The sequence below is a fragment of the Polymorphospora sp. NPDC050346 genome (assembly GCF_040655695.1).
Taxonomy (GTDB): Bacteria; Actinomycetota; Actinomycetes; order Mycobacteriales; family Micromonosporaceae; genus Polymorphospora; species Polymorphospora lycopeni.
The window spans coordinates 235,811-289,538 of record NZ_JBFAKM010000004.1; the positions used below are offsets into that span (position 1 = coordinate 235,811).

The following is a 53,728-nucleotide window of genomic DNA, read 5'->3' on the forward strand; positions in this document are numbered from 1 at the left end:
TGCTGCCCGACGAGACCGACTGCGCCGACCTGCTGGCCGGCTGATCCGGCCGGCCCGGCCGACCTGACCGGCCCGGCCGACCGGCCGACCCGGCTGATCCGGCCGATCCGACCGCCGGGACCGTCACCCGTACGTGGTGGCGGTCCCGGCGTGTCCGGGCGCCCAATATGATCCTCACTCGGCGTCCCGACATCTCAGACCACCGCCTGCGAGGTTTTCCACGTGCAGCCCGACGACGTGCGGCGTACCGACGTATCCACCAGCCCGCCGGACGCGAAGCGGCCGGCCCGCCGCCGGGCGCTGGTCGCGGCGGTCGTCGCCGCGGCGGTGCTGCTGCTGGCCGGGGCCGCCGTCGGCTACGCCTACACCGGTGAGGTGCCGCGCGGGGTGACCGTCCTCGGCGTCGACCTGGGCGGGCTCGACCGGGCGGCGGCCGGCGAGGCGCTGCGCGCCGAACTCGCCCGGCGGTCCGCCGATCTGGCGGCGCCGGTCACCGTACGCGTCGAGGACCGGACGGCGCGGGTGGACCCGTCGGCCGTCGGGCTGGCCGTCGACGTGGACGCCACCGTCGCCGTTGCCGCCGACGCCCGGCCCGGGGTGTTCGCGCGCCTGTTCGGCTCGCCCACCGTCGACCCGGTCGTGACCGTCGACCAGGGCCGGCTCGACGCGGCGTTGCGGTCGGCGGTCGGCGAGGTCGGGCAGCCGGTGGTGGCGCCCGCCATCACCTACGACGGCACCACGCCCCGCCCGGTCTACCCGGAGTCCGGCCGGGTCCTCGACCCGGCGACGGCCGCCGGGGCGCTGCGCGCCGGCTGGCCGGACGCCCGCGAGGTGACCGTGCCGCTGCTCGACGTGCACCCGGTCACCACCACCGCCGACGTCGACCGGCTGCTCGCCGAACTGGCCAGGCCCGCGGTGAGCGGACCGGTCACGGTCACCACGGAACGCGGCGACCTGCCGGTGCCGCCGGCCGCGATCGCCAAGAGTCTCGTGTTCGCCGCCGACGACAGCGGCCGCATCGAGCCGCGTGTCGACGAGAAGGCGTTGCGGTCGGCGCTCGGCAACGGGCTGCGCGAGGTCGAGGTGGCGCCGAAGAACGCGACGGTCGTCCTCGACGGCGGGAAGCCGAAGGTGGTGCCCGGCACCGACGGGCAGCGCCTCGACACCGCCGCCCTGGGCCGTGACCTGCTCGCCGTGCTGCCCCGTACGGCCGACCGGCGGGTGGCCGGGACGCTGACGCCGGCGCGGCCGGCGATGACCGACGAGCAGGCGGCGGCGCTGGGGATCAGGGAGCGGGTCTCCACGTTCACCACCAACTTCACCGGCGGGCTGTCGGCACCGCGCAGCAACAACATCGTGACGATCGCCAGGGACGTCGACGGGACGATCGTGAAGCCGGGGGAGACCTTCTCGCTCAACGGGCACACCGGGGAGCGCAGCTACGCGCAGGGCTACAAGGACGCGCCGGTGATCATGGACGGCAAGCTGGTGCCGGGGGTCGGCGGCGGTACGTCGCAGTTCACGACCACCCTGTTCAACGCGACCTACTACGCCGGGCTGGAAGACGTCGAGCACAAGCCTCACTCGTACTGGTTCAGCCGGTACCCGCCGGTGATCGAGTCGACGATCTTCTACCCGAACCTGGACTTCAAGTTCCGCAACGACACCCCGTACGGGGTGTTGATCGACACGTCGTGGACGAGCGACTCGATCACGGTGTCGATCTGGAGCACGAAGATCTACGACAGCGTGAAGACCGAGTGGGGACCCCGGCGCAACATCACCAAGCCGCGGGTGGTCCACCTGGAACCCGGACCGTCGTGCATCGCCACCAACGGCATCGACGGCTTCACCCAGGACGCCTGGCGGATCTTCCGCAAGGACGGCAAGGAACTCAAACGGGAGAAGTTCAGTTGGCGTTACGACGCCGAGCCCCGCTTCGTCTGTGGCGGCTGAGCTGCGCTGTCCCATTCTCTGGGACCGGATTTTCCTTTGGGTATTCCTACCTGAATAGTGGGGCGTATGAAGGGTGCGGCTGACCTGACCAGGCGCCGGGTGGTCGACTACGGGTTGGTCTCCACGGCGCGCTGTTGCCAGTGACACCGCCGGCGTCGACCGCCGGCCGGACCGGCGTGCCCGCCGCCTGACCCGGTCCATGCACGGAGCCGCCTGACGGCCGGACCCCGTCCCGGGTCCGCCGCCCGCTGACAGCGGTCCGGTCGACACCACGATCCGCACAAACCCATCGCGCACCGCCGGCCGGCGGGCGTCCCGTCCGGGCGCCCGCTTCGTCTGCGGTGCCGAGCCATGCCCCGACAGGAAACCCCCTCCGTGATCCAGATAACCGGTCTGCGCAAGGTCTACCGGACCCGCCGCACCGAGGTAGCCGCGGTCGACGGCGTCGACCTGACCGTCGCCAAGGGCGAGGTGTACGGCGTCCTCGGCCGCAGCGGTGCCGGCAAGAGCACCCTGCTGCGCTGCGTCAACATGCTCGAGCGTCCCGACGCCGGGCGGGTCGTCGTGGACGGTGTCGACCTCGGCGGCCTGCGCGAGGACGGGCTGCGCCGGGCCCGGCAGCGGATCGGCATGATCCACCAGCACTTCGCGCTGCTCGGGTCGCGCACCGCCGCCGGCAACGTCGCGTTTCCGCTGGAGATCATGGGGGTGCCCCGGGCCGAACGGGCCGAACGCGTCCGTGAACTGCTCGACCTCGTCGGCCTCGCCAACCGGGCCGGCGCCTACCCGGCCCAGCTCTCCGGCGGCCAGAAGCAGCGGGTCGGCATCGCCCGGGCGCTCGCCGGCCGGCCCACCGTGCTGCTCTCCGACGAGGCCACCTCCGCGCTCGACCCGGAGACCACCGGCTCGATCCTCGACCTGCTGCGTGACCTCAGCCAGCGGCTCGGGCTGACGGTCCTGCTGATCACCCACGAGATGGAGGTGGTCAAGCGGATCTGCGACTCCGCCGCGGTCATGCACGACGGCCGGATCACCGAGAGCGGCCGGGTCGCCGACCTGCTGCTGCGCCCCGGCGCCGAACTCACCCGGGGGATCTTTCCACTCGGTCCGCCCCCACCGCTGAAGGGCGCGACGCTGCTCGACGTCACCGTGGTCGGCGCCGCCGCCGACGGCACCTTCGTCTCCGACCTCGCCCGCCGCTTCGACCTCGACGTACGCATCGTCGCCGGGGGAGTGGAGACCCTCGCCGGCACCCGCGCCGGCCGGCTGCGGCTGGCGCTGTCCGGAGCGGCGGCGGCCACCGACGGGCCCCGCGAATACCTGGGCAGCGCCGGCATTCTCGTGGAGGACCCCCGATGACCTGGGAAGACATGCTGCCCCTGCTGTGGGAGGGCAGCAAGGAGACCGCCTACATGGTCGGCGTGTCGACCGCCGTCACCGCGGTCGGCGGGCTGCTGCTCGGCGTGCTGCTGGTGCTGACCGACCGGGGCGGGCTGCTCGCCGCCCGGCCGGTCAACGCCCTGCTCGGCCTGGTCGTCAACATCGGCCGCTCGCTGCCGTTCATCATCCTGCTGGTCGCCGTGATCCCGTTCACCCGGGCGGTGGTCGGGACCACCATCGGCACCACCGCGGCGATCGTGCCGCTGACCATCGGCGCGATCCCGTTCTACGCCCGGATCGTCGAGACCGCGATCCGCGAGGTCGACCCCGGCGTGGTCGCCGCCGCCCGTGCCATGGGCGCGTCGCGGACCGCGATCGTGGTCAAGGTCCTGCTCCGGGAGGCCCGGCCGGGCCTGGTCGCCGGTCTCACCATCACCCTGGTCGCCCTCGTGGGCTATTCCGCCATGGCCGGCGCGGTCGGTGGCGGCGGCCTCGGCGACCTGGCCATCCGCTACGGCTACCAGCGTTTCGAGACGGAGGTCATGATCGCCACCGTCGTGCTGCTCGTCGTCTTCGTGCAGCTGACCCAGAGCTTCGGCGACTGGGTCGCCCGCCGCCTGTCCCACCGCTGACCGCATTCCCGCATTGCTCGCCAACCGGTGGAGAAGCCACCGGCGAACCGAAAGAAAGGCCTTTCCCGTGCGACGCACCGTCCTCACCCTGCTCACCGCGGCCACCCTCGTCCTGGGTGCGGCCGCCTGCGGCTCCGACTCCGGCGACGGCGCGGCCGGGACCGGCCCGCTGAAGGTCGGCGTCAGCCCCGTGCCGCACGGCGAGATCCTCAAGTACGTCCAGGACAACCTGGCCGCCGCCGAAGGGCTCGAGCTGGAGATCGTCGAGTTCAACGACTACATCCAGCCCAACGTGGCCCTGCGCGACGAGCAGCTCGACGCCAACTACTTCCAGCACATCCCGTACCTCGACGAGGAGAAGGCGGCCAAGGGGTACGACTTCACCGCCCTGGCCCCGGTGCACATCGAGCCGCTCGGCGTCTACTCCAAGAAGGTCAAGAGCCTGGCCGAGGTGCCCGACGGCGGCGTGGTCGCCATCCCGAACGACCCGGCGAACTCCGGCCGGGCGCTGAACCTGCTGGCCGTGAACGGCCTGCTCACCCTCAAGGACGGCGTCGGCGTCAAGGCCACCGAGGCCGACATCGTCACCAACCCGAAGAACCTCAAGTTCGAGGCGCTGGAGGCCGCGCAACTGCCGCGCAGCCTCGACGACACCGCGATCTCGGTCATCAACGGCAACTACGCGATCGCGACCGGGCTCAACCCGGCCACCGACGCGCTGGCGCTGGAGAGCGGCGAGAACAACCCGTTCGCGAACCTGGTCGTGGTGCGGGCCGGCGACGAGACCGACGAGCGGATCGTGAAGCTGGAGAAGCTGCTGCACTCCGCGCAGGTCAAGCAGTTCATCGCCGACAAGTACCAGGGCTCGGTGCTGGCCGCGTTCTGATCCCACCCGGCGGGTGCCGCGGGCGTGCGAACGTTCGCGGCACCCGCCGTTCGCGCAACCCCGCCGGTGGCGGTGGGTGGGGGCTTCGCGCCCGGCGGTCAGCCGACCGCGGCGGCCTCTTCCTCTTCCACCCGGCGGTTCCAGTCCGCCTTCGACGACTGCCAGCCGTCCTCGTCGGCCCCGAGCCGCCAGTAGCCCGAGATCGACAACTGCTCCCTGGTCACCCCGTGCTCGACCCGCAGGAACCGGCGCAGCTCCTTCACGAAGTGCGCCTCGCCGTGCACGAACGCCTGCACGGTCCCGGGCGGGAACTCCAGCGCCCGGACCGCCTCGACCAGCGCCGCGCCGACCGGCCGGTCACCCCGGTGCAGCCACACCACCTCGGCCCGCCCGTACGTGGAGAGCTTCTGCTCCTCGTCCGGCCCGGACACCTCGATGAAGACCTTCGCCGGGGCCCCCGCGGGCAGCCGCTCGACCGACGCGGCGATGGCCGGCAGGGCACTCTCGTCGCCGGCCAGCAGGTGCCAGTCGGCGTCCTCGGCCGGGGCGTACGCGCCACCGGGGCCGAGGAACATGATCTCGTCACCCGGCCGGGCGGCGGCCGCCCACGGGCCGGCCAGCCCCACGTCGCCGTGGTGGACGAAGTCGACCGTCAGCTCGCCGACCGTCGGGTCCCAGCGGCGCACGGTGTAGGTCCGGGTCCGCGGCCACTGCTCGCGCGGCATGTCGCGGCGGATCGCCGCGATGTCGAACGGGGCCGGGTAGTCGACCCCCGGGACCGGGAACAGCAGCTTCAGGTAGTGGTCGGAGTAGGTGCCGGCGCTGAACCCGGCGAGCCCCGGAGCGCCGAACACCACACGGATCATGTGCGGCGTGAGCCATTCGGTGTGTACCACCGTGGCCTGGTGGACCTGAGGCGTCCTGCGATCCGTCATAGGGTTAGGTTAACCTAAGTCGGCCGGTAGTCGAGAGGGCACCGAGCGTGGTTCTCGGCGATCCGATGTCGGAAACTCGCCATCACGCTCACCGCCCGGCCCGGTCCAGCCGGTGTGCCAGCAGCACCTTGCCCCGGTCGCCGGCCCGCGCGCTGTCGTCGCGGACCCCCCGCAGCCACCCCGCCAGCTCGGCGTCGCCGGCCCGGTCGGCGTCGCGCGCGTACGCGTCCATCCGCCAGCTGTTCTCCAGCACCAGCTGCAGCGCCGTGATCAGGTCGGTCTCGGTGTCCTCGACGGGCTCCACCAGGTCCATCACGCGCATCACGCACCTCCGTCCGGCGCCTTCCCGCCGGCGGCCGGTCTATGCCGGCGGGAAGGCGCGGGACACCCGGGACGGCACGACTACGCCGCCGTGGCGCGGGTAGCCGACCGGTATGGCAGCACAGATCCCGGACCGGCGCCGGTTCGTACGGCAACTCGTCCGCCACGGCGGGCGCGGCTTCGCCGAGGAGTACGGCCTTCCGGTGCTGAACAACCCGGCCAACCTCTATCAGTTGCTCAGCCTGGCCCAGATCCTGCGTGGATCGGCCGACCACCGGCGGGCGGCCGCCGCCGCCCGGGCACTGCGCGACCGGGGCTGGAACACCGCCGCCCGGATGGCGGCCAGCCCGGACGGGGAACGGGCCGCCGTGCTGCGCGCGTACGACCAGCGGGCCGCCGGCACGCTCGCGCGACGGCTCGGCGCGACCGCGGCCGCCCTGGCCGAGCGGTACGGCGGCGACCCGCGCCGGCTGCGGACCGCCGCCCGCCGCGACCCGGCCGCCGAACGGGCTCTGCTGCGCGAACTGCCGGGCGTCGACGACGGCGTGGTCGACCTGTTCTTCCGCGACGTCCAGGTGCTGTGGCCGGAGATCGGCCCGTTCGCCGACCGGAACGCCCTCACCGCCGCCCGCCGGCTCGGGCTCGGCGGCTCGGCACAGGACCTGGCCGACCTGACCGGGCGCCGGGAGTCGGAGAAGCTGGCCTGGCTGGTCGGGGCGCTGGCCCGGATCGAACTCGACGGCAGCTACGCGCAGGCCCGCCAGCTCGCGACCGCCTGACGCGCCGGCGTTATCCGCGTGCCGTCGGCAGCGCCGCCCAGACGATCTTGCCGCCCGGGGCGGGGATGACCCCCCAGGCACGCGACTGCGACGCCACCATCGGCAGCCCACGGCCCCGCAACGCGACCGGCCCGGCGACCGCCGGGCCGTCGCCGTCCCGGGTCGCGGGCACCGGCGCCACCGCGCTGCGGTCGGCCACCCCCAGCCGCAACAGTCCCCGGTGGCACCGTACGGTCACGTCGATTTCGGTCCCGGCGTGCTCGACGGCGTTGCTCACCAGTTCGGAGACGATCAGCTTGGCGTCGTCGACGACGTGTTCCAGGCCCCAGCTCCGGCAGGCGCCGTCGACCAGCTCACGGGCCCGGCCGGGGGCCTGCGGCGCCGCGGCGAGCCGGGTGTGCGTCCGCCGGACGCCGGGCACGTCGGGCAGCGCGCCGGCCGCCGCGACCGCCTGCGCCCGGGCCGGGAGCACCCGGGGCCCGTGCCGGCCGGCCGCCAGCCGACCGGCGAGCCTCGGCGTGGCACCGTGTGCCAGCACCGACACGCCGGGCAGCCGGGCGCCGCGACGCAGCACCACCGGCAGCAGCGTGGCCGGCACCGCACCCACCATCACCACGTCCGACAGGTCCACGACGACCGCCCGGGGGAAGTGCGCCAGGCACCGCTGCAGGGCGAACCACGACGCGGCCACCGCCGGCATCGTCAGTGGCCCGCGCAGGGTGAGCAGAAGCGCCCCCGACTCCACGTCCGCCGACATCACCGCGAAGGCCCTCATCGCCCGTCCACGCTCAAACCCCGTCCACGCATATCCAGCCGCCGGGGATCGAACAGAGCGAGAGCCGACCCGGCGCGCGGGTACAGGTACCCACCGGACGGGCCGGCCTACACCTGATGCCGGTCAGAGATTGCCGCGCCGCTCCTGCTCACGCTCGATCGCCTCGAACAACGCCTTGAAGTTGCCCTTGCCGAACCCGAGCGAGCCGTGCCGCTCGATCAGTTCGAAGAACACCGTCGGCCGGTCCCCGACCGGCTTGGTGAAGATCTGCAGCAGGTAGCCGTCCTCGTCCCGGTCGACCAGGATGCCGCGCTTCTTCAGCTCCTCGATCGGCACCCGGACCTGCCCGATCCGGGCCCGCAGCGCCGGGTCCTCGTAGTAGGAGTCCGGCGTCGACAGGAACTCCACGCCCTCGGCCCGCATCGCGTCGACGGTGCGGAGGATGTCGTTGGTCGCCAGCGCCAGGTGCTGCGCGCCCGGTCCGCCGTAGAAGTCCAGGAACTCGTCGATCTGCGACCGCTTGCGGGCCACGGCCGGCTCGTTGAGCGGGAACTTCACCCGGTGGTTGCCGTTGGCGACCACCTTGCTCATCAGCGCCGAGTAGTCGGTGGCGATGTCGTCGCCGATGAACTCGGCCATGTTGACGAAGCCCATCACCCGGTTGTAGAAGGCGACCCAGTTGTCCATCTCGCCGAGTTCGACGTTGCCGACCACGTGGTCCAGCGCCTGGAAGAGCCGCTTCGGCGCGCCGTCGCGCCGGACGTACTCGGACTGCCGGGCGACGTACCCGGGCAGGTAGACGCCGGTGTAGCGGGACCGGTCGACCAGCGTGTGCCGGGTGTCGCCGTACGCGCCGATCGCGGCGATCCGCACCGTGCCGTGCTCGTCGGAGACGTCGTGCGGTTCCTCCAGCACCTTCGCCCCCTGCGCGCGGGCGTGCGCCACGCACCGGTCGACGTCGGGCACCTCCAGCGCGATGTCGCTGACCCCGTCGCCGTGCCGGCGGTGGTGATCGTGCAGCGGGCTGGCCGGGTCGACCCCGCCGGAGACCACGAACCGGCACGAGCCGCTCTTGAGGACGTACGCCTTGTGGTCGCGGTTGCCGGTCTCCGGTCCGCTGTACGCGACCAGTTCCATCCCGAACGCCGACTGGTAGAAGTGCGCGGTCTGGGTCGCGTTGCCGACGACGAAGACGACCGCGTCCCAGCCGGTGACCGGGAACGGGTCGCCGCTCGCGTCGTACTCGACCAGGCCCACGAGCTGCTTGAGCTGCTGGAGGTCCAGGTCGGCCTGGCGTTCCTGCGGGGTGAGGGTCGGCTGGATCGTCATCGGTCCACCTCCGGGGTTGGTCGTCGTACGCCGATGTGGCGAGCGAACCGCACCCTCCGGCGTTGTGCAACAGTTCGGCCGTGTGCTGGTCAGGGTGTACAGAATGCGAAGCCACCTCGCCGGATCACTGTGCAGGATGACTATCGTGGTGCGGGTGAGTGCGGAACTCGACCATCTCGACGCCCGGCTGCTCGACCTGTTCAGCCGCGAGCCCCGGATCGGGGTCCTCGAAGCGTCCCGGCAACTGCGGGTGGCCCGGGGCACCGTCCAGGCCCGGCTCGACCGGCTGCTCGCCCGTGGGGTGATCCGCTCCTTCGCCCCGGAGGTCGACCCGGCGGCACTCGGCTATCCGGTGACCGCGTTCGTCAGCGTCGAGATCACCCAGTCGGTGGGGCACGAGGCCGTCGCCGGCCTGCTGGTGGACATCCCGGAGGTGCTGGAGGCGCACACCATCACCGGCACCGCCGACATGCTGCTGCGGGTCGTCGCCCGGTCGAACGCCGACCTCCAGCGGGTCATCGACCGGCTGCTCGCCACCGCCGCGATCGAGCGGGCCGCCAGCACCATCGCGCTGCAGACCCAGATCCCGTACCGGGTGCTGCCGCTGGTGCACGAGGCGGCGGCCACCGACCCGGCCGGCGCGCCGGCCGGGGCCAGGCGACGACCTCCCACACCGGGTGCTCCTGGATGACCGGGCGGTCCCGGTCCCGTTCGGTGGTCAGCACCGGCATCCACAGGGTCCGCACCCCGCGCCGGTTGACCAGCCGGAGCCGGGTACGGCAGCCGGGGCAGGTCAGCCCGCCCCGGCCCAGTTCGGCGGCCTCGGCCGGGAAGTAGCCGTACCCGTCGACGGCCGGCGTCGCCGGGGCCAGGGCCATGTGCGCGGACCAGTCCACGTCGGCCGGCGGCCGCTGCCGGGGCCGGCAGGTCGGGCACGGCACCCGGACGACGTCCCAGAAGGAGTCGGTGGTGAACTCCGGTACGTAGTAGCCGAGGTGGCGGGTGGCCCGGCGGACCAGTTTCGCCAGGCCGCGCGGCGGGACCCGGGTCTCCGGGGCGGTGGTGACCGGATCGCTGTTGTTGATCAGCTGGATGAACCGCTCCTGCTCGCCGTCGGTGAGCGCCCTCGTGCCGAGGTCGAACGTCGGGTCGTCGCGGTCGGCGACCCCGGCGTACTCCAGCCGTCGCCGACGGGCGCGGATCGGTGTTGTTGGCCAGCAGCCACCCCACGATCAGCGCCTCGGTCACCGTCCAGAACGAGTCGAAGTAGTCGGCGGGCCGGTCGAACATCCAGTACCGGCCGAGTTCACCGGCGAGGTCAACAACAAGCGGGGCGCGTCGGTACGGCGGTCCCCGCTGTCGACGTTCGTCGAGGGCGGGCCGCTCTACGTCCGGACGTACGACGAGCACCAGGTCGACGTCCTTCCGGCGGGGGAGACCTGCCGGATCGCGAACATGATCTGCGGCATGTCCCAGTCCGGCGACTACGGCCGGTACCACCTGCTCGACAACAACTGGGAACACCTGGCGACGCTGTGCAAGGTCGGCGTGCCACGCAGCGCCCAGGTCGACAACGCCCGGGCCGCGGTGACGCTGCCGCTGCTGACCCAGCTCAACCCGGGGGCCGCGGTCCTCGCCGCGATCGGGATGATCACCGGTGCCCGGCGCCGGGCCTGGTCCGACCACCGGATCATGGAGTACATCCCGGGCTGAGCGGAAACCCGGGGCGCCGGCCGGTGCCCCGGGTTCCGTCGTCAGCCGGCGAGCGAGCCCGCGGCGGCGACCAGGTAGAGGCAGCCGCCGATCGCGACCGCCACCCCGGCGGCCGCGGGCAGCCAGGCCACCAGCGTCGACGCCCAGGCCCACCGGGCCGTACGGCCGGACAGCAGCGCGAAGCCGCGGATGGTGATCACGCCGACCCCGGTGAGGGTGAGCGCCATGCCCACCCCGAAGGCGATGACGAGCAGGACGGCGTCCAGCGCCCGCCCGGTGAGCAGGCCGCTGACCAGCACCAGGAAGGCCGAGGGGGAGGGCAGCAGGCCGCCGGACAGGCCGAGGGCGACCAGGCCGCGGCGCGACCACGGGTCGGTCGGCGCGGGGGCGGGGGCCGCGGGCTCGGCGGGCTTGACGGGGGCTTCGGGCGCCCGCTCGGCGACGACGACCTGGCCGGCCTCCTGGCCACCGGCCGGGCCGGCTCCGGCGGGGGAGTGCGGGTGGTCGTGCCCGTGGTCGTGCCCGTGCCCGTGGTCATGCGGGTGCCCGTGGCCGTGATCGTGCGAATGGCCGTGCGAGTGCCCGTGCCCGTGCCCGTGGCCGTGCGAATGGCCGTGGCCGTGCGAGTGGGAGTGGCCGCCACCCCGGATGTGCCGGTAGGTGAGGTGCACCCCGACCCCGATCACCACCAGGCCGGCCAGCACCTGCATCCAGGCGGTGACCCGCTCGGTGCCGAACCCGGCCAGCCCGCTGACGCCGACCCAGGCCACCGCGAGTACCAGCACCGAGAAGGTGTGCATGATCGCGACGATCAGCCCGAGCCGCAGCGCGTCCCGGTACCGGCCGCGGGTGCCGACCAGGTACGCCGCGGTCACGCTCTTGCCGTGTCCGGGGGCGACCGCGTGGGCGGCCCCGACCCCGAGCGCCACCAGCAGTGCCAGCCAGAACACGGCACCGCTGTCGAAGAGGGCGACCAGCCGGCCCTCGATCCCGCCAAGCCCGTTCATCGCCGGGGGTCCTCTCGGTCGCTGGGGTCGTTCACGCCCGCCGCCCGCGACGGCGGCGTACGAGGAAGAAGGTGATGATGCCGATCGCGGCGACCCCGGTGCCGGCCGCGACCGTCGTGACGGCCGTGGTCATGCCGCCGCCGGACGGGTCGAACCGGATCTGGTGGGTGGTCGCCTCGGCGGTGAAGAGGGTCTGTGCCGGCGCCGCCTTGGCGGTGAGCATCGTGCGGTACGCCGGGTTCAGGTCGGTCAGCGTACGCAGCGTGACGTCGACCTCGGTGACCGGCGCGGGGCAGTCGAAGGTGAACCGGGCACCGTGCTCGAGCAGCCGGTCGAGGGTGTCCAGCGACCCCTCGCAGGCGTTGCCGGTCTGGCTGACGGTGAGGTTCGCCAGCAGGTAGCCGCGTACGGCCTCGGAACGCTCCAGCTTCTGCTCACCGGTCAGCGTGACGTCGACCGGGCCGGTGGTCGGGTCCTCGAACGCGCCGAGCGACTGGCCGAGCGCGACCCAGTCGTCCTCGGCCGCCTTCCACACCAGTTCGATCCGCGAGCCGTCGACGCGTACGTCGGCGGTCGACGGCGGCCCGAACGGGTGAGCCGAGGCGGGAGCGGCCGGGGCGAGCGACAGCGCGCCCACCAGCCCGGCCGCGGCGGCGAGCAGGGCGCCCGCCAGCGTACGCGTCGTCACGCGTATCTCCTGTTCCGTGCCGACCGGGGGCGGGCCGGTCGCCCGGCCCGCCCCCGGCACGGTGTCACTTGGTGATGGTGAGAACCGGGCTGGTGATCTGCTGGTTCTTGCTGACCAGGTACACCTGGTAGGTGTCGCCCGGCTTGGCGCCGGACGGCAGGGTGAAGGTGTAGTTGAACTTGCCCAGCTCGTCGGCCTTCTTGACCGCGATCCGGGTGCCGTTCTTGTCCTCCGGCTCGGTGGTGCGCCGGAAGTACACCGTCACGTCCTCGCCCGGGTCGTAGCCGTAGGCCTTGAAACCGAGCTTGCTGAGCTGCTGGATGTCGGTCTTGGCGACCTCGACCTGCTCACCCTTGGTGTTCTCCGGGGTGCGGAAGTCGTTGACGGTCCGCTCGCCGGCGTCGTTCTTGCGGATGGTGAAACCGTCGTGGTGCTCGCCGTTGGCGTAGCGGGCCTCGAACCGGATCTGGTCCTTGTCCACGTCGATCATCTGGTAGAGCTGGGTGTTCTGGCTGGTGCTGCGTACCTCGGCACCGTTGCCGGTCCAGTTCTGACCGTTGTTGAGGGCGTACATCTTGCCGCCGGACACCGAGACGACGTAGGCGACGCCGTTGTGGACGGTGGTCGACTTGCGCGCCGTCTGGAGGTTGCCCCGGCCGTACGAGTGGTCGTGGCCCTGCAGGACGAGGTCCACGCCGTACTTCTCGAACAGCGGGCCCCACTGGGCACGCACGTTGGGGTTGTTGCGCGAGCCGGTGGTGGAGTAGACCGGGTGGTGGAAGGTGACGACCGTCCACTTGTTCGGGTTGTCCGCCAGCACACCCTCGAGCCACGCGGTCTGCGCGGCCATCAGGGTGGCGTTGCTCTGGTAGTTCGTGTCCAGACCGACGAACCGCACGCCCTGGTAGTCGACGTAGTAGACGGTCTGCTTGAGCTCCGCGGCACCCGGGCCGTTGTCCGGGTACGGGAACTGCGGCCGCCAGAACTGCGACAGGCCACCGCTGTACTCGTGGTTACCCGGCACCGAGATGCTGTTGATCTGGCTGTTGATGAAGCCGTCGGCGTTGTGCCACTGGCCCCACTGCTCTTCGCTGTTGGCGTGGTCGATCAGGTCACCGGCGTTGACGATGACCTTGGCCTCCGGCCGGTCGGCGAACGCCTGCCGGAAGACCCGCGGCACGGCGGTGTCGATGTTGTTCTGCGCGTCACCGTAGTAGATGAACGAGAACGGCGAGGCGTCCGCGGAGGCCGTGGTGAAGTCGATCCACTCGCTCCAGTTGGTGCCGTCACCGACCCGGTAGGAGTAGCGGGTGTCCGCCTGCAGGCCGGTGAACTCGACGGTGTGGTGCGTCGAGGCGTAGCCCAGCGAGGTGTTGACCGAGTTGGTGGCCGAGGCCATCACCTTGGTCGCGGTGGTGCCGGACGGGACGTTGCCGTTCACGAAGGCCCGCGGGGCCTCGATGATCTCGGCCTGCGCCCAGTTCGCCGGCGCCTCGGCGCGCCAGGTCACCTTCTGCGAGGTCGACGGTGTGGTGGTCGGGATGAGGATGATCCGGTCCGGAACCGGGCTCGGCTTGTGGATCTCCGCGGCGGGGAACTTCGCCGGCGGCGAGTCACCGAACGCGGCCGGGCTCATCGCGAAGCCGCCGACGAGCAGCGCGGCGGCGCCGATCGCGGCGAGCTTGGCCTTGTTCGGCGCGCTCACCCACCGTGTCTTGATGTTGCTCAAGGGGTCGTCACCCTTCTCCGATTGCAACTGGCCCACCGGCAGGGGTGCCGGCGGACAACCGCATTCAGCCGGGAGCGACCGACGCAGGTGCGACGTCAGGTTGGCCAACAGATGAATTGATCATGGTCCTGACCAGCTTGAACGGTCCCGTAACCGGGCGGCCGTCCATGATCAACCTGAGGTCCGTGAACCGTTCACCCTCGGCCGCCTAGGATCCGGCGAGCGGTCCGAACGGAACGCTCTGAGCAGGGCGTACGCCCCGCCGGACGCCATCGACGCGCGTCGCCGCGGGCGGGTGCCCCGGATCCGTGGGAGGTCGGGCGTGGTTGGGGAGGAAGCCGGGCCGGCCGTCGCGGCACCGGGTACGGCGACGGCGACCGCATCGGCATCAGGCGCGACAGCGGCCACCGGGGCATCAGGCGTGACAGCGTCCACGGGGGGATCGGACGCGACAGCGTCCACCGGCGCAGCGGATGCGGCGGCCGCGCCCGGCTGGCGCCGGCTGCGCTGGCCGCTGCTCGGGCTGGCCGTGGTGCTGGCGCTGCTGCCGGCGACCGAGCCGCTGCGGGCCGCGCCCGTCAAGGGCGACAACTTCATCGACGCCCAGACCGCCGGCATCCTCGACATCGAGGGCGGCGAGTGCTTCTCCGACCCGGCGTACCTGGCCCGTGCCGGGGACGTCGTCGTGCTCTACCGGTCCTGCGACGACGGGGCCTACAACCAGTCGTACGGCTTCCTGCACGTCCCCGACGGTCCCTGGAACCGCCCGGCGCTGGCGGCGTTCGCCTGGGCCGGCTGTGAACGTGACTTCCAGGCCCGGTGGGGCAGTCGCGACGAGTCCGGCCTGGACTTCTACCCGATCCTGCCGACCGAGGAGACCTGGGCGAACGGCGACCGGGACGTGATGTGCGCGGTCCACAACCCGGAGGGGGCGCTCGGCGGCTCCAAGCTGCCGCTGGCCCGCTGACCCGACTCATCCGCACCGGGGGAGGGCCGGTCACCCGGTACGGCGCGACGATCGCGGCGGAAGCGATGATCCCGCGTCGAGAGGCCGGCCATGAAACGCATCATCGAGATCGTTCCCGCCCGACCCGGCTGGTACGCCCGCTGGCGGCAGTCGCCGGAGGCGACCCGCTCGTACCCGGTCACGGTGTGGGCGCTGGTCGAGGACACCGACGTGCCGACGCGTGAGGTGGTCGGGGTCGACTCGATCGGCCAGTGGCCGGGCGCCGACGACAACGAGAGCGGGTCGGACTTCGTCCGGTATGTCTATCAGGCGCCCGAGGCGGGCGAACCCGACGACGCGTCCAACCCCGTGGGTGCCGACGTCGAGGGGCCGAGTCCGGTGCGTGCCTGAATCTCGAACACCTCGTCGAGACCGGTACGCGCCAGCAGTTGCCGCAGGTGCGGGCCGGCCCCGGCGAGCCGCATCCGGCCGTCGGCGGTGCGGCACAGGTGGGACACCTCGATCAGGGCCCCGAGCCCCGACGAGTCGCAGATGCCCAGCGTGGACAGGTCGACGACCAAGTCTCGGCAGCCGTCGCGCACCACCTGCCCGGCCACGCGCAGCAGGTGGTCGGCACTGTCGAAGTCAAGGTCGCCGGAGAGGGTCAGCCGCGCCGACCGGGGAGGCCGGCGGACGACCTCGACGGTGAGCGTGTCCGGTGCCATCGGGGAGTGATACCCGTCCTCGGACGGGCCGGAAACCTGTCCCGGATTCCGGATGTCGCTCATCCGGTCGTCTCCCAGGCGCCGTCGGCGGCACCCCACGCCGCGCCGGGCCGGGCCGGCGGCCGGGCGAGGAGGTCGCCGACGCCGGTGACCTCCAGGATCGCGGCCAGGAACGGCGGCGTGCCACGCAGTTCGAGGGTGGTGCCCGCCTCGTGGCCGACCCGCCAGCCGTGCACGATCACGGCCAGGCCGGTGCTGTCGATGAACCGCAGGCCGGCCATGTCGACGGTGACCAGCGTCGGCTCGCTGGCGACCAGCCGGGCGAGTTCGTCCTGCAGCACACCGGAGGTCTGGAAGTCGAGGTCGCCGCCGACCGTCACGACGGGGCGGGTGGGGTCGGTCACATCGACGCGGACGGCGAGCGGCGTGGCTCCGGCGCGTTCGCCACGAAGCATGCCAATCACGCCCTTCCGGACCTTCGAGTGGCGGAATACAGCCGGATGATGGCTCAGCCTAACCCGAACCCACCCGTCCGTACGGGCCGGTCCCGGCCCGGAACCACCCCGGCGGTGCTCCGGTGGCGGCCCGGACGGATCGGCGTAGGGTGGTTGACGCGGGCCCCGGCGACCCGGCCGCCCCACACAGCAGACGTAGTTGTCCAGCGATGTCGTCCAGCGAAGGAGTGGGGCCGGAGCAGGTGGACACCGAGGCCAGGGACACTGACCCGGGCGGGACCCGGATCCGCACGTCGGATCCGGGCGACGCGCCGGGCCGGGCCCGCACGGCTCCGGCCACCCCGTCCGCGCCCGCCGCCGGAGCCGTCGGCGGCGACGCCCCCGACGCGGCCAGCTGGCCCCGGGTCGCCGACAACTTCCGCGAGGGCCTGGTCATCTGCGACGCCGCGCACGTGGTCCGCTACATCAGTCAGGTCGCCGCCCGGCTGCTGCCCGAGCTGACCGCCGGCGAACTCGTCACCGTGGGCCCGCTGCGCGACGCCGCCGGCGGCGACGACGTGCCGGCCGTAGAGTTCGGCCACGGCGGCCGCCGGCTGCGGGCCCGCCGGGTGCCGCTCACCTCCCACCGCTTCGCCTGGTACGTCGAGGACGTCACCGACTCCGTCGAGCGCGCCGACGCCCTGCTCGCCGAGCGGTCCCGGTCCCGGTTCCTGGCCAGCGCCAGCCAGAAGCTCGGCAACCCCCTGCACGAGGACCGTGCGGCCCGCGCCGCCGTCCGTCTCGCCGTACCCACCCTCGGTGACGTCGCCGTGCTGGTGCTGCCGCCCCGCAAGGGCCGGGTCCGGTGGTGGCGCGCGACCGAGGCGGACGACGACACCACCACCGTCGACGGCGGCACCCTGCCCGAGGACGCCCTGCCCGACGCCGTCGCGCAGGCGCTCACCGGGGTCGAGGCGCACGCCGCCGACTGGCTCGAAGACCAGCTCACCGAGGCCGGCTGGCTGCCCGGACTGGCCGTACCCGACGTCACCGCCCGAGCGGTCACGCTGCCCGGCAGCGGCGCGCCGACCGGCGCGCTGGTCGTCGCCCGGCCCGCCGACGAAGCGTTCGACGACCCCGACCTGCAGACCCTGCGCGGCTTCGCGGCCCGCGCCGGCGCCGCCCTCAACGCCGCCGTCCTCTACCGCGACCAGGCCGAGATCGCCGAGACGCTCCAGGCCAGCCTGCTGCCCGCGCAGCCCGAATCGGTGCCCGGCCTGCAGTGGGGCACCGCCTACCGGCCGGCGCAGGCCACCCTGCGCATCGGCGGCGACTTCTACGGCGCGCACCCGCTGCCCGACGGCGGCTCACTGTTCTTCCTCGGCGACGTCTCCGGCAAGGGCGTGGAGGCGGCCGTCTTCACCGGCCAGCTCCGGCAGGGCATCCAGGCCCTGCGCCGGGTCGAGAGCGACCCGAGACGGCTGCTGCAGCTGCTCAACGACTCCGTCCTCGAATCCACCCGGGCGCACGGGCAGGGCCGCTTCGCCACCATCGTGCTCGGCGTCGCCCATCCCGCCCGCGACGGCGGCCTGACCCTCACCCTGGCCGGCGGTGGCCACCTGCCACCGCTGCTGCTGCGCGCCGACGGCGAGATCGAGGCCGTCACCCTCAAGGGCATGCTGATCGGTGTCGTCCCCGACCCGCGGATCGGCCAGGCCACCGTGCACCTCGCGGCCGGCGAGACGTGCCTGCTCTACAGCGACGGCGTCACCGAGGCCCGGGGCGGCCACTACGGCGACGAGCAGTACGGCGCCACCCGCCTCGTCGAGGCCGTCACCGGCTGCCACACCATGCCCGCCCCCGCCCTCGCCGAGCGCGTCGAACAGGTGACCTGCGACTGGCTCGCCGGACGCGACCACGACGACATCGCGGTGCTGGCCGTCAAGGCCCACCCGGCCGGCGGCCGCCGCGCGTCGGCCGCCCGGCACCTGCACGCCGTACCCGATCAGCGGCCCGGGCCCGAGCCGGCCCCGGCCGCCCGGCCGGCCGCCGCCGAGGCCGGCCCGACCCGCGCCACCGCACCGGAGGACCAGCGCCAGTGACCGCCCCCGCACCGACCGTCGCCGGCCCCGTCGAGGCATACCCGGAATTCCTCGACTGCCTCGCCGCCGCCGACGAATACGGCGCCACCGACGTCGCCCTGCGGCTGCTCGAAGAGGGCGTACCCGCCGAACGGGTGCTGCTCGACCTGATCGCACCCGCCCAGGAACAGGTCGGCCGGTGGTGGCAGCGCAACGTGTGGTCGGTCGCCCAGGAACACGCCGCCACCCACGTCAGCGAGCGGGTGGTCGCCGCCGTCGCCGCCCACACCCGGGTACGCCCGCACCTCGGCCGGGTCGTCGTGTCCTGCATGGACGGCGAGTGGCACGCCCTGCCGGCCCGCCTGGTCGGCGAGGTGCTCCGGCTGCGCGGCTGGGACGTCGCGTTCCTCGGCGCCAGCGTGCCCGCCGCCCACCTGGTGTCCTACCTGCACCGCGACGACGCGCACGCGGTCGCGCTGGCCTGCGCGCTGCCGATGCGGCTGCCGCACGCCCACCGGATGATCGAGGCGTGCCGGCGCGCCGACGTACCGATCCTCGTCGGCGGCCGCGGCTTCGGCCCCGACGGCCGGTGGGCCCGCCGCCTCGGCGTCCACTGGGCCGGCGACGCGACCGCCGCCGCCGACCTGCTCGCCGACGAGCGGCGGCTGCACCGGCCGCCGTCGGAAGACCTCGACCACCTCGCCGACGACGAATACCCCGGCCTGGTCAAGAGCCGCGCCGACCTCATCGACACCGGCCTGCGCGACCTCACCGCCCGGGTGCCCGCGATGGCGAACTACACCACCGCCCAGTTCGACTCGACGGTCAGCGACCTCGGCCACATCGTCGACTTCCTCACCGCCGCCGTCTACGTCGACGACGACGCCCTGTTCACCTCGTTCATCGCCTGGATGGTCGAGGTGCTCGACAGCCGCAAGGTGCCGCCGCACACCCTCGACCGCGTCCTCGACGTCTACGCCGAGACGCTGCACGACTTCCCGCGCGCCCACCGGTTCCTGCACGCCGGCCGCGCCGCCGTACGCTCCTAGGATGCTCGCCCAGCAGCGCCAGGCGGTGATCCTGGACCGGGTACGGCTCACCGGCGGCGTACGCGTCACCGACCTCGCCGCCGAGTTCGGCGTCTCCGACATGACGATCCGCCGCGACCTCGAGGTGCTCGCCGACCGCGGCCTGCTCGCCAAGGTGCACGGCGGGGCGACGACCGTGCACCCCGGAGCCACCGACGAGCCCGGATTCACGGCCAAGTCGGACCGCCAGCGCGGCGAGAAGGCCGCGATCGCCGCCCGCGCCGCCCACCTCGTACGCCCCGGCATGGCCGTCGCCCTGTCCGCCGGCACCACCACCGCCGAACTCGCCCGGTGTCTGGTCGACGTGCCCGGGTTGACGGTGGTGACGAACTCGATCCCGGCGGCCGACATCCTGCACCGGGCCGCCCGGCCCGATCACACCGTGGTGCTGACCGGCGGCGTACGTACCCCGTCCGACGCCCTGGTCGGGCCGGTCGCGGTGGCCGCGATCCGGACCCTGCACCTGGACCTGCTGTTCCTCGGCGTGCACGGGATGAGCGTGCGGGCCGGCTACACCACGCCGAACCTGATGGAGGCCGACACCGACCGGGCCCTGGTCGCGGCGGCCGACCGGCTGGTGGTGCTCGCCGACCACACCAAGTGGGACACCGTCGGGATCTCGTCGATCGCGGCCCTGGACCGGGCCCACACGGTGGTCACCGACCCCGGCACCCCGGACGACGCGCTGGCGGCCCTGCGGGAACACGTGCCGGACGTGGTCGTCGCCGGCTGAGGCGCGGCGTCACAGGCCGCTGCACGGCCGCCCGTCGATGGTGCAGCCGGCGGGGCGCTTCGGGCCGAACACCGACTCGCCGGTGACGTCGAACCGGAACCGGGCCGACCCGCCGGGCGGCGCCGCCGCGCCGGTGAACGTCACCGTACGACCCTCCTGGGTGTACTCCGCCCCGGTGACCTCGCCCACCGTCCCCGAGTCGGTGAGGGTGATCGTGACCGTCCAGCGCGCGGCGGTGTCTCCCGGATTCTCGACGGTGACCTCGCCGCGATAGCCGAACGCCGCCGTCGACAGCCGGTTGAACTCGGCCTGGAGGGGTACCGCGGCCGGCGCGCCGGCGGTGGGCCGCGCCGGCGAGGACCCGCTCGGGCTCGCCGACGGCGACGCCGTGGGTGCGGCCGACGCCGCCAGCGGCGCCCGCGTCGGGGTCGCCGTCACCTCGCCGGGCCCCGACGTCAGCGGCGCCGGCAGGTAGGGTCCCGAGCCGGGCGCCGGCCTCGCCGACCGGTCCGCGTCGTCGCCACCGGACAGCGCGACCACCGCGACCAGCCCGGCGGCGAGCAGGGCGACCGCGACCGTGCCGCCGGCCAGCACCGCCCGCCTGTTGCCGGCCAGCACCGCACGGCCCTTGCCGGCCAGTGTCGCCAGCGGCCCCGACGGCAGCGCCCGCCGGGCACCGCCACGCCGCGTCACCGGGGCCACCCCGTCGACGTCACCCGCGCCGGCCGGCTCGGCCGGGCCGGCGAGATCGACCTCGGAGAACGCGAGCCAGTCGAGCACGGCCGGCAGGCGCCCGGTCAGGACGTGCTCGTACGTCTCCTCCAGCTGCTCGCGGTGCTCGTCGTACCACTGGTTGACGAAACACGACTGGTGCAGGGTGAGCCGGGAACCGGCGTCGGTCGGCTCCAGCTCGTAGACCACCAGGGTCTGCACGCGGTCCAGCCGCCACTCCATGGACAGCCGGCGCGGCTCGCCGTACTCGAGGAGCCGGGCCGTGACCGGGCCGTTGAAGCCGGGCATGTCGGTCGGGCGTAGCTGGAACTGCGAGCCGATCCGCGGGACCATGTCCGTCTCCCCGAACCACTGCCCGATCAGGCGAGGCTCGGTCAGCGCACGCCATACCCGGGTGGCGGGGTGGGATAGGTCCACATCTACCCGTATGTCAGCCACCGGGCGACTTTACGGCCTCGGCCCGGGCGGCCGAAACCGGCCTCCCCCGGCCGCCTCCACCAGCGCCGACGGCCACCGCCGCCGGGGCGGTCAGTCGGTCTGCGGCAGCCTGTCGAGATCGGGATCCCAGCCGTCGTCGTCGATGTCACCCTCGGTGGTCTCGCCCGGCGCCGACGCCGGTTCCGGCGCCGGATCGGCGCCCGGCACCGGGCCTCCGCCGCCGACGTTGGGTAACACCGCCGTCGGGAACTCCGCTGATCCGGGCTCGTGCACGTCGTACCGTCGCGCCGTCATGACTGTCACGCCCACGAGCGTATGCAGCCACCCCTCCCCACCGGGCCGTTTTCCCCCGCACCGCCCGCGGTGCCGGCGCGGGCCGGTGCGGGTTCGGTGCGGGGTCGGCGCGAGGTCGGGGCGTTGATCAAGGAGAAGTTGCGCGACAAATCAGGCGAACCGCCCACGTCTTCTCCTTGATCGGCCCGCCCTGGGGGCGGCGGCTGCCGGGCCCGGCCGGCGGGGCGGGGGGAAATCGGTTGGGGTGCGGCGTGGGGGTGGCCTAGCGTGGCCGGCATGGCAGCCACGCACGCTCTGATCAACAACGCCGCGCCGGTCCGGTACGGCTCGCTGCTCGTGTCGCGCCCCCGGATCCGGCCCGCCCTGGCCCGCCAGGACGCGTCGGCGACTGACTGACCTCACCCAGCTTCCCGCGCGTCACCGCGCACGCCAGGGCCATCCGAGTCCAGATCCGCTCGGACAGGCCCCGCTTCGTGCTGCCTGTCCACGCCCGCCGCCCGGCGTCCCCGCCGGCCGGCAGACAGGACACCGGCTGTGGCACCACGCGCTTCGCGCCGCAATCTCCCGAACCCCGGGCGGCGACCCGCCGCCTCCCACCCCTCGCGGCACTCGGATTCGTACCCGGACACTCCCGGCACCGGGCGATCCGACGACGTCGGCCGCCAGCCCTCGGCATCCGACTCCCGGCGGCGCTCCGCCGCACCGGGCTCCGATCGACATGCCGGCCGTGAGCCGGACCAGGGGCGACGGCCCGGCCGTGAGCCGGACCCGGGTCGACGGCCCGTCCCTGATCCGGCCGCCGGTCGGCGTGCCGTTCCCGCCCCGGACCGGCGGTCCGGCGGATCCGGTGGCTTCCCGCCGCGCCGGGCGCCGAACCGCACCGGTGTCGACCGGACGCGCCGGATCCTGTCGCAGAACTTCCTCACCGACCCGGGCGTCGTCGAGAGCTTCGTACGCGCCGCCCGGCCCGGCCCGGACGACCTCGTCGTCGAGGTCGGCGCCGGTCGGGGCCACCTGACCCGGGCGCTGGCCGGCGTCGCGGGGCGGGTCGTCGCGTACGAGGTCGATCCCGGTCTCGCCGCGGACCTGGCGGCGACGTGCCGGACCCTGCCCAACGTCACCTGCCGGATCGAGGACTTCCTGCTGGCCCGGCCGCCGCGCGGACCGTTCGCACTGGCGGGCAACATCCCGTGGGCGATGACCGCCGCGGTCGTCGACTGGTGCCTGGCCGCGCCGACGCTGACGGCGGCGACCCTGCTCACCCAGTGGGAGTACGCCCGCAAGCGCACCGGCGGCTACGGCCGGTGGAGCCGGCTGACCGTGCTCACCTGGCCGTCGTTCGAGTGGCGGCTGGCCGGCCGGGTGCCGCGTACGGCGTTCCGCCCGGTGCCCCGTGTCGACGCCGGGGTGCTGCGGTTGGAGCGCCGCCCGCGGCCGCTGCTCCCGTCCACGGCGCTGCCGGCGTACGAGCGGCTGGTCGGGATCGGGTTCGGCGGTGTCGGCGGCTCGCTGTACGCCTCACTGCGCCGGCACCATCCGGTCGGCCGGCTGGATGCCGCGTTCCGGGCGGTTCGGCTGGACCGGGCCACGGTCGTCGCCGACGTGTGGCCGGAGCAGTGGCTGACCCTGTTCCGCCTGCTGCACGCCCCCACCCGCCGCCACTGACCCCAAGATCCGCGTGATCAGGGAGTTCGCATCGAGGCGTGCCGACGACACGCCCGACCTACTCCCTGATCACGCGGATCATGTGGTGGGACGGCTTGGGGCTACGGGTCAGGGGATCCGGTCGGCGCCGGGTACGCCCGCGCCGGCCGCCGGGGGAGTGGCCGACGCGTTGCCGGCCGGGTAGCTGTACGGCGGCCGGGCGACGGTGTCGTCCTCGCGCAGCCAGTCGTCCTTCTCCTTGCCGCTGTCGTTGGCCCGGGTGATGGTGGCCGGGTCGTACCAGTTGTTGTCCGTCCAGGTCAGCCGGGTGTCGCCGAAGTCCTCGGTGATCGTCTTGGCGCTCACCACGTAGTTCGCGTCGGCGTACACCTGGCCGCCGACACCGAGCCCGATGAAGTAGTCGTCGACCTCGACGTAGTTGGCGAACAGGTGGGCGTAGCCGAACCTGACCCGCGGGTGCCGGGTGTTGGAGCCGTCCATCCAGTTGTGGTGGTACGTCACCCGCAGGTAGCCGCGGTCCTGGGCGCCGTTGTTGTCGCTGTGGCCGAGCAGCATCGACTTGTCCGTGCCGACGAACCGGTTGTACGAGGCGGTCACCAGGTCGGAGCCGCGCTTGATGTCCAGCGAGCCGTCGTTGGACGGGTGGAACGTGTTGTGGTCGATCCACACGTGGTGCGAGTAGCACTGCACGTTCACCGAGTCGTCCGGCGAGTTGCGGAAGGACAGGTTGCGGACGATCACGTTCTGGACGGGGGTGAACCGGTCGCGTTCGGCGGGGTCGCAGATGTCGCCGCCCCACGCGATCTCGTCCGGCCCCCAGCCGTTGATGTCGAGCCCGAATCCGCTGATCGTCGCGTTCGTGCCGACCCCGATGATCGTCTTGTTGGAGCCGATGTCGAGCATGTCGGCGCCGGAGCCGGTGATGGTGCCGGAGACCCGGACGATCCGTGGCACGTCGTCGGCGACGGCGGCCGCCAGTTGCGCGTGGTTGGTCACGGTCACGGTCGGCCCGCCGGCGCCGCCGGTGGTGCCGGTACGGCCGTACCCGCTGACGGTGGCGAAGCCGATCAGACCGTCCACGTTGCCCGGCTGGCCGGTCGGCGGTGGCGTGGTCGGCGGCGTCGTCGGGGGCGGGGTGGTGGGCGGGGGAGTCGTCGGCTGGCCGGTCGGTGGCGGCGTGGTCGGCGGTGGCGTGGTGGGCGGGGCCGTGCCGCCGCTGGTCACCACCACGTCGTCGAAGGAGGCCGAGGAGTACGACGTCTGCAGCCCGACGCGGCCCGCGGACGACACCGAGCTGGTGCCGGAGGCGAACTGGGCGCCGTTGACCGACCCGCTGACGGTGGTGCCGTTCGTGGTGATCGACAGGGTGTACCAGGTGCCGTTCGCGACGGTGCGCGAGGAGCTGCCGAGTACGGTCACCGAGCTGCCCCGGACCGCCTGTAGTTCGGCCCGGCCGGGCAGCAGCGCCAGCCGGTAGAACGTGGTCGACCCGGAGGCCCGCGACAGCAGGCCGACGAATCCGTTGGAGCCGAGACTGACCGGCTTGACCCGGGCCTGGACGGTGTAGTTGGTCAGGCTGGTCGAGGCGTTGAAGAGGCGGGCGTTCTCACTGTCGGTCTTGGACTGCCGGGCGACCTGCGATCCGTCGGCGACGACGGCCCAGGTGCCGCCGGACTTCGCCCAGCCGCTGATGTTGCGGTCCTCGAAGTTGGCGCTGAACTCGGTGGCCGCGCTGGCGGCGGGGGAGAAGGCGACGGCGGCGGCGGTCAGCGCGCCGATCGTGGCGGCGACGACGGGTATGTTCCGCCTGGATTTGGGGCGCGGGAGACCACGCTGATCCATGGTGGACCTTCCTTTGAGCGGGAATTCGGACCGTCCGTCCGGATAATGTGAACTGACTAGGAAAGCGCATTCCTGAAATCAGAACGTAACTTCCGATGTGATGGGTGTCAACGTTATGCAACAATCCTGCAAATCCGTTTCCGGGCGCGCTTTCCGCCCCGGCGGTCGGGGCCGGCCCCCGCGCCGGATACCCGCCGGCCTGATCTTGCCCGCCCAGCCGGGTGCCTTACGCTGCCCGCGTGACCGCGTATGACGTAGCCGTCGTCGGCGCCGGGCCCGCCGGCCTTTCCGCCGCCTACACGGCCGCCCGCGCCGGGGCGGGCGTGATCGTCCTGGAGCGGGCCGAACACCCGCGCTACAAGACCTGCGGTGGCGGCCTGATCGGACTGTCGCTCGACGCCCTCGGCGACCGGATCGAGATCCCGGCCCACGACCACGTCGACGCCGTCACGTTCACCCACGACGGCCGCCGCGAGTTCACCCGCCGCGAGCCCGGCAACACCCTGGTCCAGATGGTGCGCCGGGAGGAGTTCGACGACCGGCTGCGCGCCGCCGCGGAGGCCGCCGGCGCGCAGGTCCGCCAGCGGGTCACCGTCCGCGCCCTCGAACAGGAGACCGACCGGGTACGGGTACGCCTCGCCGACGGTTCCGAGGTGACCGCCGGCGTGGTCGTCGGCGCCGACGGCTCGTCGGGGATCACCGCCCGCCACGTCGGGGTCGAGTACGGCCAGGTCGACCTCGGCCTGGAGGTCGAACTGCCGGTGCCGCGCGACGTGCGGGGGCGGTGGTGCGGCCGGCTGCTCATCGACTGGGGCCCGATCCCCGGCTCGTACGCGTGGGTCTTCCCCAAGGGCGACCGACTCACCGTCGGCGTCATCGCCGCCCGTGGCCAGGGCGACGAGACCCGCGCCTACCTGCGCCGCTTCGTCGACCGGCTGGGCCTGTCCGGCATCGAACCGGCCCACGACTCCGGCCACCTGACCCGCTGCCGCACCGACACGTCACCGCTGCGCGCCGGGCGGGTCGTCGTCGCCGGTGACGCCGCCGGACTGCTCGAACCGTGGACCCGTGAGGGGATCAGCTTCGCGCTGCGCTCGGGTGCGCTGGCTGGCGCGGCCGCCGCCCGCGGCGACCTCGACGGCTACGTGACGGCCGTACACGATTCGCTGGTGCCGTCGATGCGGGCCGGCCGCGACCTGCTCGCCGCGTTCACCCGCCGGCCCGGGATGTTCCACCGGGTGCTCGCCACCCCGCCCGGCTGGCGGGTGTTCACCCGCTTCTGCCGCGGCGAGCCCGGCTTCGACCGCCTGGTGCGGCGGGCGCCGGTCCGGGCCGCCCTGTCGATGCTCCGCTGACCCCCGGCCGGCGCCCGGCCGGGCGGTCCACTCAGGGCACGATCACCGCCCGGCCGCGGATGTCGCCGGCCCGCAGCCGCTCGTACGCGCGCACGGTCTCCTCCAGCGGGAACGTCTCGACCTCGGTGTGCACCCGCCCCAGCCGGCCCAGCGCGATCACCTCCTGCAACTCGGCGCGGGTGCCCCAGAACGGGATCCGGGCGGTCACCTCCAGCGGCACCGGAGGCGGCTCCTCCGCGGTCGGCTTCAGGGTGAGCTGGCCGCCGCCGAGCCCGACCAGCAGCAGGTGCCCGCCGGTGGCGACCACGGTCCGACCGAGCCGGGTGGTGGCGTCGACGGAGACGAAGTCGAGCACCACGTCCGCGCCGTCCGGCGGGTCGCCGACCAGGGCCCGGATCCGGCCGGCCGCCTCGGCGTCGGAACGGAACGTGTGGTGGGCACCGACCCGGGTCGCCAGTTCCAGCGCGGCGTCGCTGGTGTCGACCGCGATGACGGTGACCGCGGTCGTCGCGGCCAGGATCTGCACCGCCATGTGGCCGAGACCGCCGATGCCGATGACGACGCAGAACGTGCCGGGCCGCAGCGCCGGCCGGACCAGTTCGATGGCGTGGTACGGGGTCAGCCCGGCGTCGGTCAGCGGCGCCGCCTGGGTCAGCTCCAGGTCGCCGGTGGGCAGCAGCCGCGACGCCGGCACGACGACGTACTCGGCGAGCCCGCCGTCGCGGCTGAGGCCGACCCCGCCGACCGGCACCGTCCGGCACTGGTTCTCCCGCCCGCTCAGGCAGCCCCGGCAGTGCCCGCAGCCCTGGATGCCGTAGATCGCGGCCCGGTCGCCGGGCCGCCAGGCGGTGACCCCGTCACCGGGCCGGTCGACGGTGCCGGCGATCTCGTGGCCGAGCGTCATCGGGACCGGGTACGCCCCGGCCGGCGCGTCGAGGATGTGCAGGTCGGAGTGGCAGGCGCCGGCCGCACCGACCTTGATCCGCACCTCGCCCGGCCCCGGCTCGGGCACCGGCACGTCCATCAGCTCCAACGTTCCCGGCCCGGTCAACCGTACGGCGCGCATCACGTTCCCCCCGGCAGGTGGCGACCGTCGGCCGTACCAGCGGGCCGACGACCTCCACTACCCGCCACGCGACCGATGATGCCCGACCACGGGGCGTGGAAATCGGCCGTGAATTCCCACGGTGCGGGCTCTACTGCCCGGGTTTTCCGGGAATGCCGCGCGGACCGGTGAAGCAGCGATGCCAGGAGGGGACGATGTCTGGCGGTGTACGGGAACAGGGCATGGAGTTCGCGGTCGTGGACGGGGGCTACGACCCGGAGCAGGTCAACTGCTGCCTGGCCGACCTGGGCCGGCAGTTGGCCCGGCTCAGTGCCCAGACCGAGCAGGTCGAGGCGGCGTACGGCGAACTGGGTGACGCCCGCGCGGAGATCCGCCGGCTGCGCGCCATCCTGCACGGCCGGCCGGCGGTCTACCAGGGTTCGCAACGCATCCAGCAGATGCTGACGATGGCCGAGGAGGAAGCGGCCGAGATCGTCTCGCAGGCGTACGACGAACTCGCCGACGCCCAGCGGGCGGCGATCGAACTGCGCGAGCGGGCGTACGAGGAGGCGGTGCGGGCCCGCCGCGACTTCGAGGCCGCCCTGCACGCCCGCCGGTGCCGCGAGCGCGACACGGACCGCGTCCTGCGGATGATCGACGGCTTCCCGGAGCCGGTGGGCGAGGTGGAACTCGTCGCCGACGAGGAGGACGTCTACCGGGCGGGGGAGGCGGTGCCGGTCAGGTCAGCGCCTTGACGATCGTCGTCGCCCGGCTCTCGTGCTTGGCGTACGCGCCGGGGTAGGCGGACTTCTGGACGGCCTGGGCGGCGGCGGTGAGGCTGAGCCGCTGCCAGCCGTCGACCTTCTTGAGCGCCTCGTAGAAGCGGCGGGCGGCGTACTCGGGGTCCATCAGGTCGCGGACGCTGCCCCAGCCGGTGCTCGGCCGCTGCTGGAACAGGCCGACCGAGTCGTGGTCGGATCCGGTGCCCTCGTGCGGGTACTTCTTCGACTCCGACACGACGTCGCTGGCCAGGTTGCGCAGGTTGGTCTCCTGCATGGCGGTGGCGACCGCGACGACCAGCCCGTCGGTGGGGATGTCGAGTTCGCGGCCGACCTTGACGATCGTGTGCGCGTTGTCCATCTGGGTCTGGTTGAGCCCGGCGACCGGCTTCGGCTTCGCCGGCGGCGCGGGGCTGCTCGGTGCGGCGCTGGCCGACGGGCTGGGCGACGGGCCGGGTGCGGGTGAACGGTCGTACGACCGGGACGCGGCGTCGTCGTCGGCCGCGGCGGCTCGGTCGGCGACGGCGGCCCGGTCGGCGCGTACGTCGTCGACGGCCGGGTCGAAGTCGCGGAGCTGGGTCACCGCCACGACGCCGAGGCAGCAGGTCAGGCCGGCGGCGAGGCAGATCCGGACCGGGGTGGAGGTCCGCCGGCGGTGCCGTGCGGCGCGGTGCCGGCCACGGCGACGACCGTCGGACCCCGGCTCCACCGAACGGGTATGCCAGGGGGCGGGGGAGGGCTGCTGATGGGGGGCGTCGTCGGGGTGCACCCGCCGAAACTAGGCAGGATCCCGGCCAGCGAAAACCGTACCGGTTATGGCTCTTCCCACAATTTTTACCAATGGGATGCCAGCAATCGCTTCAAAACTGGGTCAATGTGGCCAGCCGATCAAATCTGGCATGTCCGGCTTACCGGGTCGGCCGGGGTGATTCCGTCGGCCGTCTCCCTCGGTGGGTGCGATCCGGCTGCCTCGCCTGTCCGGCCGATCTATGACTCGGCCGACTGGCTGATAGTCGGGTCGGTCGGGCGGGTGGCGGTCTTGCTCACCCTCTTGCCGGGTACGATCCTGCCGTGGTCTTGAGCAAGATCAACAACTCGGCCGGTCGGCCACCGGCACCCACCCCGTCCCGTCGCGGCGGACTCGTCATCACCGCCGCGCTGCTCCTGGCCCTCCTGCTCGCCGGCTACCGCTTCGTACCCAACGTGCGCGGCCTGGGCAGCATGCTCGACAGCGTCGCCCCGTTCCTCGGCATCGCCGTACCGATCCTGGCCCTGATCGCCCTGCTGCGCCGGGCCCGCCTCGCCCTGGCCGTCGTCCTCGTGCCCGGCCTGCTGTGGGCCGGCCTCTTCGGCGCCGCCTGGCTGCCGTTCGGCGGCGGCGGGCCGGTCCAACTCCGCGTCGTCAGCCAGAACCTCCAGGCCGGCAACCCCGAGCCGGACGGCGCCGTACGCGCCCTCGTCGACATCGACGCCGACATCATCGGCCTGCAAGAAGTGTCCGGCGGCATCCGCGGCACCATCGCCGACACCCTCGCCGACCGCTACCCGCACCAGGCGTACGTCTCCACCGTCGCACTGTGGAGCCGCTTCCCGATCCGCGGCTACGTCGGCGTCGACACCGGCCTCGACTGGACCCGCGCCCTGCGGGCCGTCGTCGCCGCCCCGCAGGGCGACGTCGTCGTCTACGTCGTCCACCTCGGCTCCGCCCGGATCGGCGACACCAGCGTCCGCGACCACACCATCGCCACCCTCGCCGGCCAACTGCGCGGCGACGACGCCGAACGGCTCGTCGTCCTCGGCGACCTCAACACCGCCGCCAGCGACCGGGTGATCACCCCACTGACCGACCAGCTCTCCGACGCACAGGCCGACGCCGGCTGGGGAATGGGCTTCACCTGGCCCTCGGCACTGCCGGTCACCCGCCCCGACCACGTGCTCTACCGCGGCCTGACCGCCGCGTCCGCCGACGTGGTGCGTACCCCCGGCAGCGACCACCGCGCGGTCACCGCCGGCTTCCGCTTCTGACCGCCGCCGCAACCGGCGGCGGCCGTCACCCGCCGGAGACGACCGCCGGTACGACGGTCAGCGTGTGCCGCGGCTCGCCGGTGCTCGGGAACGGCCACAGCCGGTCCGCGCCCCGCGCCAGATCGGTCAACTGCTGCCGGGTCAGCCCCGCCGAGCCGACCGTGGCCTGCACCTCGGCCCGGTAGCGCCCGTCGGGGTCCCGGGCCAGCCTCGCCCGCGCGTTCACCCGTACGGTGTGCGACTCGTCGCCGATGCCCGCCGCCGCCTCCACCGCCGCGTGGTGCAGGCAGGACGCGAACGCGGCGGCGAGAAGCTGCTCCGGCGTCAGCCCGGTGCAGTGGTCCGCCAGCGGCGACGCCAGCGCCGTGGACAGCTCCCCGTCGTCGGTACGGACCCGGCCGCCCTCGGCCGTCGCGCTGGCCTCGAACGCCCCGTCCCCGGTCGACTCCCTGTGCGCCATGGTCACGACCTCCCGCTTCTCCGCCATCCGGCCTACCCGCCCAACGCCCCACCTAACAACCGCACCCCACCCGCGCCGGCGGGCCGGCCGCGCGCTCCTGGAGCGCGCGCCGCGGGAGGGCGCGCGGCCGGGAGCGCGCGGCCGGGAGCGTTGATCAAGGAGTTGCTGTGCGGCGAAAGGTGCGAACCGGGCACGGTTGGTCCTCGATCGGCGGGGTGTGGGCTCGCCGGGGCCGGCACGCAGGGCGGGCCGGGGCCGGCACGCAGGCGGGGCCGGCCGGGCGGAGAGCGGGGGCGGCGCGGAAGGCGCCGGGCCGGCCTGCGGACGAACAGTGAGAGGATCGTCGGGTGACGGACGAGCAGTCGAAGACCGACGACGCCGCCCCCGCGGCCGTCGACACCACCACGACCACGCCCCGGGCGCAGCGGTGGACCCGCCACGCGCCGTGGATCGCGGCCCTCATCGCGGTCACGGTGATCACCACCGACCAGCTCTCGAAGATGTGGGCGGAAGGCAGCCTCACCCGTGGCGAGCGCACCCCGCTCGTCGGTGACGCACTGGGTATCCAGCTCACCTACAACCCGGGCGCGGCCTTCTCGATCGGCTCGGGCGCGACGTGGATCTTCACGGTCCTGACCGCCGCCGGTGTGGTCGCGGCGGCCTGGTACGCCTGGCGGGTGCGGTCCCGGGTGTGGGCGATCTGTCTCGGCCTGGTGCTCGGCGGGGCGACCACCCACCTGCTCGACCGGCTGCTGCGTGAGCCGTCGTTCGGGCAGGGACACGTCGTCGACTTCATCGCGTACTTCGACTGGTTCATCGGCAACGTCGCCGACATCGCCATCTTCTTCGGCGCGGTCATGTTCTTCGCGCTTACCGTCTTCAACATCGCGATGCACCCCGAGCCCGCGGATGAGCCGGAGCCGTCCACCCACGGCGCGTAGCAGCCGCCACCGGCCCTCCCTGATCCGCGTGATCAGGGAGTACGTCGCACGTGTCGGCGGCGCGCCGCGCCCGAAACCCTCTGATCACGCGGATCATCACGAGCCCTGACCGGCCTGCGCGAGCAGCCGGGTGACGACCGACCCGGCGGTGTCCGACGGGATCGCGAAGCCCACACCGATGTTCCCGGTGTCCGCACCGGTGGTGGCGATCGCCACCGTGATCCCGACGACCCGCCCGGCGGTGTCGACTACCGCGCCACCGGAGTTGCCGGCGTTGACTGGCCGCGGACTCCTGTCCGGCGGTGGGCTCCCGTTCGGCGCCGGCGCAGGTCCGGCCAGCGCGGACCTAGGCCGGCAGCCGCACCGTGAAGACCGTCCGACCCGGGCGGCTGTCCACACCCACCCGCCCGGCATGCGCCTCCACCACCGCCGCCACGATCGCCAGGCCCAGCCCCGTACTGCCGGCCGCCCGCGACCGCGACGTGTCACCCCGCGCGAACCGCTCGAACACCTCCGGCTGCAACTCCGCCGGAATCCCCGGCCCGTCGTCGGCCACCGTCAACACCGCACCACCCGCCGGCTCCGCCGCCAACGTCACCGTCACCGACGTCCCCGCCGGGGTGTGCGTACGCGCGTTCGCCAGCAGGTTCGCCAACACCTGGTGCAGCCGCGCCCGGTCCCCGGCGACCGTCACCGCCTCCTCCGGCAGCACCAGGTTCCACCGGTGCTCCGGACCGGCCACGTGCGCGTCACTGACCGCGTCGACGACCAGCGCCGACAGGTCCACCGGCTCGCTGGCCAGCGGCCGGCCGGTGTCGAGCCGGGCGAGCAGCAGCAGGTCGTCGACGAGCACCGTCATCCGCAGGCTCTCCGACTCCACCCGGCGCAGCGCGTGCGCCACGTCCGGCGGCACCGCGTCCCGCCCCCGTCGCGTCACCTCCGCGTAGCCGCGGATCGCCGCCAGCGGCGTACGCAACTCGTGGCTGGCGTCGGCGACGAACTGACGTACCCGGGTCTCGCTGGCCTGCCGGGCGGCGAGCGCCGCGCCGACGTGCCCCAGCATCCGGTTCAGCGCCGCGCCCACCTGACCGACCTCGGTCCGCGGATCGGTGTCCGCCGCCGGCACCCGTACGGACAGCGCCACCTCGCCCCGGTCGAGCGGCAACTCGGCGACCCGGCCCGCCGTCGCCGCGACCCGGCGCAACGGCCGCAACGCCCGGCCGATGATCAACACGCCGGCGCCCCCGGCCAGCAGCAGCCCGGCCCCGGCGATCGTGGCCTCCGCCGCCACCATGCCGAGCAGGGTGTCCTCGACGCTCGACAGCGGCAACCCGGTCACCGTCACGGCACCGTTCGGCAGCTCCCTCGCCAGCAGCCGGTAGCGGCCGAGCGTACCCAGGTCGCGGCTGCGCGGCTCGCCGTCCGGGGGCAGCGCCGCCAGCGTCACCCGGGCGTCGCCCGGCACGTCCGACACACCACTGGTGCTGTCGACGTCGCGTACGGCCGCCGCCACCCGCCCGTCCCCGGCGACCGCGGCCAGCGTGCCCGGCGGCTGGCCGACGAGCTGCCGGCGCAGCTCGAAGTCCGGGCGCAGGTCACGCGGCGGCCCGCCACGCCGCTCGGTGGCCGTCAACTGCTGGTCGACCTGGCCGACCAGCGTGTGCCGCAACGCGACCGTGGTGACCACACCCACGCCCAGACAGACGGCGGCGAGCAGCCCGATGACGGCGGCGAGCAGCTTCGCCCGCAACGACCACCCGGCCAGCGGCCGCCACCGCCGGCCGGCCTCCGGCCCGCCGTCAGACCGCGGGCTTGAGGACATACCCGGCGCCGCGCAGCGTGTGGATCATCGGCTGCCGGCCCACGTCGATCTTCTTCCGGAGGTACGAGATGTACAGCTCGACGACGTTGGCCTGCCCCCCGAAGTCGTAGCTCCACACCCGGTCCAGGATCTGCGCCTTGCTCAACACCCGGCGCGGGTTACGCATCAGATAGCGCAGCAGCTCGAACTCGGTCGCCGTCAGCGTGATCAGGTCACCGCCCCGGCGCACCTCGTGGCTGTCCTCGTCGAGACTCAGGTCGCCGACGGCCAGCACCGCCTCGTCCCGGGCCGTCACACCGACCCCCGACCGCCGCATCAACGCCCGCAGCCGCGCCACGACCTCCTCCAGGCTGAACGGCTTGGTGACATAGTCGTCACCGCCGACCGTCAGCCCCGCCACCCGGTCCTCGACCGCGTCCTTCGCCGTCAGGAACAGCACCGGCACCGACGGCGCCTGCCCCCGCAGCCGCCGCAACACCTCGAACCCGTCCAGGTCCGGCAACATCACGTCGAGTACGACCGCGTCCGGCTGGAACTGCTTCGCCGTACGCAGCGCCGCCATGCCGTCCGGGGCGCTGCGTACCTCCCAGCCCTCGTAGCGCAGCGCCATCGACAGCAGGTCGGCCAGCGTCGGCTCGTCGTCGACGACCAGCACCCGTACGGGATCACCGTCCGGGCGCCGCAACTCGACATGCTTGGTGGATCGGGCGGCACCGGCCGATCGGGCATCCATGGTCACCATGTCCCTCATCCTGGCCGCGCCCGCTGTGCCGGCACTGGATGTTCTCTGTGTAGCACCTGTGCGGGCCATCGGATGTCGTATCCGCCGTGCTCAGCAGGTACGGGACCGGCCCGGATCCGAACCTGGGTGCCGCTCAGGGGCGCGGTCGGGATCGGTGAAAGACCGGACTGGGCACGGAACCTGCCGTTAGCGTGCAGGCCAGGTGTGCGGGCAGGGCGGCAGGCGCGGCTGGCGCGACCCGGCCGGCGTGGTGGTGCGGCGCGTGACGGCGTGCGGGAGTGGTCCGCGCGCCTTGCTGGCGAGGGAGTCGACGGTGCCGGAACTGGCGATGATCGAGGCGCCGTCGGTGCTGGGGCTGCGGCCCGGTGGCGTGGAGGACCTGCCGGCGGCGCTGCTCGACGCCGGTCTGCGAGACCTTCCTGGAGCGGTGCCGGGCGGCCGGGTCGAGGCGCCGGCGTACGACCCGGAGCGGGACCCCGAAACGGGGATTCTCAACGGCGGCGGGATCGCGCGATACAGCGTCGCGCTGGCTGACGTGGTCGGCGCGGTCCTCGCCCGCGGTCGCTTTCCCGTGGTCCTCGGCGGTGACTGCACCATCCTGCTCGGCAACCTGCTCGCCCTGCGCCGCCGTGGGCATCACAGCCTGCTCTTCGTCGATGGGCACACCGACTTCTACCAGCCGGCCGTCGAGCCGAGCGGCGAGGCGGCGTCGATGGATCTCGCGCTGGCGACGGGCCGAGGGCCGCAGGTGCTCAGTGACATCGAGGGTCGCGGGCCACTGGTGCGCGACGAGGACGTAGTGGCCTTCGGCTTCCGTGACAGCGCGGAGTCGGCGCGGGCCGGGATGCAGCCGCTGCCGCCGTCGCTGCGCACGATCGATCTCGAGGGTGTACGCGCAGCCGGCGCGGCGATGGCGGCGCGGCAGGCCGTCGACTGGCTTTCTGCCGGTCCCGGCTCCGGCTACTGGGTCCATCTCGACGTCGACGTCCTCGACGACGCCGTCATGCCCGCCGTTGACTACCGTCTGCCTGACGGGCTGACCTGGGCCGAGCTGGAGACCGTACTGCGGACGGCGATGTCGAGCGGTCAAGCGGTCGGCCTCGACGTGACAATCTTCAACCCCCGCCTCGACCCCGACGGACGAATCGCCGTACGGCTGGCCGAGTGTCTACGCCAAGGGCTGTCGGCTCTGCCCGACCGTGTTTGACCGCGCGTCGGATCAGGCTCGAAGAGCAGGCGGTGGCGAGGCGTGACGGGGGTGGCGGTGTGGACGGTGTTCAGGCTGCGGCGCCCTGGGCGACGATGCGACCGTCGCGCACGGCGACGAGGTGGGTGGCGTAGCGGCAGGCGTGGTTGAACGGCGCCGACCTGCGGTTCGGCGGCGGGCGCGGCAGGGAATGATGTCCTCAACAGGACCAGGGAGGGCTCTCGTGGAAGGCAAGGGCGGTTCGCTCGCCACCGGAATGGTGTTCGGCATCGTGATGGGCGCCATGATCGGCTTCGCCATGGACAACCTGGCGATCGGGCTGGGGATAGGTGTCGCCCTCGGCGTGGCGTTCGGGGTCGCGGTCGGCGCCGGCGGCGGCCGTGGCAGCGGCGCCGACCAGGGCACCGATCCCGACCGGCCCTGACACACCGTGTACGGCGAACAGCCCTCCGCCGTCCCCGGCACGGTCCGGTGGCGCGGCGCTGGCGCCGGTGACGACCACGAGGTGCGGGTACTGCCGGACGGCTGCATGGACCTGATGTGGTCCGACCGCGGCGGGCTACTGGTCGCCGGCCCCGACACCGTCGCGCACCTCGCGACCCGACGCGACGGCGAGACCACGATCGGGTTACGGTTCCCGCCCGGCACCGGCCCGGCCGTGTTCGGGCTGTCCGCCCACGAGTTGCGTGATCAACGGGTGCCGCTGGCCGACCTGTGGCCGGCCGCGGACGTACGCCGGCTGGCCGGGCTGGTGGCCCGCTCGCCGTACCCGGGTCGGGTCCTGGAGGCGGCGGCGCTGGACCGGCTGCGGGCCGGACCGGGCCCGGACCCGCTCGCCGGTGAGGTCGTCGCCCGGCTGCGCGCCGGGCGGTCGGTGGCCGCGACCGCCGCCGCGGTCGGCCTGGGGGAGCGGCTGCTGCACCGCCGCAGCCACGCCCTTTTCGGGTACGGTCCGAAGACGCTGGCCCGGATCCTGCGGATGCGTCGGGCGCTGGCGCTGGTCGACGCCGGCCGGGCGGCGGCCGAGGTGGCCGTGACCGCCGGGTACGCCGACCAGGCGCACCTGGCCCGGGAGATCAAGGCGCTGGCCGGGGTGCCGCTCGGGGTGCTGCGCCCGCGGCGACCTGACCGGCCGATCGCGGCAGCCTGACCAGCCCACCGCGGCGGGCGGACCGGGCGCGGTGGGCTGACCGGCCGACCGCGGTCCGGGGCGCGGTCGCGGCGGTGCGGGTCAGCCGAGCGCGGCGTAGAGGTCGACGCTGTTGCCGTCCGGGTCGTAGACGATGGCGTACCGCTGGCCCCAGAAGGCGTCCCACGGCTCGCGGTGGCTCTCGTGGCCGCTGGCGGTCAGTTCGGCGTGGACCCGGTCGACGTCGGCCGGGCTGTCGCAGCGGAAGGCGAGGCTGATCCGGCCCGCCCTGGCCGGCGGCGGGGTGAAGTCGGGATCGATCTGGCGGGCCACCTCTTCGGTGTCCCAGGCGAGCCGGAAGCCGCCGTCGAGGGTGACCTCGACGTGTTGCTCGGTGTCGGCGGCGGGGATGTCCAGGCCGAGGCGCCGGTAGAAGGCGAGCGAGCGGCCCATGTCGGCGACGAGAAGTCCGATAAAGTCGAATTTGACTGCCATGTGGCTCACGCTAGCGGCGGTCGGGGGGCGGGGTCTTGAACGAATCGGACCGGTGTGCCGCGCAACCCCTCCGGGTACCCGGTTCGGAACCGGTTCGCAACATGCGTGACGCAGACCTCACCCAAAACCATCGCTGTCGGGTTTCCGTCACGCACGTTTACCGTAAACATGGGCTTTCAACGAAGATCTGCCGGCGAAGCGAGGGACCACATGACAGATGTCAAGCTCGAACACCCTGGCGGACAGCTTTCGATGCCGGTGAACCCGGCCGTCGAGGGTCCCGCGGGAATCGGCGTCGGTAAACTCCTGGCGGAGACAGGTCACGTCACATACGACCCGGGCTTCGTCAACACGGCGGCCTGTTCGTCGAAGATCACATACATCGACGGTGACGCCGGTATCCTGCGTTACCGCGGCTACCCGATCAACGAGCTGGCCGGTAAGGCGTCGTTCCTGGAGACGTCGTACCTGCTGATCTACGGCGAGCTGCCGACCGCCGACCAGCTCGCGGCCTTCACCGAGAAGGTCCAGTTACACACGATGCTGCACGAGGACTTCAAGCGGTTCTTCGACGGCTTCCCCCGCGACGCCCACCCGATGCCGGTGCTGTCGTCGGCGGTCTCCGCGCTGTCGACCTTCTACCAGGACAGCCTCGACCCGTTCGACGCCGACCAGGTCGAGATCTCCACGGTACGGCTGATGGCGAAGGTGCCGACGATCGCGTCGTACGCCTACAAGACCTCGATCGGCCAGCCGCTGCTCTACCCGGACAACGCGCTCGGCTACGTCGACAACTTCCTGCGCATGACGTTCGGGGTGCCGGCCGCGCGGTACGAGGTCGACCCGGTCGTCGCCCAGGTGCTGGACATGCTGCTGGTCCTGCACGCCGACCACGAGCAGAACTGCTCGACCTCGACCGTACGGCTGGTCGGCTCCGGCCAGGCCAACCTGTTCGCGTCGGTGTCGGCCGGTGTGAACGCCCTCTTCGGCCCGCTGCACGGCGGCGCCAACGAGGCGGTCCTGCAGATGCTCGGCGCCATCCAGGCCGACGGCGGTGACGCGGCGAACTTCGTACGCCGGGTCAAGGCCAAGGAGCAGGGCGTCAAGCTCATGGGCTTCGGGCACCGGGTCTACAAGAACTACGACCCGCGGGCCGCGATCGTCAAGCAGGCCGCGCAGGACGTGCTGTCCCGGATGGCCAAGCCGGACCCGCTGCTCGACATCGCGATGAAGCTCGAGGAGATCGCGCTCGCCGACGACTTCTTCGTCTCGCGCAAGCTCTACCCGAACGTCGACTTCTACACCGGCCTGATCTACAAGGCGATGGGTTTCCCGACGAAGATGTTCACCGTGCTGTTCGCGCTCGGCCGGCTGCCCGGCTGGATCGCGCAGTGGCGGGAGATGATCAACGACCCGGAGACCAAGATCGGTCGCCCGCGCCAGCTCTACATCGGTTCGCCGGAACGCGAGTTCGTCCCGATCGAGAAGCGCTGACCCGACGCTCGACCCGGCCGCCGTGCCGCCCGTGTAGGCACGCCGGCCACCGCGCCACCTCCGCCGCCGCCCGCGCGCCGATCAAGGCAATGTATCGGACGGGTCGCCCCGCGCGACCCACGATTGCTCCTTGATCAGCGCACCCGGGCGGCGGTCGCGTGTGCGCGGCGGATGGCGGTGGCGTGTGCGGCGGGCGGCGGTCGCGTGCGCGGCGGGCGCGTGTGGGGTCGGCAGGCTCCGTGCGTGGGGGCGCACCGCAACTCTGGCGCGATCAAGGGGATGTGTCAGGCAAAACGGCCGCCGTGACCCACGATTAGTCCTCGATCAACGCGAGCGGGGCGGGCCGCCCGCACGTCCGGCACGATCAAGGGGATGTACCGGGCAAAACGCCCGGAGTGACCCACGACTTCTCCTTGATCAACGCGCGCAGGGGGCCGCCCGCGCGCAGAGGGGCGCGCCGGTCACTCCTGGGTGGGCTTTGACGGGCGGAACCAGACCGCGGCGTACGGGCCGATCTGCACCGTCGCCGACGTCCGCAGGCCGTGCGTCGCCGGCCCGTCGGCGTCGACGGCGCCGAAGTTGCCGACCCCGGAGCCGCCGTACGTGGCCGCGTCGGTGTTGAGCACCTCGTCCCAGCGCCCCTCGACGGGCAGCCCGATCCGGTGGTCGTTGCGCGGCACCCCGGAGAAGTTGACCACGCAGGCGAGCACCGAGCCGTCGGCGCCGTGCCGCAGGAAGCTGAGCACGCTGTTGGCGGCGTCGTCGCCGGCGATCATCCGGAAGCCGGCCGGGACGGTGTCCTGCGACCACAGTTCGGGGCCGTCGCGGTAGATCCGGTTGAGGTCGCGCAGCAGGTCGGTGACGCCGCGGGCGCCGGGGTCGGCGAGCAGGCCCCAGTCGAGGCCGCGGTGCTCGCTCCACTCGCGCTCGTCGGCGAGTTCGCTGCCCATGAAGAGCAGCTGCTTGCCGGGGAACGACCACATGTAGGCGAGGAAGCCGCGCAGGCCGGCGAGGCGCTGCCAGCGGTCGCCGGGGAACTTAGCGGTCAGCGAACCCTTGCCGTGTACGACCTCGTCGTGGCTGATCGGGAGCAGGAACTGCTCGTCGAAGGCGTAGATGCCGGGGAAGGTCAGTTCGCCGTGGTGGTAGGAGCGGTAGAGCGGGTCGCGCGACAGGTAGTGCAGGGTGTCGTGCATCCAGCCCATGTTCCACTTCAGGCCGAAGCCGAGGCCGTCCCAGTCGACGGGGCGGGAGACCTTGGGCCAGGCGGTGGACTCCTCGGCGATCATGACGACGCCGGGGTGCAGCCGGTAGACGGCGGAGTTGAGGTCGCGCAGCAGGGCGATCGCCTCGGTGTGCGAGTTGCCGCCCTCGGCGTTGGGCAGCCACTGCCCGTAGCCGCGGGAGTAGTCGAGGTAGAGCATGGAGGCGACGGCGTCGACCCGTAGGCCGTCGATGTGGAACTCCTCCAGCCAGTACAGCGCGTTGGCGATCAGGAAGTTGCGGACCTCGGGCCGGCCGTAGTCGAAGACGAGGCTGCCCCAGTCGGGGTGTTCGCCGCGGCGCGGGTCGGGGTGCTCGTACAGCGGGGTGCCGTCGAAGCGGGCCAGCGCCCAGGCGTCGCGCGGGAAGTGGGCCGGCACCCAGTCGAGCAGTACGCCGATGCCGGCCTGGTGCAGCCGGTCGACGAGGTGCCGGAACTCGTCGGGGGAGCCGAACCGCGCGGTCGGGGCGTAGTAGCCGGTGACCTGGTAGCCCCAGGAGCCGCCGTACGGGTGCTCCATGACCGGCATCAGTTCGACGTGGGTGAAGCCGAGGTCGGTGACGTACGCGGTGAGCTGGTCGGCGAGTTCACGGTAGTTCAGGCCGGGGCGCCAGGAGCCGAGGTGCACCTCGTAGACCGACATCGGGCGGGCGTGGTGGTTGGTGGCGACGCGGCGTTCGGCGAGCCAGTCGCCGTCGTCCCAGCGGTACCGCGAGGTGGTGATGACCGACGAGTTGAACGGGGGGCTCTCGGTGCCGCGGGCCATCGGGTCGGCGCGATCGACCCACTGCCCGTCGGCGCCGTGTATCCGCAGCTTGTAGCGCTGGCCGGGTTCGGCGCCGGGGACGAACACCGACCAGACGCCGCTGTCGCCGACGCGGTCCATCACCGCGCCGTCGTACGGGCCCCAGCCGGTGGCGTCGCCGACGACCCGTACCTCGCGGGCGTTGGGTGCCCACACCGAGAACCGGGTGCCGCCGTCGCCGGGGTGGGCGCCGAGCATCTGCCAGAGTCGTTCGTGGCGGCCCTGCGCGAACAGGTAGAGGTCGAGTTCGCCGATCATCGAAACAGTATTGGGCACCGGGGCCGATGCCGCGTGCGGCACGTCGGTCCCCGACGCGGTATTCGCGGGCCGGGTCGGGTGCAGCGGGTCGGTCATCGGCCGCCGACCGCCGCGAGCAGGTTGCCCTCGCGGATCTTGAGCTGGGGGCGGCCCTGGGCCATCCGGGCCTCGGCCTGCTCGGCGGCGAACGCCGGGGCGTGCGCGATGGCGGCGGAGTACGTGGCGGCGGTGCGGTGTGCGATCGACGACCAGCCGTACCGGTCGTGGACCATGGTGCGGGCCTCCCGGGCGAGCCGGCGGGCCCGGTCGCCGTCGGAGAGCAGGGAGCTGACCGCGTCGGCGAGGCCGTGCGGGTCCTTCGGGGCGAAGGTCATGCCGTTGACGCCGGGCTCGATGATCTCGGCGAGCCCGCCGGTGGCGGCGACGGCCAGCGGTACGCCGGCGGCGGCGCCCTCCAGCGCGACCATGCCGAACGGCTCGTAGATGCTGGGCACCGCGAAGCAGTCCGAGGCGGCCATCATCGCCGGCAGTTCGACCCCGCCGAGGAAGCCGGGGAAGCTGACCGTCTCGCGCAGTCCGAGGCGGTCGATGTCGTTCTCCAGTTCCTGCCGGTACGGCCCGTCGCCGGCGATGACGACGCGCAGGCCGGGGTGCTGTTCCTTCAGCTTGGGCAGGCCGGCGATCAGGTGCTGGACGCCCTTCTCGTAGACCAGCCGGCCGGCGAAGGTGACCAGCGGGCCGTCGCCGGCGAAGCGCTGCCGGGCGGCGGCGACGGCGCTGGCCGGTACCTGCCAGCGGTGCGTCTCGACCCCGTTGGGTACGACGTCGACCCGGCCGGCCGGTACGTCGAACAGGCCGGTGACCTCGTCGCGCATGTAGCCGGAGCAGACGATGACCCGGTCGGACTCCTGCGACAGCCACCACTCCATGGAGTGGATCGACCGGTTCATCTCCTCGGGCAGCCAGCCCTGGTGCCGGCCGGCCTCGGTGGCGTGGATGGTGGTGACCAGCGGCAGGTCGAGGTGCTCGGACAGCGAGACGGCGGTGTGCGCGACCAGCCAGTCGTGGGCGTGGATGACGTCGTACTCGCCGGACTGCGCGGCCCGCAGCGCGGCCCGGGTCAGGGTGTGGTTGAACGCCATGGTCCAGGCCAGCAGGTGGGAGGTGGCCAGCGGGAACGTCACCGGGTCCTCGGGGGCGCGGACGATGCGGACCCCTTCGGCGTACTCCTCCAGCGGCGCGCCCTCGGCGTGCCGGGTGACGACGGTGACCTCGTGGCCGGCGGCGGCCAGGGCGACGGAGAGCGCGTGTACGTGACGACCCAGCCCGCCGACGAGTACCGGCGGGTACTCCCAGGACAGCATCAGGATGCGGCGGCGGCTGTCGGGGGCCATCCCGCCGGCGGTCGGCAGACCGGTGGCGGGGGCGGCGTGGTGCGTGCGGGAGGTGAGGTTCGGACGGCAGGGGCCGTCCGTCGTGACCGGGGCGTTGTCGGCGCCGACCCGCAGGGTCGTCACATCGATCTCCATCCATGAATTGGCGCGTGTTTCGCCGGCACCACTGACGGCGCGAGCAGGTTGAGGTGTGGCCGAACGGCCTGGTGGGTTGGAAAAGGGTGGCCGAAAGGCCGGGTGGGTCCGGCGCCGCCGCGGTGCGTCGCTCGTTCCCGCTACAAGGAAACGGCACGCCACCGCGAATCGCATCCCGAAACGCCCGGATGGTGACCGATGACACCCGATCGATTGTCGTGGTGCAAGCGTGGGCCTGTCGCAATCGGTCGAACGGCTGGATTGAGGCTACCGTCGACTGGGCATTAGTCCTGCCGCACGCCGGTGGCCCGCGTCACCGGCGTGCTCGGCGACCCCGCGTAAACGAGGAGCACCATGCAGGTCTGGCCGGGTCAGCGGTATCCGTTGGGCGCCACGTACGACGGCACCGGAACCAACTTCGCGATCTTCTCCGAGGTCGCCGACTCGGTCGAGCTGTGCCTGTTCGACGAGTGGGGGCTGGGCAACGAGCGCCGGGTGAAGCTGCACGAGGTCGACGCCTACGTCTGGCACGGCTACCTGCCCGGCGTCCAGCCCGGACAACGCTACGGCTACCGCGTCCACGGCCCGTACGACCCGGCGCGGGGACTGCGGTGCAACCCGAACAAGCTGCTGGTCGACCCGTACGCCAAGGCGGTCGACGGCGACGTCCACTGGCACCCGGCGGTCTACGGCTACGAGCTGGACGACCCCGGCCGGATGTCGCAGGCCGACTCGGCACCGTACGTGCCGAAGTCGGTCGTGGTGAACCCGTACTTCGACTGGGCCAACGACCGGCTGCCGAGGATCCCGTACCACCGTTCGGTGATCTACGAGGCGCACGTGCGCGGGCTGACCATGCGCCACCCCGCCATCCCGCCGGAGCTGCGCGGCACGTACGCCGGCATCGCGCACCCCGACATGATCAAGCACCTCACCCGGCTCGGCGTCACCGCGATCGAGCTGATGCCGGTGCACCAGTTCGTCCACGACCACCGGCTGGTCGACATGGGGATGCGCAACTACTGGGGCTACAACACGCTCAGCTTCTTCGCCCCGTACCACGGCTATTCCGCCCTGGGGAACCTCGGCCAGCAGGTCCAGGAGTTCCGCGGCATGGTCCGGGCCCTGCACGCCGCCGGCATCGAGGTCATCCTCGACGTGGTCTACAACCACACCGCCGAGGGCAACCACCTCGGCCCGACGCTCGGTTTCAAGGGCGTCGACAACCACAGCTACTACCGGCTGTCCGAGGAGTCCCCGGAGCACTACGTCGACTACACCGGCACCGGCAACAGCCTCAACGTACGCAGCCCGCACTCGCTGCAACTGATCATGGATTCGCTGCGGTACTGGGTGCAGGAGATGCACGTCGACGGGTTCCGGTTCGACCTGGCCGCCACCCTCGCCCGCGAGTTCTACGACGTCGACCGGCTCTCGACGTTCTTCGAGGTCATCCAGCAGGACCCGGTGATCAGCCAGGTCAAGCTGATCGCCGAACCGTGGGACATCGGCCCCGGCGGCTACCAGGTCGGCAACTTCCCGCCGGTGTGGACCGAGTGGAACGGCAAGTACCGCGACACCGTACGCGACTTCTGGCGCGGCGAACCGAACACCCTCGCGGAGTTCGCCTCCCGGATCTCCGGCTCCGCCGACCTCTACCAGGACGACGGCCGCCGGCCGGTCGCCAGCATCAACTTCGTCACCTGCCACGACGGGTTCACCCTGGCCGACCTGGTGTCCTACAACGAAAAGCACAACCAGGCCAACGGCGAGGACAACCGCGACGGCGAGAGCCACAACCGGTCCTGGAACTGCGGGGTCGAGGGACCCACCGACGACCCCGACGTGCTGGCGCTACGGGCCCGGCAGCGGCGCAACTTCCTGGCCACCCTCATGCTGTCGCAGGGCGTGCCGATGATCGGGCACGGCGACGAACTCGGCCGCACCCAGCACGGCAACAACAACGCCTACTGCCAGGACAGCGAACTGGCCTGGATCGACTGGGACAACGTCGACGAGCAGCTGATGGCCTTCACCCGCGAGCTGACCGCCTTCCGGGCCCGGCACCAGGTCTTCCGCCGCCGCCGCTTCTTCACCGGGCTGCCGGTCAAGACCCGCACCGCCGGGGCACCACTGCCCGACCTGACCTGGTTCACCCCCGGCGGGCGGGAGATGACCGGCGAGGACTGGGGCAACGACTTCGGCCGCGCCGTCATGCTCTTCGTCAACGGCGAGGGGATCAAGGAACGCGGCCCGTACGGCCAGCGCCACGTCGACAGCTCGTTCCTGCTGCTGTTCAACGCCCACGACCAGGCGCTGGACTTCGTCGTACCCGGCCACGACTACGGCCAGAAGTGGGAACGGGTGATCACCACCGCGGAGCCCGGACCGGACGAACCGAAGGTGGTCGAGGCCGGCGGGATGGTCGTCGTACCCGACCGCTGCCTCGTCGTGCTCGACCGGACCATCTGAGATGCCCACCGCCGACCCCGGGCCTGCCGTCGGCGCTCCGCCCGCCGCCGGTCCCCGGCCCGCCGCCGGCGCTCCGCCTGCCGCCGGTCCCCGGCCCGCCGACCGCACCGCGCCGGGCGGGCCGCCGACGGCCACCTACCGGGTGCAGGTGCGGCCCGGCTTCGACCTCGGCGCGACCGCCGCCCTCGCCGACTACCTCGCCGACCTCGGCGCCAGCCACCTCTACACCTCGCCGCTGCTGACCGCCGCCCCCGGCTCCGCGCACTGCTACGACGTCGTCGACCACCGGCGGGTCGGCCCGGAGATCGGCGGCGAGGCCGGCCGCCGGCAGCTCGCCGCCGCCCTGCGCGACCACGGCCTGCGGCTGCTGGTCGACATCGTGCCCAACCACGCCGGTGTCGCCGTACCGGCGGCCAACCCGGCCTGGTGGGACGTGCTGCGCGCCGGCCGCGAATCGCCGTACGCCACCTGGTTCGACATCGACTGGTCCCGCGGCCGGCTGCTCCTGCCGGTGCTGGCCGACCAGCCCGACGCCCTCGACGACCTCAAGATCGTCGACGGTGAGCTGCGCTACCACGAACACCGCTTCCCGATCGCCGACGGCACCGGCCCGGACGGTGCCCCGGACACCCCCGGCACCGCCCACCGGGTCCACGACCGGCAGCACTACGAGCTGGTCTCCTGGCGGCGCGGCGACGCCGAACTGACGTACCGGCGGTTCTTCGCCGTCTCCGAACTGGCCGGCCTGCGCGTCGAGGACCCCGCCGTCTTCGCCGCCACCCACGCCGAGATCCTGCGCTGGGTCGCCGTCGGCGACGTCGACGGCATCCGGGTCGACCACCCCGACGGGCTGCGCGACCCGGCCGGCTACCTCGCCCGGCTGCGCGCCGCCGCCCCGCACGCCTGGCTGCTGATCGAGAAGATCCTCGAACCCGGCGAGGAACTGCCGGCCTGGCCGGTCGACGGCACCACCGGCTACGACGCGCTCGCCGAGGTGACCGACCTCTTCGTCGACCCGGCCGGCGAGGCCGCCTTCACCACCCTGGACACCCGGCTCACCGGGCGGGCCACGTCCTGGCCCGAACTGACCCACGCCGGCCGGCTCGCCGCCGCCACCGAACTGCTCGCCACCGAACTGCGCCGGCTCGCCCGGCTCGCCCCCGACCTGCCCGACGCCGGGCCGGCACTCGCCGAACTCGCCGCCAACTACCCGGTCTACCGGTCGTACCCGCCGGACGGGCTGCGACATCTCGCCACCGCCCGCGCCGAGGCCGGCCGGCGCCGGCCCGACCTCGCCGCCACCCTCGACACGCTGACCGCCCGGCTGCGCGACCCCGGCGACGAACTCGCCGCCCGGTTCCCGCAGTTCTCCGGCGCCGTCATGGCCAAGGGCGTCGAGGACACCGCCTACTACCGGTGGACCCGGTTCGTCGCCCTCAACGAGGTCGGCGGCGACCCGGCCCGCTTCGGCCGCCCCGTCGCCGACTTCCACACCGCCGCCGCCCGCCGCCAGGAACGCTTCCCGCTCGGCATGACGACGCTCTCCACCCACGACACCAAACGTGGCGAGGACGTCCGGGCCCGGCTCGCCGTACTCGCCGAGATGCCCGGGACCTGGTCCGCCGCCGTCGACCGGTGGACGGCCGCCGCACCGCTGCCCGACCCGGCCTTCGCCCACCTGCTGTGGCAGACCGTCGCCGGCGCCTGGCCGATCGAACGCGAACGGCTGCACGCGTACGTCGAGAAGGCGGCCCGCGAGGCGGCCACCTCGACGAACTGGACCAGCCCCGACGTCGACTTCGAACGGACCCTGCACGCCGTCGTCGACCGGATCTACGACGACCCGGCGCTGCGCGCCGACGTGACCGACCTGGTCGACACGATCACCCCCGCCGGCTGGTCGAACGCGCTGGGGCAGAAACTCGTGCAGCTCACGATGCCCGGCGTACCCGACGTCTACCAGGGCACCGAGCTGTGGCAGAACAGCCTCGTCGACCCCGACAACCGGCGTCCGGTCGACTTCGCGGCCCGCCGCGACCTGCTCGCCCGCGTCGACGCCGGCCGGCAGCCCGACGTCGATGCCACCGGTGCGGCGAAACTGCTGGTCGTCGCCCGGACCCTGCGGCTGCGCCGGGACCGGCCCGACCTGTTCACCGGATACCGGCCGGTGGCCGCCGACGGGCCGGCGGCCGACCACGTCGTCGCGTACGACCGGGGCGGCGCGGTCGCCGTCGCCACCCGGCTGCCGCTCGGCCTGACCCGGCTCGGCGGATGGGATCACACATTCCTTCCCTCATCACGGTCCGTTGTCGATACGTTCACAGGACGGGTCTACAGTGAGTCCCGGATAGCCGTTGCCGAACTGCTCGACCGGTATCCCGTCGCCCTGCTCACGCCCGCCGAAACCCCTGCTCGTCCACTGGTGAGGCCATGACTGAATTCTGTGTGTGGGCGCCGGCGGCATCCCGGGTGCGCCTGCGGATCATCGGAGAGCCCGACCGCGACCTCACCGCCGGTGACGGTGGCTGGTGGACGCTCGACGTGCCCGACGCCGGACCCGGCACCGACTACGCCTACCTGCTCGACGACGACGAGCAGGCCCTGCCCGACCCCCGCTCTGCCTGGCAGCCGGCCGGCGTGCACGGGCCGAGCCGGGTCTACGACCACGCCACCCACCGCTGGGGCGACCAGGACTGGACCGGCCGCCAACTGCCCGGCAGCGTCCTCTACGAACTGCACATCGGCACGTTCACCCCGGACGGCACCTTCGACTCGGCGATCGAGCGCCTCGACCACCTCGTCGAACTCGGCGTCGACCTGGTCGAGCTGCTGCCGGTCAACGCCTTCAACGGCGACCACAACTGGGGCTACGACGGCGTCTGCTGGTTCGCCCCGCACCAGATGTACGGCGGCCCGGACGGGCTCAAACGCTTCGTCGACGCCTGCCACCGGCGGGGCCTGGGGGTGGTCCTCGACGTCGTCTACAACCATTTCGGGCCCTCCGGGGCGTACGCGCCGATGTTCGGGCCGTACCTGGCCGAGACCGGCGGCAACACCTGGGGACGCACGATCAACCTCGACGGCCCGCACTCCGGCGAGGTGCGCCGCTACATCATCGACAGCGTGCTGATGTGGCTGCGCGACTACCACGTCGACGGGCTGCGCCTCGACGCCGTGCACGCGCTGAGCGACCACGGCGCCGTGCACCTGCTGGAGGAACTCGCCGTCGAGGTCGAGGCCCTGTCGACGCACGTCGGCCGGCCACTGTCGCTGATCGCCGAGTCCGACCTCAACGACCCGAAGCTGATCACCCCGCGCGAGGCCGGCGGCCACGGCCTGCACGCCCAGTGGAACGACGACGCCCACCACGCCCTGCACAGCCTGCTCACCGGCGAGCGGCAGGGCTACTACGCCGACTTCGGCTCGCTGCAGTGCCTGTCCGACGTGCTCACCGGCGCGTTCTTCCACGCCGGCACCTGGTCCAGCTTCCGGGGCCGGGTGCACGGCCGGCCGGTCGACCGCACCCGCACCGCCGGCCACCGGTTCGTCGCCTACCTCCAGAACCACGACCAGATCGGCAACCGGGCGACCGGCGACCGGATCTCGGCCACCCTGTCGCCGCACCTGCTGCGGGTCGGCGCGACGCTGCTGATGACCGCCCCGTTCACCCCGATGCTGTTCATGGGGGAGGAGTGGGGGGCCACCACGCCGTGGCAGTTCTTCACCAGCCACCCGGAGCCGGAACTGGCCGCCGCGGTCGCCGACGGCCGGCGTCGCGAGTTCGCCGCGCACGGCTGGCCCGAGGGCGACGTGCCCGACCCGCAGGACCCGGGCACGTTCGCCCGGTCCCGGCTGGACTGGGCCGAACTCGACAAGCCCGAGCACCGCGAGACGTACGACTTCCACCGGCGGCTGATCGCGTTGCGCAGGAGCCGGCCGGATCTCACCGATCCCCGGCTGGACCGGGTCGAGGTGCGTCACGGCGACCAGTTCGTCGTCGTACGGCGCGGCCGTACGGTGGTCGCCGCGAACCTGGCGCCGCGGGCGCAGCGGATCACCCTGCCCGGCCTGGTGCGGTCGGTGCTGCTGGCCAGCCGTGGCGGGGTCACGGTGATGCGGGACGTGGTCGAGCTTCCGCCGGAGTCGGCGGTGGTCGTCGCCGCCTCCTGAACCGCCGCCGTTCCGGGCGGCTGACCGGCGGGCGGCTGACCGCCGGGGCCGGTCCCGCCGGTCAGCCGCCCGCCGGGCCGGTGGCCTCCACCGCCTCGGCGACGACCGGGCCGGCCGCTGCCGGGGCCATCCCGACCGGGGCGACGATGATCGCCGGCCCGGTGGCAGTGCCCGGGTCGGCGTGCCCGCCGACGCCGGCCGGGACCGCACCGGGTGGCGCCGGTGCCGGGGCGGGGCGGGACAGCAGGACGACGCCGTGCGCGGCCAGCGCCGCCGCGGCCAGTGCCACCAGCGCACCGGCGAAGCCGGCGACCGACCCCTCGCCGAGCATCGTCACGCCGATCACCGCCGAGGCGACCGGGTTGGAGAGCGTGACCACGGCCAGGGGAGCGCCGAGCCCCGACCCGCGGTAGGCGACCTGCGACAGCAGCAGCCCCGCGGTCGCCATGGCGGCCAGCGCCACCGACAGCGGCGACAGCAGACCGGCCGCCCCGTCCTCGGCGAACCGCCGGGTGACGGTCTGGGTCAGCGCGGACGCGACCGCGAACGACACCCCGGACGCGGTCGCGTACAGCACCGCGCGCAGCGCCGGCCGGGCGCCGCCGGCCAGCAGGCACAGCGCGACGACCGCCGCCGTCGCGACCGCCACCACGGTCCACGCCCCGCCGGTGCCGAGCGACTCGCCGCCGCTCGCCGGCGCGATCAGGAGCAGCAGGACGACCAGGCCGGCCACCGTCGCCAGCGCGCCCCGCCAGTGCACGGCCGCGACCCGTCGCCCGACCAGGAACGCGCCGATCGGCAGCGCCAGGACCAGGGTGAGTACGCCCAGGGGCTGCACCACCGACAGCGGGCCGTAGGCGAGGGCGCCGACGTGCAGCAGGCCACCCGCGCTGTTGAGTGCCACCGAGTACCACCAGCCGCGCCGGGTCATCAGCCGCAGCAGCGGCGCCGGGCCGGCCGCCAGCCGCTGCTGGAGCACCGCGCCCAGCGCGTACGCGCCAGCCGACGCCACCGCCAGCGCGACCGAGATCAGCAGGGCACCCTCGGGCAGGTCACCGGCGGGCAGCGGGGCGGCGGCCAGCAGGCCGCCGGGTGTCGGAAGGTCGCCGGTGTTCACGGGCGGGTGACCTGGAGGCGGATCATGAACACATGATGCTCGCCTTGCGGGCCGTCCGCGTCCACCACCCGGTGGCAGTCGGCGTACGCCGGCTGTCGTACGTCGTACCGTCGTCTCCTACCTCAGGGTGACCGGGCTCTCGCCGGGGTGCGGCCGGTGGCGGCCGCCGCGCGCCGGCCGCCTAGGATTCCGGCTCGACGACTTCGGGAGGAACCATGCGCCGTACGGCGATGACGCTGTTCGTGGTCGCGGCGATCGCGGAGGCGATCTCCTGGCTGGCCCTGCTCGCCGGGATGGCGGCCAAGTACGGCCCGCCGCAGAACGAGATCGGGGTGCAGATCTTCGGCCCGATCCACGGCGGCCTGTTCATGGTCTACGTCGCCCTGGTGCTGGTGGTGTCGCGGCTGAACCGGTGGAGCTGGCCGGCGACGCTCGTGGCGCTGGCCTGCGCGGTGCCGCCGTTCGCCACGTTGGTGTTCGAGCGGTGGGCGCAGCGGCGCGGGATGCTGCGCGCCGGGAGTGCGGCCGAACCCGCCCCGGCACCGGCCGGCTGAGCGGCCGGTTCCGCCGCCGCCGGCTCCGGCCGCGCGGCTGTCAGCGGGTGAGGGTGCAGGCGGCCACCGCGCCGACCAGCATCAGCCCGAGGATGGCCTGCAGCACCAGCGCCGGTCCCAGGTGCGACCAGACGGTCGGGATCCGCGGGGTCAGCAGTTGACCGGTGGTGAGGTTGACGATCCGTTCCACCCGCGGCGGCAGTTCGCCGTCCTTCTGCCGGCGTACGGTCACCTGGATGTGGTCGGCCGGTTCCAGGGCGCTCTGCGGCAGGTGGCCGTGGATCTCGACCTCGTGCAGGACGCCGTCGCCGTCGCGCATCCGTAGCGGCGTGACCAGGAACTCCGGTCCCTTGCGCAGTTGCTTCCAGCGCCGCCGGGTGCCGGCGCGGCCGGTGCCGGCCTGGAGCACCGACTTGACCAGCAGCGCCGCCATCTGGGCGACGCCGGCGGCGGCGAGGACCGCCATCAGTACGGGCTGGCCGACCTTGATCTCGCGGGCGTAGCCGGGGTTGAGCCGGCTGACCCGGCCGGTGACGATCCGGGCGCGGGGATGCACCACACGTTCGGGAAAGAGTTCCCTGTCCATCCCGCCCCCCAAGCATCGGTCGGCCGCTTCGCCGGTCGGCGACCACCCGTCGGACCGCCGCCGTCACCAGCTATCGCTAGCACCCAGCGTCCGCGATCCCTTACGGATTGTATCGATCGGCGTGGGTGAATGGAATGAATGAATTCCGCTCATGTTCCGGTGACAGGCGGTCCGGCGCGGGTATGCCGCTCCCAGACGGAGAGGGGTTGACCATGGACCTGTCGTTCCTGCAGCCGATCTACGCCCGCCCCGGGCCGTGGGCCTCGGTCTACCTGGACGCCTCCCGTAACACCGAGGACGGCGCGATCAGCTTCGAACTGCGCTGGCGGGGCCAGCGTGAGCAGCTCGAGGCCGCCGGGGCGCCGGCCCACACCGTCCGCGCCCTCGAACGCGCCGTACTCGGACACTCGCCCCGGACCGGCACGTACGGCATCGCCGCGTTCGCCGCCGACGGCGAGGTCACCCTCCTGCAGTACCTGCCCGCCCCACCCCGCGTCGACGTGGCCGCGTACGCCCCGCTGCCGCACGCCATGCCCGCCGTCGCCGGCCGCGGCGAGGAGGTCGCCTGGCTGCGCGTCGTCGCCGACCGCACCGGCGCCAGCGTCGACGGCGTACACAGCGGCTCCCTCGCCCGGCGCGCCCAGATCCGGGGCAGCGAGAGCTACCCGATCCGGCGGGTCAAACCGGGCGGCTGGGCCCAGTCCCGCTTCCAGCGCGAGGCGGCCACCGTCTGGAAGCGCAACGCCGGCGACAGCGCCGCCGCGACCGCCGAACTCGCCGGAACCGTCGGCGCCGAGGTCGTCGTCGTCGGCGGCGACCCGCAGGCCCGCCGGATGCTGGTCGACCAGCTCCCGGCCTACTGGCGCAGCCGGGTCGTGGAAACCGACATCGGCTCCCGGGCCCCCGGCGGCGATCGCGGCCACCTCGACGACATCACCATCCAGGCCGTCGCCGACATCGCCGAACGGCACACCACCGACGCCCTCGACCGGTACGGCGTACAGCAGGAGGCCGCCACCGGCCTGTCCGCCGTCGTCGACGCCCTCCAGCGGGCCCAGGTCGACACGCTCCTGCTGGTCGACGACCCGTCCTCGACCGCCCGGCTCTGGATCGGCCCCGAACCGACCCAGATCGCCACCGACGCCGACCGGCTGCGGCAGATGGCCGTCGCCGACCCCGTCCAGGTACGCGCCGACGCCGCCCTGGTCCGTGCCCTCGCCGGCACCGACGCCGACCTGGTGCTCGTCGACCCCGACGAGGCACCCCTCGACGACGGCCTCGGCGCCGTCCTGCGCTACGTCGACGCCAGCACCTCCACGGTCCACCAACGGCCGTGACGACCCGCCCCGGCCGGCCCACCCACCCGGTCGGTCGGGCCCGCCCACCACCCGCGTCGCCCCGCGAATGCCGGAACGTGCCGAACCGGACCCGGAACGTTTGAAGTCCGGTCCGGCGGGAAGCCGCGCCGCGACAGGAGCGCGAGGAGAGGCGGGCACCCGGTGCGGGAGATGCAGGACTGGCTGGTCACCGGCGGCCCACCGGAACCGGAACGGGTGATGGCGCCCGACAGCACCAGCCGGGTGCTGCTGGCCGCCACGTCCCGGGCACTACGCGGCCGGGACTGCGCCGACCTGGCGTACCTGCCGCTGCTGACCCGCTTCCGGGGCGCCCCCGAACCGGTGCGCCGGGCCGCGGTCGCCCGCGCCGGCACCCGCGCCGCCCTGGCCCCGCCACAGGTCGCCGAGGTCGACGTCGAGGCGGTCGCCCGCTGGATCGTCGACCACTACCCGCGCCGCGACTACCCCGGCGTCGTCATCGGCTCACCCCACGGGGCGGCCGTACACCTCGCGACCGCGCTCGGCGTGCCGTGGCTGCCCGCCGGGTTCGAGATCTCCGTACAGTGGCCCGGCGGCGCCGTCGACGACCCCGCCCGCGCGCTGGCCCACGGCTCCCGGGTCGCCCCCGGCCTGCTCGCCGCCAACCCCGCGGCCATCGCCGTACGGCAGGTGCACGACCCCGCCGGCCGTGGCGTGCTCGCCGGCGCCACCCTCACCCTCTTCGTACGGTGGTCGCGGCTGCCGGACGCCTACCGCGGCTTCCTGCGCGACCGGCTCGCCCCGGCCACCCCGGTCCTGCTGCTGCGCGACGCCCGGACCTGGCCGGTACTCGACGCCGGCGGCGGGCACACCTTCCAGGTCGGCGCCCCCGGCAGCGGCCTCGACGCCGCCGAGCTGCGCTGCGACAGTGACCTGTTCGACCGGGTGCTGCGCGCCGTCGGAGGCGACGGGGCACGCTGGGACCCGCCCGCCGCGTCCTGCCCCGACGCGTACGCCGAACACGGCATCGACCCCGGCCTGGAGACCAGCCTGCG

The 53,728-nt window shown here is 73.2% G+C and carries 49 protein-coding genes and 2 pseudogenes (1 of these 51 only partly in view); 28 read left to right on the forward strand and 23 right to left on the reverse strand.

All coding sequences use genetic code 11. From position 1 onward, the window contains the following. The 5 genes from AB0I42_RS06590 to AB0I42_RS06610 form a co-directional block, all read left to right on the forward strand. A protein-coding gene (locus AB0I42_RS06590; protein WP_357534792.1) for a hypothetical protein crosses the window boundary here: on the forward strand, nucleotides 1–44 show its end. The gene continues 838 nt to the left of window position 1, outside the view; 44 of the gene's 882 nt are visible here — the last part of the coding sequence; the start codon falls outside the window, past its left edge; it ends in the stop codon at nucleotides 42–44. Between the two features lie 178 nt (nucleotides 45–222). Then, complete coding sequence (locus tag AB0I42_RS06595; RefSeq protein ID WP_357534794.1) at nucleotides 223–1,956, forward strand: VanW family protein; 1,734 nt, start codon at nucleotides 223–225, stop codon at nucleotides 1,954–1,956. Between the two features lie 375 nt (nucleotides 1,957–2,331). Next, nucleotides 2,332–3,315: an ATP-binding cassette domain-containing protein gene (locus tag AB0I42_RS06600; protein WP_357534795.1), complete on the forward strand. Its 984-nt coding sequence runs from the start codon at nucleotides 2,332–2,334 to the stop codon at nucleotides 3,313–3,315. Then, nucleotides 3,312–3,968, forward strand: a complete 657-nt coding sequence (locus AB0I42_RS06605) for a methionine ABC transporter permease (protein WP_357534797.1) — start codon at nucleotides 3,312–3,314, stop codon at nucleotides 3,966–3,968. Before AB0I42_RS06600 ends, AB0I42_RS06605 begins: the two co-directional genes overlap by 4 nt. Nucleotides 3,969–4,035: 67 nt before the next feature. Further along, complete coding sequence (locus AB0I42_RS06610) at nucleotides 4,036–4,854, forward strand: MetQ/NlpA family ABC transporter substrate-binding protein (RefSeq protein WP_357534798.1); 819 nt, start codon at nucleotides 4,036–4,038, stop codon at nucleotides 4,852–4,854. Nucleotides 4,855–4,952: 98 nt separating this feature from the next. Here AB0I42_RS06610 and AB0I42_RS06615 read toward each other — a convergent pair whose 3' ends face one another. Together AB0I42_RS06615 and AB0I42_RS06620 are read right to left on the reverse strand one after the other, a co-directional pair. Further along, a complete protein-coding gene (locus AB0I42_RS06615; RefSeq protein ID WP_357534800.1) occupies nucleotides 4,953–5,789 on the reverse strand; it encodes a siderophore-interacting protein in 837 nt (278 codons plus the stop codon). 88 nt (nucleotides 5,790–5,877) lie between these two features. Continuing rightward, nucleotides 5,878–6,111, reverse strand: coding sequence for a hypothetical protein (locus AB0I42_RS06620; RefSeq protein WP_357534801.1), 234 nt, complete (start codon nucleotides 6,109–6,111; stop codon nucleotides 5,878–5,880). A gap of 112 nt (nucleotides 6,112–6,223) precedes the next feature. Here AB0I42_RS06620 and AB0I42_RS06625 point away from each other — a divergent pair, with 112 nt between their 5' ends. Continuing rightward, nucleotides 6,224–6,889, forward strand: a complete 666-nt coding sequence (locus tag AB0I42_RS06625; RefSeq protein WP_357534803.1) for a hypothetical protein — start codon at nucleotides 6,224–6,226, stop codon at nucleotides 6,887–6,889. A gap of 10 nt (nucleotides 6,890–6,899) precedes the next feature. On the opposite strand, the gene AB0I42_RS06630 is transcribed toward AB0I42_RS06625, so the two are convergent. Both AB0I42_RS06630 and hppD read right to left on the reverse strand, forming a co-directional pair. Next, nucleotides 6,900–7,664 carry an ATP-binding protein gene (locus AB0I42_RS06630; RefSeq protein ID WP_357534804.1) on the reverse strand — a complete coding sequence of 255 codons (765 nt, stop codon included), beginning with the start codon at nucleotides 7,662–7,664 and terminating at the stop codon, nucleotides 6,900–6,902. A gap of 123 nt (nucleotides 7,665–7,787) precedes the next feature. After that, the gene (hppD, locus tag AB0I42_RS06635) at nucleotides 7,788–8,993 is read right to left on the reverse strand and encodes a 4-hydroxyphenylpyruvate dioxygenase (RefSeq protein WP_357534805.1); all 1,206 of its coding nucleotides are present in this window, start codon (nucleotides 8,991–8,993) and stop codon (nucleotides 7,788–7,790) included. A gap of 136 nt (nucleotides 8,994–9,129) precedes the next feature. Between hppD and AB0I42_RS06640 the strand changes: the two genes are divergently transcribed. Further along, nucleotides 9,130–9,684: an Lrp/AsnC family transcriptional regulator gene (locus tag AB0I42_RS06640; RefSeq protein WP_357534807.1), complete on the forward strand. Its 555-nt coding sequence runs from the start codon at nucleotides 9,130–9,132 to the stop codon at nucleotides 9,682–9,684. 311 nt (nucleotides 9,685–9,995) lie between these two features. Further along, nucleotides 9,996–10,706 carry a lecithin retinol acyltransferase family protein gene (locus AB0I42_RS06645; RefSeq protein WP_357534809.1) on the forward strand — a complete coding sequence of 237 codons (711 nt, stop codon included), beginning with the start codon at nucleotides 9,996–9,998 and terminating at the stop codon, nucleotides 10,704–10,706. 41 nt (nucleotides 10,707–10,747) lie between these two features. On the opposite strand, the gene AB0I42_RS06650 is transcribed toward AB0I42_RS06645, so the two are convergent. The 3 genes from AB0I42_RS06650 to AB0I42_RS06660 form a co-directional block, all read right to left on the reverse strand. After that, nucleotides 10,748–11,713, reverse strand: a complete 966-nt coding sequence (locus AB0I42_RS06650) for a hypothetical protein (protein ID WP_357534810.1) — start codon at nucleotides 11,711–11,713, stop codon at nucleotides 10,748–10,750. Between the two features lie 31 nt (nucleotides 11,714–11,744). Continuing rightward, nucleotides 11,745–12,401, reverse strand: a complete 657-nt coding sequence (locus AB0I42_RS06655) for a hypothetical protein (protein ID WP_357534812.1) — start codon at nucleotides 12,399–12,401, stop codon at nucleotides 11,745–11,747. Between the two features lie 64 nt (nucleotides 12,402–12,465). Beyond that, complete coding sequence (locus AB0I42_RS06660) at nucleotides 12,466–14,106, reverse strand: metallophosphoesterase family protein (RefSeq protein WP_357534814.1); 1,641 nt, start codon at nucleotides 14,104–14,106, stop codon at nucleotides 12,466–12,468. Nucleotides 14,107–14,551: 445 nt separating this feature from the next. On the opposite strand from AB0I42_RS06660, the gene AB0I42_RS06665 reads away from it, so the two are divergent. After that, a complete protein-coding gene (locus tag AB0I42_RS06665; protein ID WP_357534816.1) occupies nucleotides 14,552–15,097 on the forward strand; it encodes a hypothetical protein in 546 nt (181 codons plus the stop codon). Nucleotides 15,098–15,187: 90 nt separating this feature from the next. Further along, on the forward strand, nucleotides 15,188–15,487 hold the full coding sequence (locus AB0I42_RS06670; protein ID WP_357534818.1) for a hypothetical protein: 300 nt from the start codon (nucleotides 15,188–15,190) through the stop codon (nucleotides 15,485–15,487). Here AB0I42_RS06670 and AB0I42_RS06675 read toward each other — a convergent pair. Both AB0I42_RS06675 and AB0I42_RS06680 read right to left on the reverse strand, forming a co-directional pair. Next, entirely contained in the window at nucleotides 15,403–15,864 is a 462-nt protein-coding gene (locus AB0I42_RS06675; RefSeq protein WP_357534819.1) for an STAS domain-containing protein, read from the reverse strand. The genes AB0I42_RS06670 and AB0I42_RS06675 overlap by 85 nt on opposite strands. Then, nucleotides 15,861–16,256 carry an STAS domain-containing protein gene (locus AB0I42_RS06680; protein ID WP_357534876.1) on the reverse strand — a complete coding sequence of 132 codons (396 nt, stop codon included), beginning with the start codon at nucleotides 16,254–16,256 and terminating at the stop codon, nucleotides 15,861–15,863. Before AB0I42_RS06680 ends, AB0I42_RS06675 begins: the two co-directional genes overlap by 4 nt. Before the next feature lie 209 nt (nucleotides 16,257–16,465). On the opposite strand from AB0I42_RS06680, the gene AB0I42_RS06685 reads away from it, so the two are divergent. From AB0I42_RS06685 to AB0I42_RS06695, 3 genes are read left to right on the forward strand one after another with little or no spacing between them, the layout of a single operon-like run. Then, nucleotides 16,466–18,337, forward strand: a complete 1,872-nt coding sequence (locus AB0I42_RS06685; RefSeq protein WP_357534821.1) for a PP2C family protein-serine/threonine phosphatase — start codon at nucleotides 16,466–16,468, stop codon at nucleotides 18,335–18,337. Beyond that, complete coding sequence (locus AB0I42_RS06690; RefSeq protein ID WP_357534823.1) at nucleotides 18,334–19,365, forward strand: cobalamin B12-binding domain-containing protein; 1,032 nt, start codon at nucleotides 18,334–18,336, stop codon at nucleotides 19,363–19,365. The genes AB0I42_RS06685 and AB0I42_RS06690 overlap by 4 nt, the downstream gene beginning before the upstream one ends. A gap of 1 nt (nucleotide 19,366) precedes the next feature. Continuing rightward, nucleotides 19,367–20,137, forward strand: a complete 771-nt coding sequence (locus tag AB0I42_RS06695) for a DeoR/GlpR family DNA-binding transcription regulator (RefSeq protein ID WP_357534825.1) — start codon at nucleotides 19,367–19,369, stop codon at nucleotides 20,135–20,137. Nucleotides 20,138–20,146: 9 nt separating this feature from the next. On the opposite strand, the gene AB0I42_RS06700 is transcribed toward AB0I42_RS06695, so the two are convergent. Both AB0I42_RS06700 and AB0I42_RS06705 read right to left on the reverse strand, forming a co-directional pair. Beyond that, nucleotides 20,147–21,307, reverse strand: a complete 1,161-nt coding sequence (locus tag AB0I42_RS06700; RefSeq protein WP_357534827.1) for an SRPBCC domain-containing protein — start codon at nucleotides 21,305–21,307, stop codon at nucleotides 20,147–20,149. A gap of 90 nt (nucleotides 21,308–21,397) precedes the next feature. Further along, nucleotides 21,398–21,610, reverse strand: coding sequence for a hypothetical protein (locus tag AB0I42_RS06705; RefSeq protein WP_357534829.1), 213 nt, complete (start codon nucleotides 21,608–21,610; stop codon nucleotides 21,398–21,400). An 894-nt stretch (nucleotides 21,611–22,504) separates the two neighbouring features. Between AB0I42_RS06705 and erm the strand changes: the two genes are divergently transcribed. Further along, the gene (gene erm / locus AB0I42_RS06710; protein ID WP_357534878.1) at nucleotides 22,505–23,266 is read left to right on the forward strand and encodes an ErmE/ErmH/ErmO/ErmR family 23S rRNA (adenine(2058)-N(6))-methyltransferase; all 762 of its coding nucleotides are present in this window, start codon (nucleotides 22,505–22,507) and stop codon (nucleotides 23,264–23,266) included. A 108-nt stretch (nucleotides 23,267–23,374) separates the two neighbouring features. On the opposite strand, the gene AB0I42_RS06715 is transcribed toward erm, so the two are convergent. Further along, the gene (locus AB0I42_RS06715; protein WP_357534831.1) at nucleotides 23,375–25,108 is read right to left on the reverse strand and encodes a family 16 glycoside hydrolase; all 1,734 of its coding nucleotides are present in this window, start codon (nucleotides 25,106–25,108) and stop codon (nucleotides 23,375–23,377) included. Between the two features lie 239 nt (nucleotides 25,109–25,347). Between AB0I42_RS06715 and AB0I42_RS06720 the strand changes: the two genes are divergently transcribed. Further along, nucleotides 25,348–26,463, forward strand: coding sequence for a geranylgeranyl reductase family protein (locus AB0I42_RS06720; RefSeq protein ID WP_357534833.1), 1,116 nt, complete (start codon nucleotides 25,348–25,350; stop codon nucleotides 26,461–26,463). A 31-nt stretch (nucleotides 26,464–26,494) separates the two neighbouring features. On the opposite strand, the gene AB0I42_RS06725 is transcribed toward AB0I42_RS06720, so the two are convergent. Further along, nucleotides 26,495–27,529: an NAD(P)-dependent alcohol dehydrogenase gene (locus AB0I42_RS06725; RefSeq protein WP_357534834.1), complete on the reverse strand. Its 1,035-nt coding sequence runs from the start codon at nucleotides 27,527–27,529 to the stop codon at nucleotides 26,495–26,497. 194 nt (nucleotides 27,530–27,723) lie between these two features. Between AB0I42_RS06725 and AB0I42_RS06730 the strand changes: the two genes are divergently transcribed. After that, complete coding sequence (locus AB0I42_RS06730; RefSeq protein WP_357534835.1) at nucleotides 27,724–28,263, forward strand: ATPase; 540 nt, start codon at nucleotides 27,724–27,726, stop codon at nucleotides 28,261–28,263. Here AB0I42_RS06730 and AB0I42_RS06735 read toward each other — a convergent pair. Continuing rightward, nucleotides 28,247–29,056: a hypothetical protein gene (locus AB0I42_RS06735; RefSeq protein WP_357534836.1), complete on the reverse strand. Its 810-nt coding sequence runs from the start codon at nucleotides 29,054–29,056 to the stop codon at nucleotides 28,247–28,249. The genes AB0I42_RS06730 and AB0I42_RS06735 overlap by 17 nt on opposite strands. 302 nt (nucleotides 29,057–29,358) lie before the next feature. On the opposite strand from AB0I42_RS06735, the gene AB0I42_RS06740 reads away from it, so the two are divergent. After that, nucleotides 29,359–30,312 carry an endonuclease/exonuclease/phosphatase family protein gene (locus AB0I42_RS06740; RefSeq protein ID WP_357534838.1) on the forward strand — a complete coding sequence of 318 codons (954 nt, stop codon included), beginning with the start codon at nucleotides 29,359–29,361 and terminating at the stop codon, nucleotides 30,310–30,312. 25 nt (nucleotides 30,313–30,337) lie between these two features. On the opposite strand, the gene AB0I42_RS06745 is transcribed toward AB0I42_RS06740, so the two are convergent. Next, nucleotides 30,338–30,772 (reverse strand): OsmC family protein, encoded by a 435-nt coding sequence (locus AB0I42_RS06745; protein ID WP_357534879.1) that lies wholly within the window; start codon nucleotides 30,770–30,772, stop codon nucleotides 30,338–30,340. A 347-nt stretch (nucleotides 30,773–31,119) separates the two neighbouring features. On the opposite strand from AB0I42_RS06745, the gene AB0I42_RS06750 reads away from it, so the two are divergent. Beyond that, nucleotides 31,120–31,713, forward strand: a complete 594-nt coding sequence (locus tag AB0I42_RS06750; RefSeq protein ID WP_357534840.1) for a signal peptidase II — start codon at nucleotides 31,120–31,122, stop codon at nucleotides 31,711–31,713. Nucleotides 31,714–31,857: 144 nt separating this feature from the next. On the opposite strand, the pseudogene AB0I42_RS06755 reads toward AB0I42_RS06750, so the two are convergent. From AB0I42_RS06755 to AB0I42_RS06765, 3 genes and pseudogenes are all read right to left on the reverse strand, one after another. Then, nucleotides 31,858–31,995 (reverse strand): annotated as a pseudogene (locus tag AB0I42_RS06755) (trypsin); the annotation flags it as partial. A gap of 64 nt (nucleotides 31,996–32,059) precedes the next feature. Continuing rightward, nucleotides 32,060–33,535, reverse strand: a complete 1,476-nt coding sequence (locus tag AB0I42_RS06760) for an ATP-binding protein (RefSeq protein ID WP_357534842.1) — start codon at nucleotides 33,533–33,535, stop codon at nucleotides 32,060–32,062. Continuing rightward, nucleotides 33,513–34,268, reverse strand: coding sequence for a response regulator transcription factor (locus AB0I42_RS06765; RefSeq protein ID WP_357534881.1), 756 nt, complete (start codon nucleotides 34,266–34,268; stop codon nucleotides 33,513–33,515). Before AB0I42_RS06765 ends, AB0I42_RS06760 begins: the two co-directional genes overlap by 23 nt. 322 nt (nucleotides 34,269–34,590) lie before the next feature. Here AB0I42_RS06765 and AB0I42_RS06770 point away from each other — a divergent pair, with 322 nt between their 5' ends. From AB0I42_RS06770 to AB0I42_RS06780, 3 genes are all read left to right on the forward strand, one after another. Continuing rightward, nucleotides 34,591–35,484, forward strand: coding sequence for an arginase family protein (locus AB0I42_RS06770; RefSeq protein WP_357534843.1), 894 nt, complete (start codon nucleotides 34,591–34,593; stop codon nucleotides 35,482–35,484). 223 nt (nucleotides 35,485–35,707) lie between these two features. Beyond that, nucleotides 35,708–35,908, forward strand: coding sequence for a hypothetical protein (locus AB0I42_RS06775; protein ID WP_357534844.1), 201 nt, complete (start codon nucleotides 35,708–35,710; stop codon nucleotides 35,906–35,908). Nucleotides 35,909–35,914: 6 nt separating this feature from the next. Next, the gene (locus tag AB0I42_RS06780; protein WP_357534846.1) at nucleotides 35,915–36,634 is read left to right on the forward strand and encodes a helix-turn-helix domain-containing protein; all 720 of its coding nucleotides are present in this window, start codon (nucleotides 35,915–35,917) and stop codon (nucleotides 36,632–36,634) included. Between the two features lie 81 nt (nucleotides 36,635–36,715). On the opposite strand, the gene AB0I42_RS06785 is transcribed toward AB0I42_RS06780, so the two are convergent. Further along, nucleotides 36,716–37,108 carry a VOC family protein gene (locus tag AB0I42_RS06785; protein WP_357534847.1) on the reverse strand — a complete coding sequence of 131 codons (393 nt, stop codon included), beginning with the start codon at nucleotides 37,106–37,108 and terminating at the stop codon, nucleotides 36,716–36,718. A gap of 210 nt (nucleotides 37,109–37,318) precedes the next feature. Between AB0I42_RS06785 and AB0I42_RS06790 the strand changes: the two genes are divergently transcribed. Continuing rightward, nucleotides 37,319–38,602, forward strand: coding sequence for a citrate synthase (locus tag AB0I42_RS06790; protein WP_357534849.1), 1,284 nt, complete (start codon nucleotides 37,319–37,321; stop codon nucleotides 38,600–38,602). 461 nt (nucleotides 38,603–39,063) lie between these two features. On the opposite strand, the gene glgB is transcribed toward AB0I42_RS06790, so the two are convergent. Together glgB and AB0I42_RS06800 are read right to left on the reverse strand one after the other, a co-directional pair. Then, nucleotides 39,064–40,929 (reverse strand): 1,4-alpha-glucan branching protein GlgB, encoded by a 1,866-nt coding sequence (glgB, locus tag AB0I42_RS06795; protein ID WP_357534850.1) that lies wholly within the window; start codon nucleotides 40,927–40,929, stop codon nucleotides 39,064–39,066. A gap of 92 nt (nucleotides 40,930–41,021) precedes the next feature. Continuing rightward, on the reverse strand, nucleotides 41,022–42,323 hold the full coding sequence (locus AB0I42_RS06800) for a glycosyltransferase family 4 protein (protein ID WP_357534883.1): 1,302 nt from the start codon (nucleotides 42,321–42,323) through the stop codon (nucleotides 41,022–41,024). Nucleotides 42,324–42,812: 489 nt separating this feature from the next. On the opposite strand from AB0I42_RS06800, the gene glgX reads away from it, so the two are divergent. The 3 genes from glgX to treZ are packed head-to-tail and all read left to right on the forward strand — an operon-like array spanning nucleotide 42,813 to nucleotide 49,100. Next, nucleotides 42,813–44,930, forward strand: a complete 2,118-nt coding sequence (gene glgX, locus AB0I42_RS06805; RefSeq protein ID WP_357534852.1) for a glycogen debranching protein GlgX — start codon at nucleotides 42,813–42,815, stop codon at nucleotides 44,928–44,930. A 1-nt stretch (nucleotide 44,931) separates the two neighbouring features. Continuing rightward, nucleotides 44,932–47,364, forward strand: coding sequence for a malto-oligosyltrehalose synthase (gene treY, locus AB0I42_RS06810; protein ID WP_357534854.1), 2,433 nt, complete (start codon nucleotides 44,932–44,934; stop codon nucleotides 47,362–47,364). Beyond that, nucleotides 47,361–49,100 carry a malto-oligosyltrehalose trehalohydrolase gene (gene treZ, locus AB0I42_RS06815; RefSeq protein ID WP_357534855.1) on the forward strand — a complete coding sequence of 580 codons (1,740 nt, stop codon included), beginning with the start codon at nucleotides 47,361–47,363 and terminating at the stop codon, nucleotides 49,098–49,100. The genes treY and treZ overlap by 4 nt, the downstream gene beginning before the upstream one ends. A 61-nt stretch (nucleotides 49,101–49,161) precedes the next feature. Here the strand turns inward: treZ and AB0I42_RS06820 are convergent, their stop codons facing one another. Further along, complete coding sequence (locus AB0I42_RS06820) at nucleotides 49,162–50,217, reverse strand: DMT family transporter (RefSeq protein WP_357534857.1); 1,056 nt, start codon at nucleotides 50,215–50,217, stop codon at nucleotides 49,162–49,164. Between the two features lie 215 nt (nucleotides 50,218–50,432). On the opposite strand from AB0I42_RS06820, the gene AB0I42_RS06825 reads away from it, so the two are divergent. Further along, a complete protein-coding gene (locus AB0I42_RS06825; protein ID WP_357534859.1) occupies nucleotides 50,433–50,771 on the forward strand; it encodes a DUF3817 domain-containing protein in 339 nt (112 codons plus the stop codon). Nucleotides 50,772–50,811: 40 nt separating this feature from the next. Here the strand turns inward: AB0I42_RS06825 and AB0I42_RS06830 are convergent, their stop codons facing one another. Continuing rightward, complete coding sequence (locus AB0I42_RS06830) at nucleotides 50,812–51,357, reverse strand: hypothetical protein (protein WP_357534861.1); 546 nt, start codon at nucleotides 51,355–51,357, stop codon at nucleotides 50,812–50,814. 212 nt (nucleotides 51,358–51,569) lie between these two features. On the opposite strand from AB0I42_RS06830, the gene AB0I42_RS06835 reads away from it, so the two are divergent. Further along, a complete protein-coding gene (locus tag AB0I42_RS06835; protein ID WP_357534884.1) occupies nucleotides 51,570–52,694 on the forward strand; it encodes a Vms1/Ankzf1 family peptidyl-tRNA hydrolase in 1,125 nt (374 codons plus the stop codon). 171 nt (nucleotides 52,695–52,865) lie between these two features. After that, a pseudogene (locus tag AB0I42_RS06840) lies at nucleotides 52,866–53,728 on the forward strand (hypothetical protein); the annotation flags it as partial.

Coding starts and splice junctions, on each gene's coding strand:
- AB0I42_RS06835 (WP_357534884.1), top strand. CDS start 51,570: ATGGACCTGTCGTTCCTGCAGCCGATCTACGCCCGCCCCGGGCCGTGG.
- AB0I42_RS06620 (WP_357534801.1), bottom strand. CDS start 6,111: ATGCGCGTGATGGACCTGGTGGAGCCCGTCGAGGACACCGAGACCGAC.
- treY (WP_357534854.1), top strand. CDS start 44,932: ATGCCCACCGCCGACCCCGGGCCTGCCGTCGGCGCTCCGCCCGCCGCC.
- AB0I42_RS06650 (WP_357534810.1), bottom strand. CDS start 11,713: ATGAACGGGCTTGGCGGGATCGAGGGCCGGCTGGTCGCCCTCTTCGAC.
- AB0I42_RS06800 (WP_357534883.1), bottom strand. CDS start 42,323: ATGGCCCCCGACAGCCGCCGCCGCATCCTGATGCTGTCCTGGGAGTAC.
- AB0I42_RS06785 (WP_357534847.1), bottom strand. CDS start 37,108: ATGGCAGTCAAATTCGACTTTATCGGACTTCTCGTCGCCGACATGGGC.
- AB0I42_RS06625 (WP_357534803.1), top strand. CDS start 6,224: ATGGCAGCACAGATCCCGGACCGGCGCCGGTTCGTACGGCAACTCGTC.
- AB0I42_RS06760 (WP_357534842.1), bottom strand. CDS start 33,535: ATGTCCTCAAGCCCGCGGTCTGACGGCGGGCCGGAGGCCGGCCGGCGG.
- AB0I42_RS06675 (WP_357534819.1), bottom strand. CDS start 15,864: ATGAGCGACATCCGGAATCCGGGACAGGTTTCCGGCCCGTCCGAGGAC.
- glgX (WP_357534852.1), top strand. CDS start 42,813: ATGCAGGTCTGGCCGGGTCAGCGGTATCCGTTGGGCGCCACGTACGAC.
- AB0I42_RS06685 (WP_357534821.1), top strand. CDS start 16,466: ATGTCGTCCAGCGAAGGAGTGGGGCCGGAGCAGGTGGACACCGAGGCC.
- AB0I42_RS06730 (WP_357534835.1), top strand. CDS start 27,724: ATGTCTGGCGGTGTACGGGAACAGGGCATGGAGTTCGCGGTCGTGGAC.
- treZ (WP_357534855.1), top strand. CDS start 47,361: ATGACTGAATTCTGTGTGTGGGCGCCGGCGGCATCCCGGGTGCGCCTG.
- AB0I42_RS06680 (WP_357534876.1), bottom strand. CDS start 16,256: ATGCTTCGTGGCGAACGCGCCGGAGCCACGCCGCTCGCCGTCCGCGTC.
- AB0I42_RS06745 (WP_357534879.1), bottom strand. CDS start 30,772: ATGGCGCACAGGGAGTCGACCGGGGACGGGGCGTTCGAGGCCAGCGCG.
- AB0I42_RS06825 (WP_357534859.1), top strand. CDS start 50,433: ATGCGCCGTACGGCGATGACGCTGTTCGTGGTCGCGGCGATCGCGGAG.
- AB0I42_RS06615 (WP_357534800.1), bottom strand. CDS start 5,789: ATGACGGATCGCAGGACGCCTCAGGTCCACCAGGCCACGGTGGTACAC.
- hppD (WP_357534805.1), bottom strand. CDS start 8,993: ATGACGATCCAGCCGACCCTCACCCCGCAGGAACGCCAGGCCGACCTG.
- AB0I42_RS06790 (WP_357534849.1), top strand. CDS start 37,319: ATGACAGATGTCAAGCTCGAACACCCTGGCGGACAGCTTTCGATGCCG.
- AB0I42_RS06715 (WP_357534831.1), bottom strand. CDS start 25,108: ATGGATCAGCGTGGTCTCCCGCGCCCCAAATCCAGGCGGAACATACCC.
- AB0I42_RS06830 (WP_357534861.1), bottom strand. CDS start 51,357: ATGGACAGGGAACTCTTTCCCGAACGTGTGGTGCATCCCCGCGCCCGG.
- AB0I42_RS06695 (WP_357534825.1), top strand. CDS start 19,367: ATGCTCGCCCAGCAGCGCCAGGCGGTGATCCTGGACCGGGTACGGCTC.
- AB0I42_RS06670 (WP_357534818.1), top strand. CDS start 15,188: ATGAAACGCATCATCGAGATCGTTCCCGCCCGACCCGGCTGGTACGCC.
- AB0I42_RS06630 (WP_357534804.1), bottom strand. CDS start 7,664: ATGAGGGCCTTCGCGGTGATGTCGGCGGACGTGGAGTCGGGGGCGCTT.
- AB0I42_RS06725 (WP_357534834.1), bottom strand. CDS start 27,529: ATGCGCGCCGTACGGTTGACCGGGCCGGGAACGTTGGAGCTGATGGAC.
- AB0I42_RS06765 (WP_357534881.1), bottom strand. CDS start 34,268: ATGGATGCCCGATCGGCCGGTGCCGCCCGATCCACCAAGCATGTCGAG.
- AB0I42_RS06640 (WP_357534807.1), top strand. CDS start 9,130: ATGACTATCGTGGTGCGGGTGAGTGCGGAACTCGACCATCTCGACGCC.
- glgB (WP_357534850.1), bottom strand. CDS start 40,929: ATGATCGGCGAACTCGACCTCTACCTGTTCGCGCAGGGCCGCCACGAA.
- AB0I42_RS06605 (WP_357534797.1), top strand. CDS start 3,312: ATGACCTGGGAAGACATGCTGCCCCTGCTGTGGGAGGGCAGCAAGGAG.